The following is a 57,309-nucleotide window of genomic DNA, read 5'->3' as shown; positions in this document are numbered from 1 at the left end:
AAGGAGACCAATCATGTGGACTAAACCAGCTGCTACAGAAATGCGTTTTGGCTTTGAAGTGACAATGTACGTCATGAACAAATAATCAGTGATTGTGCTTATCACACGCTGAACCAAACCCGCCCCAAGGCGGGTTTTTTGTTGCCCGTTGCGATCTCTTATACGATCCTTTTTGTGATCAAGCCACAGGAACCTTCTATCCTTGAGGTTTACTAACTAATCGTCATTCGCCTTATAATTACGGCATTCTTTCGTCTGATGACGTTTTCTAACGGAGTATTAAATGCGTTTACAGTCTTTTCTAGTTCTATTATTGGCCACGATGCTGAGCCAGCCAGCATTTTCCCGTAATATCAGCAACGAGCAGGCTGAGGCTGCCAGCGCACGCGATGCCGTGGGTGATGCCATGAGTAAGCTCAGTGATCTCGAACAAAAAATCAAATCTCAAGAAGCGCTTGTCGCACGCGAGCAGGAACGCTTAAAGCAATACCAGTCTGAGAAAGCTCAGACCGAGAAGGACCTTGAAAACAAAAAAATGATTTTTGAGCAAAAATCCAAAGTGCTGGATGATGCCTGGAAACAACGTAACGCTTACTGATTCAGCCCCCCTCCGAAAAACCAGTTTTAGAACTGGTTTTTTTATGCCGCTAGGTGACATCGCTCCTGACGGCAATGTTTTTGAGAAATCAAGTCAAGTTGACTTGCGTCAATACCCCCTGGTGATTGCCAACCTACAATGCACACAAGTTCAATGCACTAATGGAGTGATCACAATGAAAAAAACCGCAATCAGTTTAATGTTGGCAGCGTTGTTGCCTGCCATGAATGTACAGGCAGAACAAGGCGATTGGGTAGTCCGCTTGCGTGCCACCAATGTCAAACCAAATGAAGACAGCAGCCTGGGTAAATACGTAAACCAAAATGTTGCTAACGTCATGACACCAAGCGCTGAACTCAAAGTGGACAGCAATACTATCCCTGAGCTTGATATCAGTTACTACTGGACCAAAAATATTGCTACGGAACTGATTCTGGCATTGGGCACAAAGCATGATGTCAAGATTAGTGGTGATAGTGCAGGGGTAGTTGGCAACCAGAATTTGGGCAGCATTGATGCCCTGCCACCGACGCTCACCGTACAATGGCACTTTAATCCAGACGCAACATTTGACCCTTATGTGGGTGCCGGCATCAATGCGACCTTTATGCTGGACCGCTATTTGAGAGGCTCAGCGGGCGCAATTAACGGTGAAAAAATCAGGATTGACCGTAGTAGTTTCGGCGCTGCGCTGCAGGCAGGGTTTGATATCAACCTGAAAGATGGCTGGCTCATCAACGCGGATGTGAAGCGTCTCTGGATTGACACAGATGTTGAACTGAATAGTGCGATCACTGGCCGCTGGACAAAAATTGACAAACTGGATATCGATCCATGGGTGATTAGTTTTGGTGTAGGCAAACGTTTCTAAACCCACTTTTAGTAAAGTCTCTTCCCTGGGGCAGTAATACGCTCCATTTACCTCTGATGCTACCCCAGCGTCAGAGGTTTTTTTATGGGGATTTAATCCACGGTCACTCGAAATTAAAACGCGACGACAAGCTAGTGAGATTCAGCTGCTCTAATAGTTGCTGGCCCCGCTCACGCGCACTCCGTTTGCGCTGTCCGGTATATTTGGCAATGATGAGTTCATTTTTCATGGAGTGCTCCCAGCCCACCAGCTCCGTGACGGTCACCTGGTAGCCTTGTGCTTCCAGCGCCAGGCAGCGCAAAACATTGGTCACCTGGCTACCGAACTCACGAGTATGGATAGGATGGCGCCACAACTCACTCAAAAACGTTTTAGAGAGAGTTTCAGCCTTGTGCTGGCGCATCACTTCAGCCACCTCGGCCTGGCAGCAAGGCACTAACACCATAAACTTTGCCTGCTTTTGCAAACCAAACTGGATTGCGTCATCTGTGGCGGTGTTACAAGCATGCAATGCAGTCACGATATCCACTGCTTCCGGTAATTTTTCTGACGCCATGGCCTCAGCCACGGTAAGGTGCTCAAATTGCATGCGGTCAAAACCACATTCCAGCGCCAGCTGGCGTGACTTTTCAATCAACTCGCCTCGGCTTTCAATGCCAATTACCTGGCCGCCCGCATGTTGCTTGAGCAATAAATCATACAAAATAAACCCGAGGTAAGACTTGCCTGCGCCATGGTCCACCAACACTGGTTGAGGCTGCTTCTCCATCACCACCTGCATCAATGGTTCGATGAAGTTGACCAAATGGTAGACTTGCTTGAGTTTGCGGCGACTGTCCTGGTTAAGTTTGCCATCACGCGTCAATATATGCAGTGCCTGCAATAACGGGAGGGATTGGCCAGGCTTCACTTCGGGTGGCAATTGTAGGTTGACCATGCGGATGAGTGCTTTAAAATACTAAATATGCAAGTTTAACATGTCGCCGAAACAGTATCGCTATGGCTGCCATGCCCTCCCCTGAAGCATTCTCGGGAACTCAAAGGCTGTTTTGAACATCTTGTTTATCATAGGCAGTTAAATCGATGCGCAATCAATGCAAATAAACACTGCCACTTTTGCAGCTATGTTGGCATATGCTGCATCAATCTGCTGCCTTGCAGCGCTGTTGTTTCAATCGTACCAGGGGAATTTTTATGCCTGACAGTTTAACCAAGCTGTTTCTTGTTTGTTCACGAATACACCTCAAAGCCGCCCAGTTTTTTATGCTCACGCTCTTCCTACTTACAAACTCAGTGGTTGCGGATACGGTATGGTTAAAAAATGGCGATAAAATCACCGGCACCTTGGGTGCCAAAATCTCCAACAAACTCAGCGTCAAAACCACTTATGCGGACGAAGTCAAAATCAACTGGAACGATATTCATAGCATAGATGCTGATAAACCCATTCTCATGCAATTGGCTGATGGCAGCATCGTCAACGGAAGGCTTGTACATGCCGAAGAAGGTCAGGTGATCCTGGATGAGGAAACCAATACCGTTTTGGTGGATACTGAGCTCAACGAGATTCGCTATATCAACCCCACTCGAGACCTCATAGGTGAAGGCTATGTCTGGACTGGTAACCTCAGCCTTGGCGGGGCTTTTAACAGTGGCAATAGCGACAACCGCAACATGCAATTCAATGGTGAGTCAGTCTTACGTGGTCTGGAAGATCGGTATACCGTCCAGGGTTTTTACTACTGGGCAGAGGATAATGGCAATCAGACACAGAATAACGCCCGCGTCCGCGGACAGTATGACCACTTTTTTACCAAAAAATGGTTTAGCTACCTCAACACCATCCAGGAAAAGGATCGCTTCAGGGATATCAAGCTACGTAGCCAGTACGGTGTGGGTACCGGTTATCAGATTTTTGAAGGGGACAAGCGTAACCTTTCACTGGAAGGCGGTTTAACCTGGATCGAGCAGGATTATTATGAAGACACGGACGAAAACCATCTCGCATTGCGTTGGGCGGTGAACTATAACCAGTATTTGTTTGACTCTTTTGTACAGGCATTCCATCGCCACGAAGTGTTGTATACACCCAGATCGCCCTCGCAAGTCCTGGTCTATAGCTCCACGGGTTTACGCTTTCCCTTTATTTTTGGCCTGAGTGCGTCCACCCAGGTAGACTATAACTATGATAGTCGCCCTGTGGATGACCGCAAAAAAGGCGACACGCGCGCGCTCTTCACTCTTGGTTACAGCTGGAAATAAGCAGCAACCTCTGGCATTTAGAGAGTTTTCGCTTAAATGTTAAAATAATGCCTTGATTGTGTGCGTGCTTCTGAATTAGTGCTTACACAATCCAGGTACGGAGACATTGATACCGTATTTTTTGAGTTGAGCATGGAGCAAAAATATGGCGATACAATGGTTTCCGGGGCATATGACCTCTGCCCGCAAAAAGGCAGAAGAAACACTGGAGCATATTGACGTTGTGATAGAAGTACTGGATGCACGAATCCCCGCAGCCAGTCATAACCCCATGATTGAGGAAATGCGCAATTTCCGCCAGCGCCCCAACCTTAAAATTCTCAACAAAGCTGATTTGGCCGACCCTCAAGTTACCCAGGCCTGGTTGAATTACTTTAACAGCCAGCCCAATACCAAAGCGGTCGCCCTCTCCTGCAAAAAACCGGGCGATGCCAAGAAAATTCCTGGTTTGTGCCGGCAACTGGCGCCCCACCGCGGCACCCCCTTAAAACCATTACGCATGATGATCATGGGCATTCCCAATGTTGGCAAATCCACATTGATGAATGCCCTGCTTAATCGTCGCGCTGCCAAGGTCGGCGACGAACCGGCGGTGACCAAAAGCCAGCAGCGCTTTGACCTCAGCGACAGCCTCAATATTACGGATACGCCAGGGATGATGTGGCCAAAAATCGAACATGAATCGGATGGCTATCTGCTGGCTGCCAGTCATGCCATTGGCCGCAATGCCGTGATTGATGAAGATGTGGCCGAATTCCTGGGCAACCTGTTGCTTAAACAATACCCTGCGCTGATGAATACGCGTTACAAACTGGATGCCATGAAGCTGGATGTGAATAGCATAGATGGTATTGACCTGCTGGAAGCCATTGCCAAACGCCGCAGTTACAAACGTAACGATGGTGAATGGGATATGGAACGCACGGCCATGGCCCTCCTCACGGACTATCGGAGTGGAGCGATTGGCCGGGTTAGCCTGGAGTCTCCGCAGAGCAGGGCTGAGATGCTGGCACTCGCGGCAGAAAATACGGCTAAAAAAACAGAAGAGCAGGCGCAACCAGAAGCCGATACACTTTAAACGGCTTTAACATCTTTAAGCAATAAGACTGGCATGCCGTTTGGCAGGCTTACTTTCTTCCGCTGATTTGGCCTGTAATTGCTCAACATTACTGGCAATGCGATTACGGCCCTCTTTTTTGGCCTTATATAGGTTCTGATCAGCCGCAGAAAATAGCCCTTCGAGCACATAACCTACGGTCTCCGAACTGACTGCGCCAACACTGACCGTGCATTTGATGGCTTGTGTTTCGCTACGCATGCTTTCCACGCCGGCAATATTCACCGGGGTCACCTCAATAATACGGCGGATACGCTCCGCCAATATCATTGCTTCATGCTCACCCGTGTTGGGCATCAGGACACAAAACTCTTCTCCCCCATAGCGGCCAATCACATCGCCGCCACGTAATGCCGCGCGTATGGTGCCAGCACATGACTTGAGTACCACATCGCCTACCAAGTGGCCATAGACATCATTGACCTTTTTAAAATAGTCCAGGTCGACCATCAACATCCCCATGGGCAAGCGAAGGCGTTGTGAAACAGCCTGCATGCGCGTGGCAGCTTCCTGCAAGCCACGCCTGTTTAATACACCTGTCAAGCCATCCATGGTGGCAATCGCCTGCAATCCAGCCTGGGCGCGGACATGCATCACCAATAACATCAAACTGGTCACAGTCACCATCGACAGCATCATGATCGTGGTGAGATAGGCATGGATAGGCCAATGCGGAAATGTGTGCAAGTGACTGTCATCCGTTAACACGACCTTGACCGCAAGTACGGCCAGCATCAGGCTAACCAGAGCAAACAGGCTGCAACACAGCCAGAAAACGTGGGCCACAAAATCCTTGCCGTGGCCTACCAGGCTGCGCGTAGCATGCCCAAAGACATACATCAATGCCGTCAGATTGAACAACAGCAACCATCTGTCTGGCAGATACATATTAATCATTACAGCATTGCCAGCCAGCATCACCGTGATCACCACCAGGGTGCGGTAACGATAGACGCGATAGCCTCTAAGCAATCGAATACCGTTGGCGAACAGGCTCACACCGAGTGCAATAATCGTGACTGAGGTGGCAATATAAGCGCTATGACGGCCATATATCAATGACGTTTCTGAAAAGAAATAAACCGCCAGGCCCAAAGCAAAAACCAGCAATCCGCGCACCCAATGCATCACCAGGCTACGTTGCTGATAGGCGCCAAAAATCAGCAAGACCAGAACCTGCGTTAAGGTAAGTCCAATTGATGATAGAATGACACTGTTGAGATCAAACACAGGGACGGACAAAGTTTGTTTACCTGAGAAGCATATTACTATGGTTGACCAACTATACCCATTTAAATGAAGGGGTTAAATAGTCCATATAGGCTAATATTCCCTACCGCTTTGTTGTTTACCACATACCCTGAAGTCCCATGCAGCATCTTCTGAATCCTCCGCAACGCGAAGCCATCCATTACCTAGATGGACCTTTACTCGTATTGGCTGGCGCCGGTAGTGGTAAAACGCGGGTGATTACGCAAAAAATTGCCTACCTGATTAACCAGGCCGGTTATAAAGCCAGCCAGATCGCAGCGATTACCTTTACCAATAAGGCCGCCCGTGAAATGCAGGAACGTGTGACACCGCTGCTTGAGGGTAAAAGTGGCAAAGGCCTGACAGTGACCACCTTTCACTCCCTAGGCCTGCAAATCCTGCGCCAAGAAGCCGCCCTGCTCGGTTACAAACCTCAGTTCTCTATTCTTGATGCCTCGGACAGCTTTAAAATCCTCAGCGATATCTTGGCCACCACAGACAAACAACTGTTGCGCAAAACGCAATGGCAAATCTCCAGCTGGAAAAATGCGTTTGTGAACCCGGATCAAGCCAAATCGCAGGCGGATGAAGAACTCACGCATGCCGCCGCCCGCGTTTACCAGCTATACCAGCAAACTCTGCGTGCCTACCAGGCGGTGGATTTTGATGACCTGATCAAAGTCCCAGTCGAACTGTTTGATCAGCACAGCGACATGCTAGACAGATGGCAGCGCAAACTGCATTACCTGCTGATTGATGAGTACCAGGATACCAATGCCTGCCAGTACAGGCTGATTAAACAACTCACTGGCTTGCGAGGCCAGTTCACTGCTGTGGGCGACGACGACCAGGCCATTTACGGCTGGCGCGGTGCCGACGTGGAAAACCTGCGTCAATTAACTGTGGACTTCTCCAAGCTTAAAGTGATCAAACTGGAGCAAAACTACCGGTCAACGGTGCGTATTCTGCGTGCTGCCAACCACGTGATCGCCAACAACCCAAAACTGTTTGAGAAAAAACTTTGGAGCGAGCACGGCACAGGTGATCTGATTCATGTGACCGCGACGCAAAGTGAAGAACACGAAGCCGAAACCGTAGTGATGAAACTGCAGGCGCACAAATTCGAGCATCGTACAACGTATAAAGACTATGCGATCCTCTACCGCAGCAATCACCAGGCACGCATCATCGAGCAGTTTTTGCGTAACCACAAAATCCCCTACACTATTTCCGGCGGGCAATCTTTTTTTGACAAGGCTGAGATTAAAGACATCACCAGCTATTTACGCCTAATCGCCAACGAAGACGATGATCCGGCCTTTATCCGCGCCGCCACAACGCCAAAAAAAGGCATAGGCAATACCACCCTGGAACGGCTGGGCGAATATGCCAGCGCACACAAAATGTCGCTGTTCGCCGCAGCATTTGAAGGTGGCTTTCAACACGAAATCGGTGCCAAGCAACTCGATGACCTGCTCACCTTCTGCCGCTACATCCAAACCCTGCAAGCCCGCGCCGTCAAAGATCCCGCCAATGAAGTGCTCGGCGACCTGATAGCGGCCATTCAATATGAAAGCTATCTCTACGATGGCGAAGAAGCCCGATCCGCAGAAACGCGCTGGGGCAACGTTCAGGAATTTGTCGCCTGGCTCAGCAAAAAAGGCGAAGCCTCAACCGAATATGGCAATGAGTCTGATGGCAAAAACCTGCTCGAACTCACACAACTGGTTTCCCTCATCACCATGCTAGAAGGCCGTGAAGATGGCGAACCCGACGCGGTCAAACTCTCCACCCTGCACGCCTCCAAAGGCCTGGAGTACGGCCATGTCTTTTTAATCGGCTGCGAAGAAGGTATTCTTCCGCATACAAACTCTATAGACAGCGACCAGATCGAAGAAGAGCGCCGCCTCATGTATGTAGGCATTACCCGTGCCCAAAAATCACTCAACATTACCTGGTGCAAAAAACGCAAGCGCGCGGGAGAAATGCAAGCCTGCGAGCCCAGCCGATTTATTACTGAATTACCGAAAGATGATGTCAAGCACTTTGGCAACCCGTTTAATGGGCCGGATCAGGTATTGAGCAAAGACTATGGCAAAAGCAAGATGGCGAATATCAAGGCAATGCTGGCGGCCAAGCAATAGATGCAAGACCAATCCCTGTCTGTTAATATTCCTTCAAACACGCAATTTTATTGCAAATTTTCCGCACAAAAAATGCTATGTAGCCATGATGATTGGGGTTCAATAAATGACAGAGCATAACACTCAAAATTTACGCTGGGTGCAGCGATTAAACAACTATGAAAAAGCGCTTGAAAGCCTCACCGCCGCTATCGATTTGAGTAAAGAAAGAGCGTTATCTGACCTGGAAAAGCAAGGTTTAATTCAAGCATTTGAATTTACGCATGAGTTAGCTTGGAACGTCTTAAAAGACTATTTTGATTACCAAGGTACACAAAACATCACAGGCTCACGAGATGCAACGCGTGAAGCTTTTAGTAAAGGGCTGATTCTAGATGGTGAAGGATGGATGGCGATGATACAAAGTCGCAACAAAACATCGCATACTTATAACAAAGCTGTTGCGGAAGAAATCATTGAGGCGATACAAAACAGTTACTATGCTTTATTTGTAGCGCTCATGCATACACTCAAAAAGTTACAGTCAAATTTAGAATAGCAAATCAGTCATGATATTTGGACTACCCGATACCGCGATACACAAACTGAATGACGTGTTTAGTCAAGATGCGCGCATCAAGAGTGTCTGGCTATATGGTTCCAGAGCACTAGGTAGAGAAAAGCCAGCCTCTGACATTGATTTATGTATAGAAGCTGAAGCATTAAAGCTTAAAGATTTGCACCTGATTGAAAGAAAAATAGATGACCTATACCTACCGTGGAAAGTAGATTTATCTCTCAAACATCACATTGATAACCCTGCTCTAATTGCGCACATAGAGCAATTCGGCATTCGTTTTTTAAATCAATAAATAGACGCATAAAGCAAAAATATAAGCCTTCAACTCAGCCGATTTATTGCTCAGCTACCGAAAGATGATGTGAAGCATTTTGGCAACCCGTTTAATGGGCCGGATCAGGTATTAAGCAAGGACTATGGCAAAAGCAAAATGGCGAATATCAAGGCCATGCTGGCAGCTAAGCAATAGATGCAAGGCAGATCACTGTCTGGTGGTTATTTTTTGATGTTCAAATCATCACGCAGGGATAAGCTACTGCAAATACCAAAAGCGCAGTAAACTGCAATTCTTCTCTGATAAAAGTCCAAAATTAAATTTCATTGCATATTTTTTACTAAAAACGAAGCATGAACATCAAAAGCCTGTACCACCATCTGACAAAACTAAGTGACTTTTATAAAAACGCTATATTACTAACGTCAATGAGCATTTTTGCAATCTGGGTTATTAATATCCAGCATGGATGGATCACCAATGACTCGATTCTATATTTTGAAATGGCCAAGCATATTGCAAATGGTGATTTTCAAGCCGCTTATGATGTAGAAAAGTTTAGTTGGGGCTTCTATCCTGCCCTGATCGCCTTGGTGCACAAAATAACAGGCTTGGGTTTACATGCGTCTGCCAATCTATTGATTGTCGGCTTTTTTGTAGGCCTAGTGGGGGGACTGATGCGGTTGGTGCAAATTGCGGGCGGTAGCTGGCGCGAGCAATATTTGGCAGTATGTTTGCTCCTGGGAGCACGCTACATGGTTGGCGACATCATGCCCATGGTCAGCCGAGATCTAGGCTATTGGACCACTATGTTATGGGCAGTCAATTTTCTAGTTTTATATTATCAAAAAGCCAAACTTGCACATGCGTTTTATTGGCAAGGCTTTGCATTGATAGCTTTGTTGTTTCGGATTGAAGGTGCAGTCCAATTATTGGCATTGCCTCTATTCGGTTTATGTTTTACAACGCAAGCCCGCACATGGTGCCAAAGGTTAATGCCTTATGCGTTAGTGCTTTTGGGAGCATTCATATTGGCAACTATGCTGATTGCCAAAGGTGAAAGCCTGGATAACCTAGGGCGCATGAAAGAGCTGTTTACTGGATTGAGTGATATTCAATCTAATTTTTCACAAAATTTATCACACCGCGTAGAAATCATGCGCAATGATGTCATCGGTGAGCCGTTCAAAGAATATGCCTGGTTTACTTTTTTGTTAGCCTATCTTGCAATAGTGACCATCAAGTGTTTAAGTGTTGCAGGCTGGGCACCGACACTGTTATCAGTCACGCAATTCAACCGCATTAAATCAGTCTGCGAGCCAATTACTACTCGGTTTATCTTATGGTGTATGTTGCTGTCATGGGCAACAGGTTGCCTTATCGCATTTAAGGTTAACCTGCTTTCCGGCAGGTATGTGGGCTTATTTGGCATTGCACTCATCACTTTAGGCAGTTTTGCACTTTCTGCATTACTCAACCAACTCAGCGCTTGCAAATTAAGCAAGAAATCAAAATCGCTACTGGTTTTTGTCACAGGCTTAATAGTCATCGGCTTTATAGGTAGTGTTGCTCCCAAAAAACAGAGCTACTATTTTGAAATTGATGCTGTTCGTTATGTAAAACAAAAAATAAAACCTAACGAAAGTGTTCTTTACTCCTCGCCCAGGCAACGTTTTTATGCTGATGCACCTTACGAAGGCAGATACTATGATGAATGGGAGTATATACAAACTCGTATTCAAGATGGCCGTATCAATCAATTCAACCACCTCGTGATTCATCTCGATGCAACGCCAGAAAATCAATCTAAAGAACACTATCTAGCAACCCATTTAAGCCAATTTAAACTAGATAAAACATTTTACGGCCATAAAAATAAGAAACGCATTTTAGTTTTTAAAAAAGTAGTGGAGTAATTCGATGATTGGTAGATAAAACCTTATCTACTAAGGCATCCTTCAAGATACCTCATAGCTAGAAACGCCATAAAGCACATAGTAAATTCGTTTAACGGGCTATACCAATGACTTATCTTACAAAGAGAAAAGCAAGATGACTAAATTCAGGCGACGCCGACTAATAGGATGTCAAAAAAGCAATGGCGGTAGACGGGCAAGCCAAGATATGCGCATGTTATAATCCGTGCACTTTTTAACTCAGCAATTTAATCATGTCACAAAAAGTCGCTTTAATCACAGGTATCACTGGCCAAGATGGTGCATATCTGGCAGAGCTCTTATTGAACAAAGGCTATATTGTGCATGGCATCAAAAGACGCTCATCGTTGTTTAATACCGCCCGCGTGGACCATCTGTTTCACGATCCGCATGCTGAGGGCAAGCCGTTTTTCTTGCACCATGGCGACATGACAGACTCTTCGAGCCTGACCCACATTATCCAGAAAGTACAACCAGACGAAATTTACAATCTGGCCGCACAAAGCCATGTTGCAGTATCGTTTGAGGAACCAGAATATACCGCCAACTCTGATGCACTCGGTGCTTTGCGCATACTGGAAGCCATCCGCATTCTTGGGCTGACCAAGAAAACCCGCTTTTATCAGGCATCCACATCCGAGCTGTATGGTCTGGTGCAGGAAGTCCCGCAAAAAGAAACCACCCCGTTCTACCCGCGCAGCCCATATGCAGTTGCCAAACTCTATGCCTACTGGATTACTGTTAACTATCGTGAGGCATATGGCATTTATGCCTGCAATGGCATTTTGTTCAACCATGAAAGCCCCATCCGAGGCGAAACATTCGTCACCAGAAAAATAACGCGCGCACTGGCAAGAATCAAGCTAGGCTTACAGGACTGCCTGTATCTGGGCAATCTGGATGCAAAACGCGACTGGGGCCACGCCAAGGACTATGTCGAAATGCAATGGCTGATGCTGCAACAGGCCGCCCCTGAAGACTTCGTGATTGCAACCGGCGTGCAGTATAGTGTGCGTGATTTTGTCAATGCGGCTGCGAACGAACTCGACATGCACATTCAATGGCAGGGCAACGGCGTAGACGAAAAAGGCTACGATGACAGCGGCAAATGTATCGTTCAGGTCGATCCACGTTATTTCCGTCCAACTGAAGTTGAAACCTTGCTGGGCGACGCCTCCAAAGCAAGAGACAAACTGGGCTGGACACCCAAGATTTCATTTGCAAGCCTGGTCTTGGAAATGGTGCGTGAAGACTTGCGGATTGCAGAGCGTGACGAACTGGTCAAAAAACACGGATACGTCGTGCAAAACTATTTCGAGTAACTGACCCATGCGTATTTTACTTACTGGCGGCAGTGGGCTGGTTGGCAAGAATATCATCGATGCCTTTGCAAACACCGCATTTGAATGGCTGGCACCTTCCAGTCAAAAAATGAATCTGCTGGACTACGCGCAAACCAGCCAGGTGATTGCCGATTATCGGCCTGACCTGGTCATTCATGCTGCCGGATTGGTGGGTGGCATACAGGCAAACATGCGCGAACCGGTCAACTTTCTGGTGAAAAATCTCGACATGGGCCGCAATCTGCTGATGGCCTGCCTGCAACACCGCGTCTCACAAGTGCTGAATCTGGGCAGCTCCTGCATGTACCCGAGAAACCATGAAGCGCCACTGTCAGAAGACATGGTGCTCACTGGTGAACTGGAGCCGACCAACGAGGGCTATGCACTGGCCAAGATTGTAACAGCACGGCTGGCTGAGTACATACAACGCGAGCAGCCTGGCTTGCAATACAAAACGCTGATTCCATGCAATCTCTATGGCAGATACGACAAGTTTGATCCCAAACAGTCACATCTGATTCCGGCAATCATTCATAAAATTCACTTGGCCAAAACGCAGGGTGACGCAAATGTCGAGATATGGGGCAGTGGCGAGGCCAGACGCGAGTTCATGTATGCAGGCGATCTGGCCAATTTGATTGTGATGGCCGTCAGTCGCTTCAGCACATTACCAGCAACCATGAATGTTGGCCTGGGCTACGATTACACCATCAATGAATATTATCAGGCAGCGGCCGAGGTGATCGGCTTCCAAGGCGCGTTTGTCCATGACCTGAGCAAACCGGTTGGCATGGCGCGCAAACTGGTCAATATCGATAAACAAATAGCATGGGGCTGGCAACCGGGATACTCGCTGAAACAGGGCATCGCTCGCACCTACGATTATTATGTGAAGGAATTGCAATAATGTCTTTTAAATACCCTCTCGCCACCACCACCTGGGATGAGAAGGAAATCGCCGCCATGCACCGCGTGATCGACAGTGGCATGTTTACCATGGGCAGTCAGGTCAAAGCATTTGAGGAACAGTTTGCCAAATTTACCGGCAGCCAATATTCTATCATGGTCAATTCAGGCTCTTCCGCCAACCTGATCATGATTGCGGCCCTGTTCTACAGCAAAAACCCCGCGCATAGTCTTAAGCGCGGTGATGAAGTGATCGTGCCTGCCGTTTCATGGAGCACAACTTATTACCCGCTTTACCAGTACGGACTCAAGCTTAAATTTGTTGATATTGATCTGGAAACCCTCAATCTGGACATCGAACAACTCGAAGGCGCCATTACAGAAAATACTCGAGCGATCTTGGCTGTTAACCTGCTGGGCAATCCAAATGATTTCCAGCGTATAAAACAACTCATCAGTGGCAAGAATATTTTATTACTGGAGGACAATTGTGAGTCCTTGGGCGCTACTTTTGAAGGAAAACAAGCCGGCACATTTGGCGTAATGGGTACTTACAGCTCGTTTTTCAGCCATCACATTTCAACCATGGAAGGTGGACTGGTCGTCACGGATGATGAAGAGCTCTATCAAATAATGCTCTCGCTTCGCGCACACGGCTGGACCCGCAACTTGCCTAAACATAATCTGGTATGTGGTGAAAAGAGTGACGATCCTTTTGAAGAGTCATTCCGTTTTGTACTACCGGGCTTTAATCTACGCCCCCTCGAACTTTCAGGTGCCATCGGTATCCACCAAATTGAAAAATTACCCCGCCTGGTCAAGGCCAGAAGAGAAAATGCCAAGCTACTACAAAGGAGTCTTTCCAATCATCCTGAAATTATGATCCAGAAAGAAGTCGGAGAGAGTAGCTGGTTCGGCTTTAGCCTGGTTATAAGACCTGAAAGTGAACTGACACGCAAAGGGTTGATTGAAAAACTCAATAACCTGGGGTTTGAGTGCAGGCCAATTGTGGCAGGTAACTTTGCCAAGAATGAAGTCGTCAAATATTTTGACTCCAGTGTGCACGGACAGCTAAAAAATGCTGAGCACATTGACAAATTTGGCCTGTTTATAGGTAACCATCATTATAAGATTGATGAAGCGATTACGGCGTTATCTGAATTGTAAAGGCAAATTATGAAAGCAGTTATCTTAGCGGGTGGATTAGGTACCCGCATCAGTGAAGAAACTCACTTGAAGCCCAAGCCTATGATTGAAATCGGTGGCAAGCCAATACTATGGCATATCATGAAGCTGTATTCAGCTTACGGCATTAATGATTTCATCATTTGCTGCGGGTACAAAGGTTATGTTATTAAAGAGTATTTCGCCAATTACTTTCTGCACATGTCAGATGTGACATTTGATATGTCTAATAACAGCATGCAAGTGCATCAGCGTAATGCAGAACCCTGGAAAGTCACACTAGTGGACACTGGCGAGCAAACTTTAACCGGTGGCCGTCTTAAGCGCGTCGCAGAATATATCAAAAACGAAGAAGCGTTCTGTTTCACTTACGGGGATGGCTTGTCAAACGTTAATATCACCGAGCTGGTTAAATTTCACAAACAACATGGCAAACTGGCAACTGTCACAGGTGTTCAACCACCCGGTAGATACGGTGCGCTCGAGTTAAACGAGAATCAGGTCACAGGCTTTGCCGAGAAACCTAAAGGTGATGGCGGTTGGATCAATGGGGGCTTTTTTGTACTATCACCACAATGTATTGACTATATTGAAAACGACCAATCAAGCTGGGAAGGTTCCCCTCTGATGCATCTGGCTCAAACAGGTCAGCTGATGGCTTATGAGCATGAAGGATTCTGGCAACCCATGGACACCCTGCGAGAAAAAACACTACTTGAGTCTTTATGGGCCAGCGGCGAAGCACCTTGGAAAGTGTGGTAACAGTGCACGAGTTCTGGCAAAACAAGCGGGTATTCCTGACTGGTCACACGGGCTTTAAAGGCAGCTGGCTCGCCCTGTGGCTGCACTCGTTGGGTGCAAAAGTCTATGGTTATGCGTTGCCTCCCAGTACCACACCTGCACTATTTGAGGCCGCTAATATAAAACCTTTATTAAGCGGTCATACGCTGGCTGACATACGTGATTACACTGCGTTGTCTGTGGCCATTACTGGAGCAGAGCCAGAGATCGTGTTTCATTTGGCCGCACAACCGCTAGTACGCCTTTCCTATCTCGATCCGATTGAAACCTTTTCCACGAATGTCATGGGTACGGTTAATCTACTTGAGGCTCTCAGGCAGTCTACTCATGTCAAAGCTGTCGTGAATATCACCACAGATAAGTGCTATGAGAACAAGGAGTGGGTGTGGGCCTATCGAGAAAATGAGCCCATGGGTGGTCATGATCCCTATTCCAGCAGCAAAGGTTGTGCAGAGCTTGTCACTGCCTCTTATCGCAATTCGTTTTATGAAAGTGCAGGAATTGGCTTGGCCTCTGCGAGAGCTGGTAATGTCATCGGTGGTGGTGACTGGTCTAACGACAGATTGATCCCTGACTTTCTGCGTGCAATTGTTGCACAGGAGACGCTTAAGATACGCTCACCCCACGCAACCCGCCCTTGGCAACATGTGTTGGAACCGCTTAAAGGTTATTTGCTGTTGGCACAAGCCCTGTATCAAGAACCGCAAAAATATGCGTCGGCTTGGAATTTCGGGCCGCATGATCAGGATGCCAAAGAGGTGGCCTGGATTGTAGACAAACTAGCTACCTACATGCCTGGAACTCGCTGGGAAATAGATGCCAAGCCGCAACCACATGAAGCTAATTTATTAAAACTGGATAGCAGCAAAGCGCGACAGTACCTTAAATGGCAACCTGTGTGGGACCTTGAAATGGCCTTACAGAAAATTGCTGAATGGCATCTTGCCTGGCATGCACAGCAAGACATGCAGGCCGTCTGCCTTGCCCAAATCGCTGCATATCAGGCATAAGGCAAGAATATCATGGAGCGTTTTCGCTTTCGTCCTACTCCGCTTACTGGTTTGACGGTCATTGAGCGCACCTGTATTGAAGACAGCAGGGGTTTCCTGAGCCGCTTCTTTTGTCAGGAAACCATGTCAAGGCTGGGAATGAAACCGATCCAGCAAATCAATCACACCTTGACCAGAAAAGCCGGTGCGATCCGCGGCATGCATTTTCAACATCCGCCTGCCGCCGAGATCAAAATTGTCAGTTGCCTTCAGGGTCGCATTCTGGATGTCGCCGTCGATTTACGCGCTGGCTCCCCTACTTTTTTACAATGGTTTTCCGCTGAATTAAGTCGCGAAAACCAGTACAGCCTTTTCATTCCAGAAGGGTTTGCTCACGGCTTTCAAACATTAACTAAAAATTGTGAACTGCTTTACTTGCACACAGTAAACTACTCGCCTACACATGAAGCTGGATTAAACCCGCTAGATCCGCTGCTGGCAATTACCTGGCCGCTGGATGTCAGCGAGATTTCAGCTAGAGACCAAGCGCATCCTATGCTAGACTCCAACTTCAAAGGAATTGAAGTATGAAATGTCGTCATTGCGATCACGAAGTTAAACATGCATTTGCGGACCTTGGAAGTTCTCCGCCCTCCAACGCCTACCTCACCAAAGCCGCACTTAACAAACCTGAAAAGTGGTTTCCACTCAAAGTGATGGTCTGTGATCAGTGCTGGCTGGTGCAAACCGAAGACTTTGCTGACGCGCATGAACTATTTGATGCCGATTATGCCTACTTCAGTTCGTTCTCCAGCTCCTGGTTGAATCATGTCGATGTTTATGTGCAGGCGATGATCACCCGCTTCCAACTGAATGCAAGCTCCAAGGTAGTTGAAGTAGCGGCCAATGATGGCTATCTACTGCAATATGTCAAAGCTAAAAATATCCCATGTCTAGGCGTAGAACCTACCCATAGCACCGCTGTAGCTGCCAGAGACAAAGGCATAGAAATTGTCGAGTCATTCTTTGGTGTTGCATTGGCAAAAGAGCTGGTTGCAACAGGCCATCAAGCAGACCTGACTGCGGCAAATAATGTGCTTGCTCATGTGCCAGACATTAATGATTTTGTCAGCGGATTCACGCACCTGCTCAAACCCAATGGCGTTTCAACCTTTGAGTTTCCCCATCTGGTGAATCTGGTACAACAAAACCAGTTCGATACCATCTACCACGAACACTTTTCATACTTGTCTTTAACGAGCGTTAAAGCTGTTTTTGAGAAAAATGGACTAGAAGTATTTGATGTAGAGGAAATCCCGACTCACGGCGGCAGCCTGCGTGTGTATGCTCAACGCGCAGATACCGGCAGTCACCTTAAAACCGCTCGCCTGCAAGACCTGTTGGCTAAAGAGAGTTCTGCTGGCGTCGACAGCATAGCCTTTTATGAAAACTTCCAGGAAAAAGTAAATCACATCAAAGATGAACTAATTATTTTTTTAACCGAAGCTAAGCGCGCAGGAAAAAAAGTTATTGCCTATGGTGCTGCTGCAAAAGGCAATACATTATTAAATTTCGCCGGTATTCGTCCGGATTTATTACCGTGCGTGGTCGACAAAAACCCGGCCAAGCAAAACAAATTCATGCCTGGCAGCCGTATTCCCATTACAAGTGAAGAAGTAATCCATACACAAAAACCGGACTATATACTGATTCTGCCATGGAATATTAAATCCGAAGTGATCGCGCAATTAAGTTATACCAAAGCATGGTCAGCAAAATTTGTGACTGCTATTCCGAAGTTAACAACGCAATAAATATGTTAGATATCCATACCTCAGCATATATATCTAATTTAGCTGACATCGAGGACTCTAAAAGAGGTAGCCTTATCAGAATAGGTGCTAACTCAACCATAGATAGCTTCGTTAAAATAAAACCAGCTGGTGGAAATGGCAATCTGATTATAGGTGAACATTCCGTTATAAACTCTGGTTGTGTACTTTATACAGGTAACGGAATAAATATTGGCAATCATGTCGCTATTGCTGCCAATACCACTTTAGCTCCAGTAAATCATGCTTATGAAAACAAAAACATCCTAATTACAAAACAAGGTTTTATGCCATCTAAAAGTGGTATCACCATTGAAGATGATGTCTGGATTGGCGCAAATTGCGTTGTTCTGGATGGAGCAATTTTAAGAACTGGCTGCGTTATTGCTGCTGGCTCTATTGTTCGTGGAGAAATCCCTGCCTACTCCGTGAATGCTGGCACTCCTCTGAGAGTTATTAAGTGGCGAAAATAAAATTCACAATTCTGGGCGCTTCTGGCTTTATTGGGAGTAATCTCAGAGAATATTTAGCTTCTAAAAGGTATCAAGTGAATACACCTGATAGAGACTTTTGGACCAATATTGAAAAACAAAAACAAAAAGAAAATTTAGGTCATGTTATTTATTGCATTGGCATGACTGCTAATTTCAGAACGAACCTCACAGGCACAATAGATTCGCACATTACATTGCTTAATCAACTGATAAAGCAATGTCAATTTGAGTCAATTACTTACCTATCAAGTACACGTGTTTATGAGGGCGCCTCACATACAGCCGAAGACACGATGCTACAAGTAAACCCCGCAAAGTCAGGGCAAGTTTACAATATCAGCAAATTGGCCGCTGAAAGCCTCTGCATCTCTACAAGTTCTAAAGCAAAAATCATAAGACTTTCGAACGTATATGGGCAGGATAATAAAAGTAAAAACTTCCTCTCTTCAGTTTTACAACAATCAGCTAGCGATGGCGCGGTTACCTTTCAAACTTCGCCAAGCTCTTCAAAGGATTTTGTTTCGATTAATGATGTTGTTAAACTTATCCACTTAATTTCACTAGAAGGTAAAAGTGCAATTTACAATGTTGCATCTGGCGAAAATACAGCAAACCAATTGATATCCGACTTTTTAACATCTCGTAAAATAATTACACAATATGAGAAAAATGCCCCAGAGTGGAAATTTGAACCAATAGATAATAAGAAAATTAGAAGCGAATTTGGAGTCTCTCTACAGCGGTTGGAAAACAATCTACCCAGTCTTTTTGACTACTACACAAAAAAGGTTAGCAAATGAACCCCATTGAACAGTTCGAGCTTGAAAAAGCACAAAGAATTAACCAGCTCAGTAACGACAATCCTTTCAAGGAATTATCTAGAAACTGGGTTGAACAAAGTATGAGAAAGTCGTATGTCTACAACTTCTCATGGATGGGGAGACCTGTAATTCAATACCCTCAAGACATGATTGCAATGCAAGAACTAGTATGGGAAGTCAAACCAGACCTAATCATTGAAACAGGAATTGCTCACGGTGGTTCATTAATAATGAATGCATCCTACTTAGCCATGCTTGACTTTTGTGACTCCCTTGAATCAGGCACACCACTAGACCCAAAAGCACCGAAACGCCGTGTTTTGGGACTAGATATTGACATTCGTGAGCATAATAGAAAAGCCATTGAAGCGCACCCCATGTCGCATAGAATCGATATGATTCAAGGATCATCGATTGACTCAACAACGATTGAACAGGTAAAGAGTTATTCTAAAAACTTTCAGAGAATTCTTGTTTGTCTAGATTCAAACCATACCCATGATCACGTTCTGGCAGAATTAAATGCTTATGCATCACTTGTATCAATAGGCAGTTATTGTGTGGTTTTTGACACTTTTGTTGAGGATGTCCCAAAGGATGTATTCACGAACCGCCCATGGGAACCAGGTAACAATCCTAAAACTGCTGTATGGGACTTTTTAGACAACAATCAAAACTTCAGCATAGACAAAACAATCGAAAACAAATTACAGATCACCGTCGCACCGGATGGTTTCTTGAAAAGAATTCGCTAATTTCATCGTTAACTAAATTGTCATTAAAGAGAAATGTAATTGCCAACTTTCTAGGCCAAGGCTGGACTGCAATAATGGGTCTGGCTTTTATTCCTTTTTACATCAAGTATCTCGGCGTAGAGGCTTATGGGCTGATTGGTTTTTATGCGGGCATGCAAGCTTTGCTGACATTGCTGGATATGGGAATGACGCCAACGCTAAACCGGGAGATGGCTAGATTTTCAATAGGAGCTCACACTTCTCAATCAATTCATGATCTTCTACGGAGCCTAGAGATTATATGCTTATGCTTATCCTCACTGATTGCTTTATCTCTATGGGCAGGCTCTGGGTATTTATCAACTAAATGGTTAAAGGTAAATAATCTACCAATTGAACAGGTATCACAAGCAATTTCAATCTTTGGACTGGTGTTGGCTTTACGTTTTGTGGAGGGAATATACCGTGGCTCGCTGTTTGGTTTGCAACTTCAAGTTTTCTACAACGTTGCTAATGCCATCCTAGCTACTCTGCGTTATGGAGGCGCAGTCGTCCTGCTTGCTTTTGTTTCTCCTACCATCAAGGCCTTCTTTTTTTGGCAAGCCGGAATTTCATTGCTCACTATTTTTGTTTTCGCATTAGCTGTGAAAAAATCCTTACCTCCCGGGGATAGGCGACCAAAATTTAAAGTAGAAGCTATTGATGAAATCTGGAAGTTTGCCGGTGGCGTAATGCTGGTAACATTATTGGGCATATTACTGACACAGGTAGATAAAGTATTGTTATCTAGATTGCTCTCTTTAGAGTCATTTGGATACTACACCCTTGCTACAACATTAGCAGGGGTTACTTACATGGCGGTAACACCAATTACAAGAGCATTTTATCCGAGCTTAGTAGCCCATTACACAAATAACAACCTGAATCTCTTAGCATCTAAATACCACCAGGGTACACAGTTGGTAACCTTGTTTACAGCAACACCAGTGTTACTTATTTCCTTTTTTCCTAAAGAGCTTATATTTATATGGTCTGGTGATGGAACTCTGGGTGAGAGGGTTGCGCCAATTCTATCTGTTTTTGCGGTAGGTGTATTTTTAAACGGATTGATGTATATGCCTGTGCAATTACAACTGGCGCATGGCTGGGTTAGCCTAAGTGTCAAAACAAATCTTTCAGCAGTTGCAGTACTTCTCCCCGCATTATTTTGGGTTGTTCCAATTTACGGAACTTTAGGTGCGGCTTGGGTTTGGGTTGTACTAAATATAGGGTATGTGTTGTTTTCAATACAATTTATGCATAGAAAATTACTGATTTCTGAAAAGTGGAACTGGTATTGGTATGACTTTTTCTTACCAGCCATCGGCCCTTTGGTCATCGTTCTAATTGCAAAATGGGGGCATGCAACGAATTATCAAAATCGCTTTAGCGAGTGTGTGTTTTTAATGACTGTTGGAGCACTTGCATTTGCTGTATCAATGGCGTCTGCCAATCAAATAAGGGCAAAAATATTCTGGCAGATCAAGAATTGCCAGTTAATACTTTGTCGTGTGATCAGGCTTAGATTTGGAAAGTAGTATGAATCATATACACGCAAAAAATGTGCTCCCACTTATAAGTGTTGGAATCCCCACATTTAATCGCCCTGAAAGCTTACGTAGGGTATTACTCGAGATCAATCAACAGACCTATAAAAATCTGGAGATTATCGTTTCTGATAATGCATCAACTGGCAGTGAAACAGAAAATATTGTGCGCAAGGTAATGCAAAATGACTCGCGAGTAAGGTATATCAAACAACCTAAGAACATCGGGCCAGTTCATAACTTTCAATTTGTTTTAATGCAAGCTACCGGCGAATACTTCATGTGGGCTGCTGATGATGATTGGCATGATCAAAAATTTGTGGAGGTGTTATACCAAAATTTGATGACTGACACATCAGCGGTTGTTTCTTTTTGTAATTTTGACTCAAGAGATGAACATGGCAATCCAATACTTGTATATCCGAACTTTTACAACACCCTCAAAGGGATGTGCTACTGTTCAAATTTTATCAGACAAGTACAGTTTTTTTTATTAAGAGAAGGATCTGCAAAACCGCATCCCATTTATGGCCTTATCCGGCGACAGAATTTACTAGGATTTTCATGGACTACTTTTGTTGAAAAATATGGATGGTATGCCTCAGATGTGTTATTTGTATTTTATTTAATGACCCAAGGAAGACTTGTACTAACCGAGCAAAAACTTTTTGGGTGTACTGTAGGTAATTATAAAAGTTATGATGCTCTTAACAATAACTGGAATTTGTCGAAATATTACAAGTTTATGCGCGAGCAATTCAGATATATCAATGGATACTTTAAAATCTCCAAAGGCTTAACCAAAGCCACAATCATTGTACTTTCTCCGATAAAGCTTTTCGAAATTACTTTTTTACTTCATGTAAGATACTGCTATAAAAAAATAAAAAAATCTCTAATATAAATTTTATTAACTCTTAATAAATGATCATAACAAAGATTATCGGGGGCTTAGGCAACCAAATGTTCCAGTATGCAATGGGCTTGAGTCTTGCCGAAAACAATCAAACGCCCCTCAAGCTAGATTTATCTCAATTTACTGACTATAAACTGCACAATGGTTTTGAACTCAGCAAAGTTTTTAATTGCAGTGCCGAAACAGCAAGTGTTACACAAATAGAAACGCTTCTGGGAATTTGTAAATACAGTTTTATCAGACGAATTTTAAAGAACACATATTTAAAGAACTTAAGGCCAGCGCAATATGTTGTTGAACCATTTTTCGGTTACTGGGATGGAGTCAATTTTTTGGGGGATAACGTTTACCTTGAGGGCTATTGGCAAAGCCAAAAGTATTTTATAGACTATGAAAGTACGATTAGAACTCACTTTACTTTTAAAAACATATTAAGTGGTGAGAACTTAAAACTATCAGATCGAATAAAAGGATCGAATTCAGTTAGTTTGCACATAAGAAGAGGTGATTATGTTACAAACAAAAATAATGCATTTATTGGCACCTGCTCTTTGATTTATTATCAAAATGCGATTGAGTACTTCTCAACAAAAATTGCCGATCCGATTTTTTTTATTTTCTCAGATGATATAACGTGGGCAAAATCTAATTTAAGATTAGCAAACGAGCATTATTTTGTAGGTCACAATCAAGGTGAAGATAGTCATTTCGACATGCAATTAATGAGTTTATGTAAGCACCATATTATTGCTAATAGCTCATTTAGTTGGTGGGGTGCATGGTTGAATCCTAGCAAGGATAAAATCATTATTGCCCCCAAAAAATGGTTTGCGAGTGGTCTAAATGACCAAGATTTAGTCCCCAAAGACTGGTTAAGAATTTAAACGGACGTGAATTGAAAGTCTTATTAATAGGCGGCAACGGTTTTATTGGAGCTAAACTAGCTCTTGTACTGCACTCAAAAGGTCATCAGGTTACAGTGATTGGGCGTAATGTAAACAAAAAACCATCCTTATCAAAAGGAATTCAATATTTTTCTGGTGATTTTGGTGATATTGACTTTATTGCACCATTTGTAGAGTCACATGATGAAATTGTGCATTTAGCTTATGCTTCTGTACCTAACACTTCTTTTGAAAACCCTTTATTGGACTTGCAAGAGAACTTGACTCCATCAGTTCAATTGTTTCTTGTCACAGCGAAGTTAAAAAAGAAGCTATTACTAATTTCTTCAGGCGGGACTATCTACGGCGAGGCCTCATTTACCCCCATATCGGAAGTACACCCCAAACATCCGATTTCTCCATATGGTTTAACAAAACTCACCCTAGAAAACTATGCTTACTTATATGGCAGGACACATGGGCTTGATTTTAAAGTTATTCGGCCAGCAAATGCTTATGGTCCAGGACAAATCCCATTTAAAGGACAAGGTTTCATTGCCACTGCAATCGCTTCAGCAAAATTAGGTAAACCAGTTAATATTTTTGGTGTGAATGGTACAGTCAGAGACTATATTTACATTGACGATCTAGCAGAGGCAATTTTACTGTGCCTTGAAAGAGGTAAAACAGGAGAGTCATACAATATTGGTACCAGTGTGGGCTTTAACAATTTGGAACTAATAAATAAGTTGAATCACCTTTTGAAAAAATTCGAATTGCCCATGGTATCAGTGACTCATTTCCCTGGTCGTCCGTTCGACGTTAAGTGCAACATTTTAGACTATGCAAAGTTTAATCGGCACACCGGCTGGAAACCCTCTATCAGCCTAGACGAAGGACTTGAGCGTACAATCCGAGAAAATCAAAATAATTTGTTTAATTAAGAATGAATCAACCGTTGATTTCAATCGGCATGCCGATCTATAACCCTGGCCAGCTATTACGAGAGGCAATTCAATCCATCCTGAACCAAACGCATCAAAACTGGGAGCTTTTAATTGTTGATGATGACTCTACAGACCGCGAATTAGAAAACATTGAAGCAAGCGGGCTATTAAATGATAGTCGAATAAAAATCTATAAAAACGAGCAAAACATAGGTTTAGCCGCCAGCCTCAATAAATGTATTGAACTTGCGAAAGGTGAATACTTCGCAAGGATGGATCAGGATGACATTTCTTTACCTAATAGGCTAGAAGCGCAACTGGCTTTTTTAACGTCTCATCCGCAGGTAGATTTACTGGCCACCAGAGTAAATACAATAAACTTTAAAGGCAAAGTTGTAGGTAAACTTCCTTTTGCAATTACGCATGAAGATCTTTGCGCAAAACCCTGGCGAAGCTTTTATATGCCTCACCCCAGTTGGATGGGGAAAATGGAGTGGTTTAAACAACACCTTTATAAAGTACCTCAATCTTATTATTCTGAAGATTTTGAATTACTCCTTAGAAGCCATTCAACCAGCAGATTTTACTGCTTAAATTCTGTACTACTTCATTACAGAATAAAAAATAAGATTAATTATGTGAATACACTCAAAGCTTACAAAACAATATTTAAATTGCAAATTTGTTATTTTTTTAAAACAAAAAAACTTTGGTTTATTGTTTTGGCAGGAACCTGTTTTTTATCTCGACTACTAAATATTTCATTACTTTTTATCCGCCAATCTATATTACAGATTAAGCAAAAAATATCTAGAATTTAAGCATGAAAACGCTAATTACAGGTAGTAACGGTTTTATAGGTAGACATTTAACTAAACGCTTGTCAAATCAAGGTTTTGATTTAAAGCTATTATCTAGAAAATCATTTCAGGATGATTGCCAAAAGAATATTGAAATAATTAATGGGGATTTAACAGATCCGAACCTAGCAGATTCCAGTACTCTTGTGGACGATTGTGAGGTTGTCTTTCACTTAGCAGGTGAAACTACTGACGAATCTAAGATGTATGGTCTTCATGTAAATGGAACAGAAACACTTCTCCAACAAGTTAGAAACAGTTATGCTTTAAATCAGCGAAAAATTCATTGGATTCAACTAAGTAGTTGTGGGGCATATGGTGCCAGCAAATTAAATACAGGCATTCCTATAATCATCACGGAGCTAACTCGGACTGCCCCCCAAAACATCTACGAATCCACAAAGACCATTGCGGATGATTTGATCATAGACTTCGCAAAAAATAATGATTGGTTTAGATATACCATCATTAGACCAAGTATCGTTTTTGGTGATGGTATGCAAAGCAATACCTTACAAAAAATGGCTAAACTAATGAAAGTCGGAGTCTGGTTACCATATCATCCACTTGCAACTGCAAATTACGTATATATAGATGATGTGATTGAGGCAATTGATCGTTGTATAACTAATCCAGCGGCTCTTAATCAAACTTTTATTGTGGCGAATGATTGTGAAATGTCGCAATTTATGGATGGGATACTAGCGGGCTTATACGATTCAGAATCATTGAAGTTTATTAATAGACGCTTGGGATATCTAAGTAGCAGACTGATAAACGCTCTACCTCAAAGTACTTTTAACCTTTACAAGCTATCAGTTCTCTCACGCCACATTCATTTCTCTAGCAATCACATCAAACAAAAACTTAACTGGTCACCAGCCACGCCTGTTCCAGAACAAATTAAAAAGTTTGTACGTAGTTTGAAATGAAAAAAATCTGCTTTGTATTAACTACAGATATCGCTGTAAAAGCTTTCCTGCTCAATCATCTGCAGGCACTTACTCGTCAGTATGAAGTCAGCGTGATTGTAGGCACTGATGATCCGTCCTTTCTCGCAGAACACGGGTCACGGCCACAGTCGTTCCCATGCCGATTACCCGCAAAATACATCCTCTGAATGATATTAAATCTTTGCTTGAGTTGGTATGGCACTTCAGAAAAAATCAGTTTGATGCCGTGCACAGTGTCACACCCAAAGCTGGACTGCTTGCCATGTTAGCCGGCTTCTTGAGTGGTGTACCCGTGCGTACGCATACTTTTACAGGTCAGGTGTGGGCAAATAAACGCGGTCTGCCTAGATTATTGCTCAAGTGTATGGATAAATGCATATCCGCTTTTTCCACGCACGTAATTGTGGACAGTCCGTCACAGCGCGATTTCTTGGGCAAAGAGCGAGTCATCTCCAGGCAAAAGGCTCTTGTATTCGGCATAGGTTCGATTGCAGGCGTTGATAGCCAAAAATTTAAACCAGACAGAATTGCCAGGCAACAGGTCAGGTCAGCGCTTAATTTTACCGAAGAGACTTTCCTGTTTTTGTTTTTAGGTCGACTTAACCACGACAAAGGGATTCTGGAGCTCGCTCAAGCATATATACGAGCAAACTTGCCTAACAGTGGCCTGCTGTTTGTGGGTCCGGATGAACAGGATATGCAAAAAAAAATCAGCCAACTACCTGACTTCCTACGCTCGAATATCCGCTTTATTGACTACACCAACACTCCGGAACAATTTATGGCCGCGGCCGATGTATTATGCCTGCCAAGTTACCGGGAGGGATTCGGCACGGTGATCATCGAAGCAGCCAGTTGTGGTATCCCAGCCATCGCTTCACGAATTTATGGCATTACAGACGCCGTCGCTGAAAACCAGACAGGATTGCTGCATGTCGCTGGCGACGTAGATGACATTTGCTTAAAAATGCAACAGATTTATGCTGACAAGCCATTGTACCAATCACTGGCCACCGCGGCACAACAGCGCGCCATCCAGCACTTTGATAGTCAAGTGATCACGCAAGCGTGGTGTGACTTTTATGGGAAAGTTTTGGCATGATCAAGCGTTTGATGGATATCCTGCTGGTTGTGATGGCATTGTCGTTGCTCTGGCCTCTCATGCTGGTCATTGCATTGCTAGTACGCTGGCGGTTAGGTAAACCGGTGATTTTTAGCCAGACGCGTCCAGGTTACCTCGGCAAACCATTTAGAATTTACAAATTCAGAAGTATGACAGACGCACTGGATGCCAATGGATCCCCATTACCGGATGCCATGCGGTTGACAAAATTTGGAAACTTTCTGAGATCTACCAGTCTGGATGAGTTGCCAAATTTGTGGGCCATTCTTAAGGGGGATATGAGTCTGGTTGGTCCACGCCCTCTTTTGACGGAGTATTTGCCTTTGTACAATGCCCAGCAGGCACGCAGGCATCTGGTAAAACCGGGGCTGACAGGATGGGCGCAAATCAACGGGCGAAATGCAATTAGCTGGCAGGATAAATTCATGCTTGACAGCTGGTATGTTGACCACCAAAGTCTATGGCTGGATATCAAGATTATCTTGCTTACTATTAAAAAAATATTTGTGCGCGAAGGCATTAGCGCCAAGGGAGAAGCCACCATGCCTAAATTTACCGGGAACGACTGATGAGCCACTATTTTTATGGTGCTGGTGGACATGGCAAGGTGGTATTGGATGCCTGGCAAAAATCAGGTAACGCCTGTGTAGGCTTTGTCGATGACAAACCCCTGCAGGAGTGGGCAAGGCTACCCGTTTTTAGCCCGGCTTCCCTTTCCTCAGACGCTGTATTGCACCTGGCCATAGGCAACAGCATGATACGAGAAAAGCTTTCGCTGGCATTTAACAATCACGCTTTCTTTAACGTTATCCACCCGATGGCAAGTATTGCGTGTTCTGCGAGGGTAAATGAAGGTGGATCTTTCCTGGCGGCTCACGCGATTATCGGTCCAGAGGCACAGGTAGGCTTACACAACATTATTAACCACGGCGCCATTGTCGATCATGACTGCAACGTGGGGAATTTTTGCCACATAGCGCCCAATGCAGTGCTGGGGGGGGGCGTGACCATAGGCAATCATGTGCTGATTGGTGCAGGTGCCGTGGTGTTACCCGGCCTGCGCATTGCGGACCATGTTACAATCGGCGCCGGTGCGGTGGTGACCAAGGACATTTTGAATGCTGGTATATATGTTGGCACTCCCGCAAGAACAATAGGCTGAATGACTGATTAATAAATGCTAAATCACCCTGCGCTTTCTCCCTGGCCCTATTATGAGCAAGATGAAATAGAAGATGCCACAGCTGTTTTGCTATCCGGAAAGGTGAATTACTGGACCGGTGAAATCGGAAAACGGTTTGAGCAAGAATACGCCCTTTCTGTAGATAAACGCTTTGGCATCGCCTTATCCAATGGTACTGTGGCGCTAGAGCTTGCATTACGGGCATTCAATATAGGCCCGGGTGATGAAGTGATCGTCGCCTGCCGCAGTTATGTTGCCAGTGCCAGTTGCGTATTAATTGTAGGCGCAACCCCGGTTTTTGCAGATGTGGATATTGCCAGCGGTAACCTGAGCGCTGAAACCATTGCGCCCCACATTACTAAAAAAACAAAAGCGGTGATCCCGGTGCATATCGGAGGATTGCCCTGCGATATGCCAGGCATTATGCAGCTGGCGCATCAACACAATATCAAAGTCATTGAGGACTGCGCCCAGGCACATGGCGCCTCGATCGCCAATGTCAAAGTGGGGGGATGGGGCCATGCAGCCATTTTCAGCTTCTGCCAGGACAAAATCATCTCCACCGGGGGAGAAGGTGGCATGCTGGTACTTGATGATGAACAGGCTTACAAGGCCGCCTGGGCCTACAAGGATATTGGCAGAGACTTTGATGCCGTTTTTCACCAGCAACATCCTCCGGGATTCCGCTGGTATACCCATACCGCTGGTTCCAACTTCCGCCTGACCGAAGTGCAAGCTGCCATAGGTCTCAAGCAATTAGCAAAGCTTGATGCATGGATTAGTCGCAGAAATATCATTGCGCAAAAACTGGTCGCTGCATTATCGCAAGCCTCATTTATCAGGGTTCCCTCTGTGTCACATTCTGATGTCACACATGCTTATTACAGGGTGTATGGCTTAATTGAGCTGAAGAACCAGTCTGACGCTGAAAACCACTCGTTCCGCAATGAATTCGTTGCAAGTCTCTCTGAGATGGGATTACCCTGTTTTTCAGGAGCTTGCAGCGAAATATATCTGGAAAAGGCGTTTGAATCTTACTATGATGGCCAAAGAATGAAGAACGCAAAATATTACGCTGAGCGTGCATTTTGTTTGCTAGCGCATCCTACCATTACCGATGACCAGGTTGATCAGGCAGTCAAATTAATCAATACCCTATTGGCCAAATACCAGGGTTAGCCACCATGAAAAATAGTCTCCGTCGATTGCTCATTCCTTTGGCTATCTTGCATGATCTGGTAGCGGCTTGCCTAGTATGGATGACAGCATATGCTTTACGTTTCAACTTTTCTATTCCAGATCAATTTTACCAGTCAGTACTCATGATGTTGCCTGTAGTGGTGCTGATTGAGATATCTACATTTTATTATGTCGGGCTCTATCGTGGCATTTGGCGCTTTGCCAGCATCCCTGACTTGAAGCGCATTATCAAGGCCGTGGCCATTTCATCGGTGTTATTGAGTTTGGGTGCATTTTCCTTGCAGCCGGAATTAATCATTCCACGCTCGGTGCTGGTCATGAATCCCCTGCTTCTTATCTTATTTATGGGAGGCAGCCGGTTTGCCTATCGTGCATGGAAAGAGCGCCGCCTGTTTAACGTCACGGCTGCGCAAGGCAAACCAGTGATTGTCATTGGTGTAGAAGATGCCTCTTTTAACCTGATCAAAGAACTCAGCAAAAGCCCCGAGTGGCGTGTGGTGGCGATGATAGATCCCAGTAATAAACTGGTCGGCCGTGAAATCATGCATACCAAGATTGAAGGCAATCTGGAAGACATTGAACATATCGCGGCGCGACATGGCTGCCAGCATTGCATGATTGCCATGCCGGGCAGTCGGCATGAAAAACGGCGGCTGGCAGTAGAAGCGGCCAACGAAGTTGAAGGCATGGAGGTATTAACCTTACCAGCGATGTCTGACCTGATCAGTGGCCGCGTGAGTTTGTCGCAGATCCGCAAAATTGATGTTGAAGACTTGCTTGGACGTGATGTAGTACAGCTAGACACGCATGGCTTAAGCGCCATGCTGGCAAATAAAGTTGTCCTGGTTTCAGGCGCAGCAGGTTCGATTGGTTCAGAACTCTGCCGCCAAATCCTCAGTTTTCACCCGACCCAGCTTATTTGTTTGGATATTTCAGAATACGCACTTTACACCTTACAGCAGGAGTTTAATCAGTGGGGAACGAACACTGAGCTGGTCTATCTTGTTGCAGATGTAAAGAATCAACTCCGTATTCAGCGCATTCTGCAAGGCCATCAACCGGACGTAGTGTTACATGCCGGGGCATACAAACACGTACCGATGATGGAACATTTTAATGTGGTCGAGGCCTTGCAAAACAACGCACATGGCACCTACCAGATTGCGTCTGCATGTCAGGCAGCAGGTGTACCTACATTTGTACTGGTTTCGACAGACAAAGCAGTGAATCCAACCAATGTTATGGGTGCCAGCAAGCGGTTGGCCGAATTAATTTGCCAAGGGTTACAGCACAAAAAAAATTCGCATACGCGTTTTATTACGGTCCGTTTTGGCAATGTGCTGGGTAGTAGCGGCAGTGTGATTCCCAAATTCCGTGAGCAGATTGCGCATGGCGGGCCCATCACCATTACTCACCCTGAAATTACACGTTATTTCATGTCTATTCCTGAAGCTGCCCAACTGGTTTTGCAGGCCGCGACCATGGGTAATGGTGGTGAAGTTTTTGTGCTGGATATGGGTACGCCGGTCAAGATTGTTGACCTTGCACGGGACATGATCAAGTTATCCGGCCTGCAAGAGCAAGATATCCGGATTGAGTTCACCGGCTTACGTCCCGGTGAGAAGCTCTACGAAGAGTTGCTGGCTGATGACGAAAACACTTTGCCGACCAGCCATGAGAAGTTGCGTATTGCGCAAGCACGCAGCGCAGATGCAGATTGGTTAACCAATCTGCTGGAATGGTTGACTAACATTCCAAATTTGCAAGAAACTCAAATCAAGCAAGATTTGCAGCGCTGGGTGGAGGAATACACGCTGGATAAACGCCCTGCTCCTGCGATTTCATTACGTGGTAAAGAAATATCGTCTGAGAGCATACACGCCCCCTCACCATCGCAACAATTACACTAACGCCTAACCCTATTAGCTCAGCGCATGGACTTTAATTTGTATGCGCGTTAAAATATGCGCATACAAATATGCGCATGGAATATATCAATGCAAGCAACGACACCAGCAACACCAAGTCAAAAGAGCAGCACAAGTGGAAAGCGAGCAACCAACCTGAGCTTAAGCGTGGATGTCCTCGAAAACGCAAAGCGACTAGACATTAATATTTCTCAAGTATGCGATAACCATCTGCGCGAAGTGGTTAGACTTGCGCAAGCCAGAAAATGGCAAGAAGAACATGCTGAGTTTATTGCAGCATACAACCAGATTATTGAGGCTGAAGGCTTACCTCTTGACGAGTGGAAAAGCTTCTGATGGCAAGATTTGACGTTTATGTGAATACAGGCAGCCACGCCTCCACCACCCCCTATCTGCTAGATGTTCAAAGTGATCTGCTGGCTGGTCTGGATAGCCGAATGGTCGTTCCACTGCGACATCTTGCACAATTTCCCCAGGTCAAACTGCCCTTCCAGTTGATGCCGGTTTTCAATATTGAAGGTGTAGACTGTCTGATGGAAACCCCAAAAATGGGCGCAGTGCCGCAACGCATTCTTAAGTTACCTGTCATTTCCTTGGCTGCATCACACGATCAAATTACCGCCGCTTTAGATTTCCTGTTTCAAGGTTATTAACACTGGCATTTTCTCAAGTGACTCACAATACATCATGCCATTACTTACCCTGAAACAGGCCAGCCTGGCTTTTGGTCATGTGCCTTTGCTCGACCATGTCGACTTCCAACTTGATAATAAAGAATGTGTAGGCATTATCGGGCGCAACGGTACCGGCAAATCCAGCCTGCTTAAAGTAGTGGCCGGGCAGATCAAACTGGATGATGGTGAATACTGGCGAGATCCGGGCAGTAAAATGGCCTATGTCCCGCAGGAACCTGCACTGGATCCATCACATGATGTATTCACTGCCGTGTCACAGGGCCTGGGAGAGATGGTGGCACAGTTGCGGGAATATCACCACATTTCGCAACAATTATCCCACGCCCAAGATGAGGAAAATCTTTTGCATCGCTTGCAGCAACTGCAACAGGCGCTGGAGGCGGAGAATGCCTGGGCATTGCAGTCCCGTATTGAATCGGTACTTTCCAGGCTGGGTTTAACCCCGGACACACCAATTGCCACACTGTCTGGTGGCTGGCGTAAACGGGTAGCCCTGGCGCAAGCACTGGTACAGGCACCTGATGTCCTGTTACTGGATGAGCCCACCAACCACCTGGATCTTGAGGCTATTCTCTGGCTGGAAGAACTGCTACTGGGCTTTCAAGGGAGTGTCATGCTGATTACGCATGACAGACGTTTTCTTGACCGGCTGTCGACACGGATTGTCGAACTGGATCGCGGCCACCTGACCGAGTTTAGCGGCAACTATAGCCAGTACCAGATCAAAAAGGCGGAATTACTGGCCGTTGAGGCCCAGCATCAGGCCAAATTTGACAAATTTCTGGCACAGGAAGAAGTCTGGATACGTAAAGGGATTGAAGCGAGACGGACACGTAATGAAGGCCGCGTGCGCAGGCTGGAGCAGCTACGCCTCGACAGAGCAGCCCGACGTGACCGCCAGGGACAGGTCCAGTTACAGTTGGACGCCGGTGAGCGTTCGGGCAAACTGATTGCCGAGCTGGAAAACGTGCAGATGGCCTTTGGCGACAAGGTGCTCATAAAGCGTTTTAGCACACGCATCATACGGGGTGACCGCATTGGCTTGCTAGGACCAAATGGCGTAGGTAAATCCACCCTGCTTAAATTGATCCTGGGTGAGCTACAGCCAACAGCAGGAAAAATCCAGCTGGGCACCAATATCCAGGTTGCCTATTTTGACCAGATGCGTGAGCAGCTTGATCCGGAAGCGACGCTAGCAGATACCATTAGTCCGGGTTCAGACTACGTGCAGATTGGCGAAACTCGCACGCATGTGATTGGTTACCTTGAGGATTTTCTGTTTGCGCCGCAACGCGCACGCTCGCCAGTCAAATCACTTTCAGGCGGCGAGCGTAACCGTTTGTTGCTTGCGCGCCTGTTTGCACGGCCAGCCAATGTCCTGGTGCTGGATGAACCGACGAATGACCTGGATATTGATACACTGGAGTTGCTGGAAAATCTATTACAAGATTATCCCGGTACGCTATTCCTGGTCAGCCATGACCGCGCTTTTCTGGAAAATACCGTCACCCAGGTGATCGCTTTTGAAGGCCAGGGAAAGCTCACAGAATTTAGCGGTGGTTATGATGACTGGTTACGCTTCAGCCAGCAGCAACAAGATGCAACTAAACCGGCTATCAAACAAGCGACTACGGCAAATGACAGCCACAAGTTCAGCACTGCGCCTCCTGCTAACGCTCGCAAGAAACTGAGCTTCAAAGAGCAGCGGGAACTGGAAGCTTTACCCGCTGAAATTGAACAGCTGGAACAAGAGCAAGCAGAGATTCAGGCGCAATTTGCGCAAGGTGATATTTACAAACAGGCGCCAGATAAGGTCAAACAGCTACAGGAAAGGCTGGATGAAATAGAAGCACTGGTGCTGGAAAAACTTACGCGCTGGGAAACGTTGGAGAGCTTGAGTTAAGGCCTACCTGTGGGGACTTAAAAATAAAACAGCCGAAGGATCGCTTCGGCTGTTTTATTTATATCGGGGATTAAACGGAATAACTGCCACGTGCGGTATCGGCACGATGTGTTTGGCCATTTTTACCATAAAACTGTGGTGCAGCACTCTTGCCGTTCAACGCATCCAGTTTTTCCTGGTTACGCTGAAAGTTTTTGTTGATCAAAATGCCATTGAGGCGATTGAGCTCTTTAGCCTGGACCAGCTTTTGTTGAAAGCTGACCCATGCCTGCTCTAGCACAGTGCTGGATTGTTTTTTCAACCAGGCAGACATGCCCTGCTCATTAGGCTCAAAACCCGCGGCGGCAAGCGCATCATAGCGGGCATTGGCAGCTGCGCCCAGCGCTTGCAGCAGTTCAACGCGCTTGTCGACCATCTGCTCTATGGCATCCAGATCGGCAGACACTAGGGCGGACTGCTCAGACTGCAAATCATTCAAAAGCTGTGAAACCAGCGCTGCGTCTTTCTCAAAACTGACTTGAGAAGATAAATGATTTGCAGAAGTCATGAGGGTCACCCTTTATTGTTTGGTTGTATCAAATCTTTGACGCTCTGCAACAGGCCATCTGCCACTTTAGCGGTATCTACCGAAAAGTCACCACGAGCAATTGCAGCTTTAATTTCTTCAACCTTGTTGGCATCAAACACTTCGCCAGCTGCCAACCCGCTTTCCAGCGATTGCAACTGCACAGATGCAGAAGACAAGGTCACGTTATCTGTTGAAGCAGCAGTTGTGGATGCACCTGCTGCTTTGTCGCTGCCTTTATTGGCAGCACTTTTATCCAATGTTGGCTTGTCTACGCCAACACCCAGTTTTTTAATAGAATCTGAAATGTTCATGCCGTACCTCTTCTGATTTTGAATATGTTCAGGGCTTATCACATCCATCACCCTCATTCGTTAACAGTACTATCGGCATAGTTTAAGCGAACTTTAGTGCTTAATATAGTTTTTATCGCATGTTTGTAAATTTCAGACATTTTCAATTAAAAAAACGTTGCCCATCTGGTTAAAAACGCACGTCTACCTTACCAGAAGACTGTGCAACGCCTTTGATAATCTGGCCACTGCTAACTTTGACATCCACAACCTGGCCGACATTCGCGGTTTGCATGGCAGTACCATCTGCAGTGATGACAAACCCGTCGCCACGGCTATTCAGCTGTACTGTTTGCCCCTGCCTAATCACCGGGATCGCCTTCAGTAGCTCTGGTCTTAATACTGTACCCAGTGGCAAATTGAGTGCGGCCTGTTTGCCATCAAGCATAGATACATCAGTAATAATTCCTGCAGGTAACTTGCTCAAATCACCAGACTGCATCACCACATCCGTTGTCTGCACTGGTGAACCCTGACTCACTGGCAAACCTGTCACGGCATATTCACCCCATACCTGGACATCAGCCTGTACATAGAGTGTCCAGGGTTTGGTTTCAGACTGCAGGCAACGGACACCGATGTGGGTTTTACCCCACAGACGGGCACCTTGCACAGTAAATCCTTCCATCAAGCCGCATTCAGCGATACGGATACGGCTGTCCAATGGCTGGATCTCAATATTCACCTTGCCCGGATACCCTTGTGTCTGGCCCTCTACATACTGCAATACAGTTTGATATACGCGGCTGTGCATGTCAGTCGCAGGAGCCACTGCGCGCTGATTGGCAATGACAGCGCGGTCGGCCGATTGCACAGGTGAGCTCATCAACCATAACAGGCTGAAGATGACTGACATCAGAATGTGGACTGGGCGTTGTTTCATGTGCCCCATTCTACGCATCCGTGGCAAACTTAATTGCGGAAATAGAGAGGATTTCCTGCGTTTAATTCAAGAATCATTGTATAGGCGACGGCGTACACTAGGCAGAGCTAGTAAAAGTCATATGCGTGAACCAAGCCCGCTTAACTGGTTAACGACCGCAAATGACAAGAACTTTAGAGGTTCGAAAAAATATTCGAACAAGGCTTGAGAGTATAGCCTGGAAAGGACAAGACGATGATGAACAAACTGGACGCCGCACTGAATTTTCATCAGACGGCATTGCGCGTGCGCAATCAGCGTCAGGAGCTGTTGGCTTCCAATATTGCCAACGCGGATACACCACAATACAAGGCGCGTGATATCGACTTCAAGTCTGCCATGCAGTCTGCTCTGCAGCAGAGCACTGCAGGCAAACCCGCAACCAGTGCTGGCGCGATGCAACAAACCAATACCAGCCATATGAATGGTCAGGGCAGCAATGGGTATGTGGGGAGTGCCAGCGACCCGCTGTTCCGCTCCGTGGTTCAAGGTTCTGTCGATGGTAACACGGTAGATATGGACGTAGAGCGTAATGCCTATGTGGATAACGGTATCCGCTACGAAGCCAGCCTGACCATGATCAGTGGCCAGATTAAAAAAATGCTGTCTGCCATTAATGGCCAGCAATAATTAAAGGAGGTCTGTCATGTCTCTGTTTAACGTATTCAAAATTTCCGGCTCGGCCATGAGTGCGCAGTCCATGCGCCTGAACACCGTGGCCAGTAACCTGGCTAACGCCGACAGCGTGGTGAGTTCTGATGGCAAGCCTTATCAGTCCAAACAAGTCGTGTTCAAGGCGGTGCAGGACGCTGCTAACAAAAGCAGTACGGTTGAGGTCGACCGTGTGATTGAAGATACCAAGCCAGGCAAAATGGTCTACGACCCAAAACATCCGATGGCCAATGCCGATGGTTATATCACTATGCCTAACGTCAACGTGACTGAAGAAATGGTGAACATGATTTCAGCCTCACGCGCCTATCAAAACAACGTGGAAACCATGAATGCGGCAAAAACCATGTTGCTTAAAACATTGAATATTGGTCAATAACCTTTAGAAAGGGCACTAGCATGACCACCGTAAATAGTAACAACCAGGTTTCACAGGATTTACTGAACTCAGTGAATACCCGCAGTAAGACCAGCACTACAGATGAAACACAGGATCGTTTCATGACCCTGCTGATCACGCAAATGAAAAACCAGGATCCGCTGAACCCGATGGATAACGCGCAGGTGACTAGCCAGATGGCGCAGTTGAATACTGTGACCGGGATCAACAAGCTCAATGAAACCATGAGCAGCCTGATCGGCAGTGTACAACTGGGCCAAGCCTATCAAGCAACCAGCATGATAGGCCGCAATGTTCTGGTGGCAGGTAAAACGCTGACCCATACAGAAACTGGCGGCTATTTTGGCGTCAATGTGCCTAATGGCGCAGATAGCCTGTCCGTCGCGATTAAAAATGGGGCTGGAGCTACTATCCGTACGCTGACCTTTGGCAAACAGGATATTGGTGTGAACGCATTAAGCTGGGATGGAAAAATGGACGATGGCACGGTTGCACCAAGTGGCGAATACTCCTATGAAATTACGGCAAAAACCGCTGACAAAACCGTCAGCAGTACCTCGCTAAGCCTGGCACAGGTACAAAGCGTCACCACCAGCACCAGTGGTGCCAAATTAAATTTAAGCAATAACACGACAGTGTCTGCATCAGAAATCTCAGAGATTTTCTAATTCTTAATATTTTGAGTCCTTACCTAGGAGAGATAACATGGCTTTTTCACAAGGCTTGAGTGGTTTAAACGCAGCATCCAAAGCACTTGAAGTAATTGGTAACAACGTCTCTAACGCCAACACGGTTGGTTTTAAACAGTCTCGTGCAGAATTCGCTGATGTGTTCGCAGCCTCACTGAGTGGTGCAGGCGCAACGCAAATCGGTATTGGTACCAAAATTTCAGATGTCGCCCAGCAGTTTACCCAAGGCAACATTACTGCTACCAACAACACACTGGACGTCGCGATCAATGGCGCGGGTTTTTTCCGTTTGAGCAACAACGGTGCGATTACCTATACGCGTAATGGCCAGTTCCAAATGGATAAGAACGGCTATATTGTGACCAGTGATGGCAAACGCCTGATGGGCAACAGTGCAGACAACCTGAACGGTTCTAGTCCGGTAGAAATCCAGATTGACACCAGTGACCTACAACCTGTGGCCAGTACTAGAATCAGCGGCACCTTGAACCTGAACTCTGCCAGCGCGAACATTGACCAAGCCGTTACACCATTTAGCTCAACTGACCCCACCAGCTATACCAACTCTACCGCGATCACGGTCTATGACAACCTGGGTAACTCACATAATGTCCAAAACTACTATGTGAAAACCGCAGCCAACACCTGGAGCGTATACACAACGGTTGATGGTACGGATGTGACACCAACCCCGACCCCATCCATGGTATTTAATGCGGGTGCCTATGACTCAGCCAACTCAAGTGTGACCCCGATCTCATTCACACCTACCGCTACGGGTGGTGCTACCATGAATATCAGTTTTGATTACTCCAAAAGTACACAATACGGCTCTTCTTTCAGCGTGAACAAGCTCAGTCAGGATGGCTATTCTTCAGGGCGTATTGCCAGCTTCACCATTGGCGATGACGGTATTATTCAAGGTCGTTACACCAACGGTCAATCCAAGGATCTCGGACGCGTGATCCTGGCTAATTTTGTCAATCCTAACGGATTGCAATCCCTGGGCGGTAACCAGTGGATGGCTACTTTCGAATCAGGCGATGAATTGATTGGTGCCCCTGGCAGCAGCACATTAGGTGTATTGCAATCTTCCGCCGTTGAAGACTCTAACGTTGACCTGACTGCAGAACTGGTGAATATGATTACAGCACAGCGTATCTACCAGGCCAATGCGCAAACAATCAAAACCCAAGACCAGGTCATGCAAACACTGGTCAACATGAGATAGTGACTGTTAACGATTAACCTTCTGATAGAGGCTGCATTATGGACCGTCTGATTTATACCGCAATGACTGGTGCCAAGCATATTCTTGAGCAACAGGCGACCACTGCCCACAACCTGGCAAACGCAACCACCACCGGCTTTAAAGCCCAGGTGGACAGTTTTCGCGCCGTGCCTGTTCTGGGCGATGGCCTGCCTACACGTGCGTTTGTGGTCGATGCCACAGTAGGCACCGATTACAAGGCTGGCAGCATACAGCAGACAGGCCGCGACCTGGATGTCGCTGTTGAAGGCCCTGGATGGATTGCAGTGCAACGGGCAGATGGTTCAGAAGGTTATACCCGCAATGGTTCCCTCAAGATTAATGAGAATGGCCAGCTACAAACCGAATCCGGTATGAATGTGATGGGGGATGGCGGCCCGATCAGCATCCCGCCTAATGTGATTATCAGCATAGGTGGTGATGGCACGATTTCCGCCGTCAATGATTTAACCGCACCGGGTGCCACCAACATCCTGGGCAGGATCAAGCTGACCAACCCGCCAGAAGCCTCGCTCAAGCGTGCCGAAGACGGCTTGTTTGTGACCAGCAATGGTCAGGCAGCCCCTATGGACGTGAACGTCAAAGTGACCAATGGCGCGCTCGAAAGCAGTAATGTGAATGTGGTGGAAACCATGGTCAATATGATCAGTCTCGCGCGGCAATTCGAAATGCAAATGAAAATGCTGGAGAACGCGCAAAACAACGCAGGAAAAGCAGACCAGCTCTTCAGTATGAATGGCTAACGCTTGGACTAATATTGCAGTATGAACATGGCTTTAAGCCCTAGGAGTGAACGATGATACGCTCATTATGGATTTCCAAGACAGGTCTGGATGCACAACAAATGCAAATGGACGTGATTTCAAACAACCTGGCCAACGTCAGTACAAGTGGTTTTAAGAAATCACGTGCCGTGTTTGAAGATCTGCTTTACCAGAATTTGCGCCAGGCTGGCGCCCAAAGCTCACAACAAAGTCAGTTGCCTAGCGGCCTGCAATTGGGCACTGGCGTCAAACCAGTAGCGACAGAACGCATTTTCACCCAGGGCAACCTGCAGCAAACTGGCAATGATAAAGATGTGGCTATTCAAGGCCAAGGCTTTTTCCAGATTTTGCTGCCAGATGGCACGACTGCCTACACGCGTGATGGTTCATTTCAAGTCGACAGCCAGGGGCAACTGGTGACAGCCAGTGGCTTTCCGGTTCAACCGGCGATTAATGTTCCATTGAATGCACAAAGCATTACGGTTGGTCGCGATGGCGTGGTCTCCATTACCACGCCAAACTCCACGGCCACCACCCAGATAGGCCAGCTTCAGTTAGCCACCTTCATCAATCCGGCCGGCTTGCAGGCAAAAGGTGAAAATATGTTTGTGGAGACAACGGCGTCAGGCAATGCCAACATCAACACGCCGGGGACTAATGGCGCCGGCCTGTTGACACAAGGCTACGTGGAAACTTCTAACGTAAATGTGGTGGAAGAGCTAGTTAGCATGATTCAAACACAGCGTGCTTACGAAATTAACAGCAAGGCCATCACTACATCTGACCAAATGTTGCAAAAGCTGTCGCAAATGTAATGTTTATCTGAGATTAATACGAATGTTGAAAAATGCCTTTATGAGCCTGTTACTCTGCCTTGCGCTATCCCAGCTGTTAAACGGCTGTTCAATCACGCCCTCGACGATTGTACAAAAACCGGAAACGCCGCGCATGGCGATGGCACGCCCGGACGCCCGAACAGAGGGAGCTATTTTCAACAGTGCCGCTTACAGACCTTTATTTGAAGACCGCAGACCGCGTTATGTCGGGGATATTCTGACCGTACGCATTACCGAGAATACCTCGGCCAACAAAGGCTCCGATAACGAGCAAACCAAGGATGGTTCAGTCACGGGTGCGATCACCGGGCTGTTTGGTCACAACGTGCCTAAAGCATCATTCAATGCCGGGTCCGCGCTCTCTTTTGAAGACAAGGCCAGTGCCAATGCAAGCAATGCCTTCAATGGTTCTGTCACAGCCACCGTGGTTGATGTACTGCCAAACGGTTATCTGGTCATCAGCGGTGAAAAACAGATTGGCTTTGACAAGGGCACTGAGTTTGTCCGCTTCTCCGGGGTCGTCAACCCTGACCTGATTACCATCGGCAACGAAGTAGTGTCTACAAAGGTGGCAGATGCTCGTATCGAATATCGAAGCAATACAAAAATGGATGCTGCGGAAGTACTCTCCATGTTCTCCCGCTTCTTCCTCAGCATGATTCCGTTGTAGGAGAGACGCATGCAGACACTTAAATACCGTTTACTCACTGGACTGGCAAATCTGATACTAGCATTCGGTCTGCTGGCCATCAGCCCGTTTGCTCAGGCAGAGCGCATCAAGGACATCAGCAATATTCAGGGCGTCCGTAGTAACCAGCTCATCGGTTACGGCTTGGTGGTGGGCCTGGATGGCACCGGTGACATGACCGTACAAACGCCGTTTACAGTACAAAGCATCATCAGCATGCTCAATCAGATGGGCGTCACCGTTCCGCCTGGCACCAACCTGATGCTAAAAAATATTGCAGCAGTGATGGTCACCAGTTCACTACCAGCCTTTGCCCAGCCCGGTCAGACCCTGGATGTCACTGTCTCCTCCATGGGGAATGCCAAAAGCCTGCGTGGTGGTACCTTGTTGATGACCCCTTTAAAAGGCGCAGATGGCCAGATTTATGCCATGGCCCAAGGCAATCTGGTGGTTGGCGGCGTAGGTGCAGCGGCGAATGGTAGTCAGACCCAGATCAACCATTTAAGTGTAGGCCGTATCTCAGAAGGTGCCACCGTTGAACGCGCCCTGCCCAATACCTTATTGCATCAGGATATTGTCAAACTCGAATTGAAAGAAAGCGACTTTTCCACCGCCAACAATGTGGTTGAAGCCATTAACAAAAAGTTTGGCCCCATGACTGCGCAGGCTGAAAGCGGCCGCGTGATCCAGGTGCGTCCGCCTGAAAGCATGAGCCGCGTCTCTTTCCTGGCCAACCTGGAAACGATTAACGTGGCCCTGGCTGCGACACCCGCCAAGATTATCCTCAATGCACGTACCGGTTCCGTGGTCATGAACAAGGCGGTGACGCTGGATAGTTGCGCGGTTTCCCACGGTAACCTGTCTGTGGTGATTAACACTTCCCCTGTCATCAGCCAGCCTGGCCCATTCTCCAATGGCCAGACAGTGTCGACGGCAGTCTCAGAAATCAATATCAACAAAGAGCCAGGCAAAGTACTCAAGCTGAATAACGGCGCAAACCTGTCTGATGTGGTGAAAGCCTTGAATGCGATTGGCACCACTCCGCAGGACTTGCTGGCCATTTTGCAGGCCATGAAAGCAGCAGGCGCCCTCAACGCCGAGCTTGAGGTTATCTAGCGGGAGGCAGTGATGCAACCACGTATAGACCCTACTACTCAAAGCTTGGCCATAGACGGCAATTCACTGAATGGCCTCAAGCGTGCCAATAATGACTCGCCAGAGGCGATCAGAGCGGTTGCACGCCAGTTTGAAGCGGTACTGATGAACATGATGCTCAAAAGCATGCGTGACACGGTGCCGCAAGACGGTATCACCGATAGTGAACAAGGCAAAATGTTTACCAGCATGCTGGATCAGCAGTTGAGTACACACTTGAGCCAAAAAGGTCTTGGCCTGACAGATGTGCTGGTCAGGCAGCTCAGTAAGTTCAGCCAAAAACCAAGTGACGCAACAGAGGCTGGCAAAGACGCCAAATCCTCAGGCAAACTTGACTCAACTGCCCCACTCACTCATAGCAGCCATGCGGGTGCCAGGACAGTATTAGCGCAAGCGGCCCAGAAAATACGTGAGGCCTATCAGCAATGGGAAGCCAGAGACAGTGATGCCGTGAATAACAACCGGGACGACTGGGCACAAGGCATTCCGGAACTACCACCTCTGGTCGCTGACACACAGGAAAATATCCAGAGCTTCACCCTGCCCCAGGCACCTTTAGCCACGGCCATGCGCGAAGTGGCTGGTAAAACCCAACAATTTATCCAGAGCATGTTGCCACACGCCCAGGCAGCCAGCAGTGTATCTGGCATTCCAGCCAAATTCATGATCGGCCAGGCGGCATTGGAAAGCGGCTGGGGAAAACACGAAATCAAAACCGGCAACGGCACCAGCAGCCACAACCTGTTTGGCATCAAAGCGGATGCCAGTTGGAAAGGCAAGGTGGTTAACAGCACCACCACTGAATATATCAATGGTGTGAAACAGACCCGTGTTGAAAAATTCCGTGCGTATGACAGCTACAGCGATGCATTCAAGGATTATGCAAAACTGATTTCACAAAATCCGCGTTACCAGCAAGCCATGAATAACACGCATGATGCCAGCGCGTATGCCCATGCCTTGCAGCGTGCAGGCTATGCCACCGACCCGCAATATGGCAAGAAACTGACGCAAGTCATCAAGCATTTACAAGGCTAAAAAAGAAACAGCCCTAAAGAAACAAAAATAATTGCCGATAGGCATATTAACGATTACTTTAAAGTCGTGCCGGACTCTCTGCAGGGGGCTGGTACATGAGGAAAAAACATGTCAAATGTACTCACCATTGGTAAGAGCGCACTCAACGCCGCGCAAGTAGGCATTGCCACCGTTGGCCATAACATTGCTAACGCCGCCACTCCGGGATATAGCCGCCAAGTTGTGGTACAGGCCGCGGCGCAAGCACAAAACTTCGGTTATGGCTTTGTCGGCCAGGGCGCTAATGTTGTCGGTATACAGCGTGTTTATAATGAGACTTTGGCAAAACAGGTGATTAATGCCACGGCAACGGCCAAAGCCAGCAGTGCCTATTACAGCAATATCAGCCAGATTAACAACCTGCTGTCAGACAGCACAGCCGGTTTGAACCCTGTGATCACGAGTTTCTTCAGCGCGGTGAGTGCCGCCGCTGCAAACCCAAGTGATACAGCCACACGCCAGACATTTATGTCTTCGGCACAATCCATGATCAACCGCTTCAACTCGGTCAATAACCAGCTTCAGGATATGCGCAACAGCATTAACACGCAGATCACAGCGAGCGTAGATACGATCAACAGCTATGCTTCACAAATCTCCATCCTGAACGACACGATTAACAAGGCGCTGAACTCTACAGGTAACCCACCAAACGACCTGATGGATCAACGCGATCAGCTAGTTGCCAAAATCAGTGAACAAATCCAGACAACGATCATTAAGCAAGATGATGGTTCTTACAACGTATTTGCCGGGAGCGGCATGCCTCTTGTGGTCGGCACGACGCAATATTCTTTGTATACACGGGCCAGCGACACCGATCTTGGTCGACTCGAAGTTGCCTATGGTAACCCTGCGAGTCCAAAAATCCTGAGTAACGAAACGCTGACCGGCGGGACACTTGGCGGTGTACTTAAATTCAGAACTGACACGCTGGATGTTGTGCAAAACCAGATTGGACAACTTGCCTTGACGTTAACCAGTCAATTTAATGCGCAACAAACGCAGGGGCTGGATCTCAACGGCATTGCTGGCACCAATCTATTTAATACTATCCAGCCGCAAGTATCACCAAGTAGCAGAAATCCAAGCACCTCGCCTTTAATTACAGCGTCATTTGACAAAACCAGCCTGGTGACAAGCAGTGATTACAGCGTGAGATACACCTCTGGGCGCTATGTTATTACCAGACTAAGTGATAATGCGCAAATGCCGGAACCCGATCCAGATCCTTTAGCCATACCTTGGGATGGAACATTACCAGTCACATTCAATGGCATTACCATTGGCCCTGGTACAGGCACCCCCGCAGAAGGCGACTATTACATGGTACAGCCTACCCGGGCCGCTGCCAGTAATCTTTCCTTAAACTTCACAGATGTGAGTAAACTCGCACTGGCCGATGCAACAGGTGGTCCAGGGAACAACGTGAATGGCCTGCTTTTGGCAAAGTTGCAGACAGGTTATTTCGTAGACGGCGGCAACACCCTTACCCAAGGCACAGTGCGGCTGGGAGGCAGCGATGCCAATCCGGTATATGGTACTTATTCGAGATCCTTCTCTCAAATGGTGAGTGCCGTTGGCACAAAAACCAATGAGCTGAGCATCACCAGCCTGGCAGACGCGACTGCACTTGAGAATGCAACTAATGCGATGCAATCGGAATCAGGGGTCAATTTGGACGAAGAAGCGACGGATTTGCTGCGCTACCAGCAGGCCTACCAGGCAGCCGGAAAAATGATGCAAATTGCAAGCCAGCTATTTGAAGTATTACTGCAAATGGGTCAATAAGCTTTTCAAGGATAGGCAATCATGAGAATCAGTACCAATACTATTTTTCAATCTGGCACGAACCGGTTAATGGGCCTGCAAACAGACTTGAACAAGTTGAGTATTCAGACTGCCACTGGTAAAAGGGTAAACTCCCCTGCCGATGATCCTGTGGCTGCGGCCAGATTATTAGAGCTGAATACCGCAAAAGATTTAAATGCGAACTTTGCCAGCGCGCGGCAAACAGCACAAACATTGCTGGAAACCTATGAGACCAGTCTCACTAATGTGACTAATACCATTCAGGCGATCCAGTCAACGGTCATTTCCGCAGGGAATGGGTCATACACTGACTCGGAACGCACGAAACTCGGCAACGAGTTAAAAGGTTATCTGGATACTTTATTAAACCTGGCCAACAGTAAAGATTCACAGGGTAATTACATGTACGCAGGCTATGCGACACAAACAGTGCCTTTTGAACTGAATACTGTCAGTGGTCAGTATGAGTATAAAGCCAACTCAACACGCACGGAGTTACAGGTAGACATACAAAGTAAAATGACTGTGACCTATACGGGGGATCAGATTTTTGGTCCAGATGGCGCCAATGTATTCAAAAGCCTGCAAGACATGATCACTCTATTGCAGACCCCCATTACGGACAGCACAACGCAAGCGACTTATTCTGCTGGCCTCGCATCGACGATTGATCAAATGCAGGGCTGGCTGAATAACGTACTGGATGCTCGCTCAGAAATTGGTAGCAACCTTAATTTTATTGAGACCATGAACACCACAGGCGAAAGCTTGAACTATCAGTATGATGCATCGATTTCTGAACTGCAGGATCTGGATTACGCGCAGGCCTTGTCAGATATCTCCAAGAAAACAAGCATCTTGCAGGCAGCACAAAAAGCATTTGTCGCCACCTCAAATATCTCCCTGTTCAGCCTGATTTGATTCTGAATACCTGGGCTGGTTAGCGCAACACCTGTAACATCAGTTGCTGCCCATCTATCAGCCAGCGATTGACCGGATTCACCAAGGCAGGCAGGCTCAGCAGCAGCATCAGGAAACCCACTGAAATAGTAATCGGAAAGCCGATACCGAAAATATTGAACTGCGGTGCCGCTTTGGTGAGTATCCCCAGCGCCATATTGGTAATCAGCAGACTGGCAACCACGGGCAGTGACAACATCAAGCCTTGCGAAAATATATGCCCACCCAGTGTGGCGATGGTCTGGCTATTGAGTTGCCAGTTTTCGAGTCCGATGGGCATGGTTTCAAAGCTCTGTAACATCACCGCCACCACAATCAGGTGGCCATCCAGGCTCATAAACACCAATAGCGTCAGCATGGTCAGAAACTGGCCAACGGCAATGGTTTGCCCCTGAGCCTGTGGATCATAAAAGCTGGCAAAGCCCAAGCCCATGCTCATGCCCATCATGAAACCGGCCATTTCCACGGCGGTAAATAGCAGTCGCATGACAAAGCCCATGCTGATACCTATGAGAAACTGTGCCAGCAAAGAAAGTAGGCCCTGCCAGGAAAACACTTCAATGGCGGGGACCTGAATAGAGGGGACAATAGCAAAGGTGATGACGAAACCAACGGCAAGCTTGATGCGCTTGGGAATGGCAGGATGGCTAAATAGCGGAACGACGGCCAGGCAACCCAGGATACGGGTCAGTGGCCAGAATAGCTGGACAATCCACAATTGCAGATCTGACGCATGGATATTCAGCATACCGTGTAAGCGTCTGTTTAATTAACCATTTGTGGGATCATGGTGAAAATATGATGCATATAATCCACCATAGTCATCAACATCCAATGGCCCGCCAATAGTAACACGGCCATTACGCCGACCAGTTTCGGAATAAAAGACAGTGTCTGTTCATTGATCTGCGTGGCGGCCTGAAAGATACTGACGATCAGGCCTATCATCAGCGCCGTGCCCAGCACAGGCGCCGCCACCAGCAATGTGGTTTGCATAGCTTCACTGCCCAATGAAACAACTTGCTCAGGACTCATGACCTACTCCTAGGATTCAAAATAAAAAGGTTAAATCACAAAACTTTGCGCCAGCGAACCCAGTATCAGTTGCCAGCCATCTACCAGTACAAACAACATGAGTTTGAATGGCAGAGACACAATAGACGGTGACATCATCATCATGCCCATGGCCATCAGGATACTGGCCACCACCATATCGATAATCAAGAATGGGATGTAAATGGCAAAACCAATCTGGAAGGCCGTTTTCAGCTCACTGGTCATAAATGCCGGCACCAGTATCCTGAGCGGTACGTCTTCAGGCGTCTGGATAGTTTCTGTATGCGCCATATTGGCAAACATGGCCAGGTCACTCTCACGTGTTTGCTTGAGCATAAAGCCTTTTAAAGGCAGTACTCCGCGCTGCAAGGCTTCCTGCATGGTGATTTTGCTTTCTGACAATGGCTGGTAGGCGTCGGTATAAATTCTGTCGAAGACCGGCCCCATGACAAAAAAAGTAATGAACAGCGCCAAACCAATCAATACCTGGTTCGATGGCGCAGACTGTGTCCCCAGGGCTTGGCGCAACAAGGACAGCACAATGACGATCCTGGTAAACCCCGTCATCATAAGCATGGCTGCCGGAATGAAGGTGAGCGAAGTGAGGAGGATCAGTGTTTGCAGGCTCAGTGTATAGTCCTGGCCTCCGCCAGGTGCAGGGGTCACTGTGCCAATAGGCAACCCCTCTGCCGCCCAGGATAATCCTGGCAGAGCCCACAATAGCCCCACTGGCAGCAACAGAGAAAAAATAGACTTTAGAACTGAAAATACCCGCATGTACATGACACCCGAAACTTGCTTGTCCCTGGCGTGTAATGCCTGGCACAAGTCCATCAATAAGTAGGGTTATAGTACGCCAGCGCTGGTAAAATCAAAGGTCGGAAATGAACGACTCAAGGCTTGTTTTTGAGTGATTTGACGGTTTGTTGCACTGTGGCCTGCATGGCCTGTTGTAAACGTACAGCAAAAGAAGCATTCGGATCTACCCCATGAGAGGATGTTGCGTTCGCGCCCTCCTCTGCTGGAGTTTCAGTGATCACTGGGTCCACCTCGCCCAGGGCGGTCATTTGCCCGGCATTGATGCCAACTACCAGCCAGCGACCTGCCACTTCCAGGACCACAATACGTTCCCTTGGGCCTAACTGCAAGCCACCGACCTGTTTGATCACACCACGATGGGCCATGTTTTGTCCTGGCATGACGCGTCTTAACAGCCAGGCAATGGCGGCAATCACCAACAAGACGATCACGGTGCCAAATACCATGCGCCCCAGGCTATCACCGGTACTAGGGACGGCAGATGCCGTGGTTGCAGGCACAGCTGCGTATGCCAGTCCAGTGGTTATGCTGCCCAACCAGGCGAGTAACAGCTTGCTGCGATACTTCATGGCACTCTTATCAGACATCCAGTTAACGGTTCAGTTTGCGGATACGTTCGGCCGGCGTGATGATATCGGTCAAGCGGATACCAAACTTGTCGTTCACCACGACCACTTCACCCTGGGCGATCAGGCAGCCGTTCACGAGTACATCCATAGGCTCGCCCGCCATGCCGTCCAGCTCAACCACCGAACCCTGTGCCAGTTGCAACAGGTTCTTGATCGAGATCTTGGTACGACCCAGCTCCACCGTCAACTGTACCGGGATATCCAGGATGAAATCAATATCATTCTGCGTCCCTTCCAGTTTATTATTGGCGCTAAACTCGTTAAATACCGCGGTCTTGCTTGTTTGTTCCTGTAGTGCTGAAGACTCAGCCTGGGTCTGCTCAGCTAATGCCGCCCCCCAGTCATCTTCTGCAATCGTCTGTACATCACCGGGATCAGATACTCCCATGGCAGCCATCGCTGCATCCATATCCTCATCTGCACTATTTGTGGCGGGATCCATAGCCATTATGACTCTCCTTGCAATTGCTCCTGACTACCGTCAGCGCGAATTAACTTTTCAACCTTGAGGGCATATTGCCCGTTAAACACTCCATAACGACATTCCATGACCGGAATGTTGTCAATTTGTCCTTCTATCGTGTCACTGATATTAATCGGTAACACATCGCCTTCTTTCAGTTCCAGCAAATCTGCCACGGTCATCTTGCGTTTCGCCAGGTTTGCCACAATTTCCACTTCTGCCGCCTGGATCTGTTGCGTCATTAGCTTGACCCAGCGCTTGTCGCCACCCAGGTTTTCACCTTGCAGCGGTGATGTCAGCAGGTCCTTGATCGGCTCGACCATGGAGTAAGGCACGCAGAAATGCATTTCACCGCTATTAGGTCCCAACTCAATATTGAAGGTAATCGCGACGACCACTTCGTTAGGCGTCGCAATATTGGCAAATTGCGTATTCATTTCAGAACGCAGGTATTCGAACTTGACTGGATAGACCGGTGACCAGGCTTTTTCATACGATTCGAACATGATATTCAGGATACGCTGGATAATGCGCTGCTCAGTGGCCGTAAAATCACGCCCTTCGACACGGGTATGAAAGCGGCCATCGCCCCCAAACATGTTATCTACGACCAGAAACACCAGTGTTGGATCAAGCACCAGAACACCTGTTCCCCGCAAAGGGTTCATATGAATGAGGTTCAGGTTGGTAGGCACTACCAGGTTACGGATGAAATCCGTATATTTGATAATCCGTACCGGGCCGACCGACACCTCTACCGTCCGGCGCAAAAAATTGAACAGCTCTACGCGCAATAACCGTGCATATCGCTCATTGATCATTTCCAGCGTGGCCATACGGCCGCGCACAATCCGCTCTTGGGTCGCCAGGTTATAAGTACGTACACCAGACTCGTCCTTGCCAGACGAATCACTTTCGTCCTCACCCTCAACACCTTTGAGCAGGGCATCAATTTCGTCTTGAGATAGGAACTTGTCAGCTGACATAATGATTCACTTTAAACAACAGGCTTATACCATTACTGGATCACGAATGAGGTAAACAATACCTGGGTCACTTTGACCGGTTTGCCATGTGCGGAGAGCGGCTTTTTGAGTTCGGCCAGCAACTCTTCACTCAGTTGAGTCTTACCTTCCGGGGTAGAAATATCGGAGGCTTTTTTGCTGGTTAACAGTAACAACACACGGTTACGCAACGCGGGCATCTGGGCTTTCATTTTTTCAGCCAGCTCGGCACCTTTGACCTCTATAGTCAAATCCAGCTGCAAAAACTTGTCATCCGGGTCGGGTAACAGGTTCACGGTAAATGTTTCAAACTGCACATAAGTCGGCGCCGTTTTAGGGTCTGCATGACCGCCAGACTCTTCAGGTGCCTCTTCTGCCTCTTCTTCACTAATCGCTTCGTCTTCTGCGCCTTCGGCTTTTTCGGCCTTATCGCCATGTTTACCCTTGGCTTGATGTGCTTCCGGTTTTTTCATCAGGAAATAAGCAGCAGCACCGCCACCAGCAGCCAACGCCAGTACAACGGCCAATATCACAATCAATTTCTTCTTGGATTTGGGCGCCGCCTCTGCTGCGCCTTCTGCTTCTGCTTTTGCTGGTTCTTGAGCCATGACACAAACCTTTCTTACGTAAAACTTTAAGTGTTTATGATGACATTATGCGCAAAACTGCGGTGTGGAGATTGCCAGATAAAAGGGTTAAATCGACGCTTAATCGGGATTTATGGCAGGCCGGCCTGCGATACGCTTGCCGACCCTGGGTATTTGATGGGGTGCGTTAGACGAAAGTATCAACCAGGCCACGTGCAACCGTCGTTTTCACAGCTGCTTGAGGGGCTGCACTGTCAGACTCAGCCGTGGCGTCTAAAGACGACGGGCCGCCCTGGCGCGTGGTTTGCTGCTCAAAATGCTGCTGTGCCTGTTGACCATCACCAACAAAGGTTTGGCCTAACTGCAAGCCTTGTGACTGCATGCGGTCACGTAAATCCTGCATGCCATCTTCAAGCGCCTGACGCACTAATGGATTATCAGTAATAAAACTGGTGTTAACGGACTGGTTATCCACTTTAAGCACTACCTGGATAGGTCCCAGGTCAGGGGGAGACAAGGTCAGGCTGGCCACATCATCGCCACTGCCTACCATATTCATGACATGCTGATTCATGGCCGTTTGCCAACGCTCATTGCCAAATGGAATGGCCATTTGCGACATGACTACCTGCGTGGTTTGGGCAATACCCGCCGCATTCAACCATGGACTATTAGGTAACGCTTGCGTCACTGGTTGTGATGCCAGATTCAAAAGGTCTGCCGACACCTCCGTACCACGTCCTTCTTTGATTGCAAAGGCCGCAGCGCCGGTTTCCCGGCTAGTGTCAGCCATCAACTTGGCATTCACCAAGGTTTCTGGCAAAACAGCGTCTTTTCCTGCAGAAGCCTGTGGCGTATCAGTCAACACCTGCTTGAAATCCATCCCTTTATCCTCTGCTGTGGTGGGCACGGCAGGTCCGGCAGGCAGAGGGGTTGTGGATGCTTTTTCCATAAACTCAGCAGTCTGTGGCAAAGGGTTGGTGGTGACCGTCTCAGGGAGCAGTTGCTTGTCAATCGTAGCCACACCAGCAACTTCTGCTGCGGCATCATCTACCAATGCTACCTTTGGTTGTGTCTCCGCTGGCGCAGATGGACGCATGGCAATCATGGTTTGCATCCACGGCGAAATGCCGGCTGGGGTCTGGTCATTAGCAGCCAGCTCTGCCAGCAAGCGTTTCTTGCGTTCCTGCGGTGTTTCAGTCACGGCCGCGGTATCTTTCAATACCTCGGTTTCTGTCTGTGCCGGAACACTCTCGGTCGTGGCTGCTGTTTCAGCAGGCTTTTGCTCGTCCTGTTTACTAGAGGATGCTTTTGGGGTATCCGCGTCGTTCTTGACAGTATGACTATTGTTGGATGGCTGGGAGGATGGTGGTGTTTTGTCTGCTGCAGTCGCTTTGGGAGTTTCCGCTTTGCTAGAAACCGGGATGGCTGGTTTGCTGGTTTGCTGCATCTGCTTGCGTAACGCCTGTGCAAACTCATCGGAGCCACTATTTTGTGGTTCCTGTAATGTCTGGCTGGCAGATGCGCTTTTGACGGCATCTGCCCCTGTATTCAGTAAAGCGGCTGAATTTAAAAACGCCATATGACTCTCCCGGACTCTCTCTGTTTACAGACGTGACCGTTTGGCACGACTGGCAAACTCATCCATCATTTTCTGGTCACGCTTGTTTTCAGCTTTCGCCTGCAAGGTTTCTGCACGCGTGATCAGTACTTCAAAAGATTTTTGCTTGCGCTGTTTTTCCTGCAATAGCTGTCGTTTGTGCTGCACATTCGCCTGGCACTGTTCGATTTGAGCATTTTGACTCCTTACCGCCAATTCCAATTGCGAGAAAAAGCCCTGAAAATTGCGGTATAAATCTGCTTTGAGTCCTTTTTGTGCGGCCAACTGCCATTGTTGCTGGTATTCCTGCTGATATTGTTCCAGCATGGTACGCTGCTGCTCAGCCTGCTCCAGCTGCTGCATGGCATGTGCCAATATTTGCATGGCCGTTTCCACTTCATCTGCAGCCAGCTGGTTAAGCAAAGCCAGCGTTTGGGTAGACTGTTTTGCCATAAAATACTCAGGTCACGCTAGGCAATTGTGTTGGCCAGTTGCTGCAAACTTTCTTGCATATAGGCACACTCATCAATATCTTGCTGTAAAAACGCATTGATCTGGTCGCGCTTGTTAATGGCGATATCCAGCATCGGATCAGACCCTGGCTGGTAAGCCCCGACAGCAATTAAATCCTGGTTGCGTAAATAGCGCGAATAAAGCTGTTTGAGCAAGCGCGCCGCCTGCTGATGCTCTTTACTGGTGATATTGTGCATGGCGCGGCTGATCGATTGCTCAATATCAATCGCGGGATAATGTCCACTTTCTGCCAGGTTACGATTCAGTACAATATGACCATCCAGGATCGCACGCGCCGAATCGGCAATCGGATCCTGCTGGTCATCGCCTTCTGTCAGCACGGTATAAAAAGCGGTAATAGATCCCTCGCCCCTGGCGCCGTTCCCGGTACGTTCAACCAGTGCCGGCAATTTGGCAAAGACTGATGGAGGATAACCTTTGGTCGCTGGCGGCTCGCCAATCGCCAGGGCAATTTCACGTTGTGCCATGGCATAACGGGTTAAAGAATCCATAATCAGCAATACGTTTTTACCCTGCTGGCGGAAACGTTCAGCAATCGCCGTCGCGTAATTAGCTCCCTGCAAACGCATCAATGCAGACACATCTGCCGGGGCAGCCACCACCACGGATCTAGCCAGGCCTTCAGGCCCCAAAATCTGTTCAATAAACTCCTGGACTTCACGGCCTCGTTCACCAATCAGGCCCACCACAATCACATCCGCCGTCGTATAGCGGGCCATCATGCCCAGCAATACGCTCTTACCTACACCGGAACCGGCAAACAAGCCAAGACGCTGGCCACGGCCAACGGTGAGCATGGCATTGATCGCACGCACGCCCACATCTAAAGTATCTTCGATTGGGGCACGCATAAGAGGATTAATCACGCGGCCATTCAATGGCGCGGTCACTTCGGTTGAAATCGGGCCCAGGCTATCAAGCGGGTTGCCAGCAGCGTCTACCACCCGGCCAAGCAAACCATCTCCCACCGGAAAATGGCGGGCACGGTCTTGGGCTCGTCGACGTGGCGGACGACCAAACTGGGGTTTGGGCAAGGTTTCGGTGACTTCCATGCTGAATACTTTGGCACCTGGCACCACGCCATCGACGGCCGTTTGTGGCATGAGCAACAAGTTTTCACCGTCAAAACCAACCACCTCGGCTTCTACACGCCCACCATCTTGCAAAGGAATATAACAAGCTCCGCCAATCGGCATCTTAATGCCGGTTGCCACCATCACCAGGCCAGTAACTTTCACGATACGTCCGGCCACTTCCAGGGGTTCCACCAGGTTAATCAGCTCGGTACAGTCTTTAAGGTAACTTTGCCAACGCTGGTTATGTATATTGTCCTGCGCAACGCGTTTAGCCTGGGCCATCTGCACCTGAGCTAAATCTATCACGGCTTCTGTCGTTGGCTGTGGCTCATCGTCAACCAATGCCGTGACATCGTCACCGCGTGCTTGGTTGAGGGTATTACTGATATCTTGTTCGGTAGTTGATGTCATAACTTGGATCAATCGCTATTCTGACTCTCTGGCGTGATTCTGGGTGATCTCGACTACTCAGTGCTATTCAATGGTTTGTGCCAGTCATCAAAACGCGATAAGCCTTGCACCAGACGTTTCCATCGCATCTCATTCGTCGCATCAATCTGGTTCTCTGCGGTTTCTACCAGACAGCCACCACGTTCAATCTGCGCATCTTCCACCAATTGCCAACCCTGCTCCCTCAACTCTTCACCGATATGGCTGCGCAATACTTTGGCATCTTCGTGATTCACAATAATTCTGGCAGGCTGTTTTACCTGTGGCAGGTAATGCATGGCATCCAGTACGACAGGAATGACAGCTTGCGGGTCTGCCTGCAGTTTGGTTTTCATCATGGCCTTGGCCAGATCCAAGGCCAGGCTTAAGACAGATTCAGCAATATTCACATCCTGCATGGCCAGGGCCTGCTGGAAACTGGCTGACATTTGCAACAGCTGTGTCCGCTCTGCGTCTAATTGCTTTTCAGCGCGCCCCATGCCATCGACATAACCGGTTTTAAAGCCTTCTTCATAAGCTTCCTGACGGACTTGCTTGAGAATCTGACTGACTGTGCGCGCATTTTCCTCTGCCTGTGCACGATCGCGTTTAACACGTTCACTGGAATCAGAGTCATCAAAGCTGGCCATCTCCCAGCGCTGGTAAGCACTCATTTGCTCTTTTGGAATTGCAGAAGCTACCATATGACACTTTCCTGACTGAATGTTTTAAACATATTGCTCGCTGTCACCTTTGCCTGCCAGCATGATCTGGCCTTCATCAGCGAGGCGACGAACAATTTGCAGAATCTGTTTTTGTTGGCCTTCGACTTCTGACAGCTTGACCGGGCCACGGCTTTCGAGGTCTTCACGCATCATGTCAGCCGCACGGGAAGACATATTGCGGAAGAATTTTTCCTTCATCTCGTCTGATGTGCCTTTCAAAGCCACAATCAACATGTCGGACTGTACTTCACGCAACAGCACCTGTATGCCTCTGTCGTCAATTTCCATGATGTTGTCAAACACAAACATCTGGTCCATGATTTGCTGGGCCATGCCATCATCGTAGCTTTTGAGGCCATCCATTAACTTGGCTTCATGTTCGCCACTGATGTAGTTCATGATCTCGGCCGCTGTTTTCACGCCGCCAATGGCCTGGCGCTTGATATTGTCATTCCCTGCAAGCATTTTGAGCATGCCTTCATTGAGCTCGCGCAAGGCTGTCGGCTTGATACTATCCAGGGTGGCGATACGTAAAATCACGTCCTGGCGCAAACGCTCGGTAAAATGTCCCAGAATTTCTGCAGACTGTTCAGGTTCCAGGTGTGACAGGATGGTCGCGATAATCTGCGGATGCTCATTCTTGATAAAATCCGCCACACTGAACGCATCCATCCATTTCAGGCTTTCAATACCGGCTGCATCCTGCGATTGCGGAATACGGTTCAACAAATTAGAGGCTTTGTCATCGCCAAAGGCTTTAATCAGTACCGAGCGGATATAGCTGTCTGAATCCAGGCCAAAATCGCTGCTGCTGGCAAAGTCCAGCATGAACTTCTCCAGCACCTCTTCTACTTCTTCGCGAGGCACGGGCTTCATGGAGGCCATGACGATGCCCAAGCGTTGTACCTCTTTAGGCGTCAAATGCTTCATGACCTCGGCGGCTTCATCTTCACCGAGCGCCAGCATTAAAATTGCACTTCTGGTTAATCCCTGGTCGCTCATGCGCTATTTCTCCGCCGAAGTCCAGCTGGAAACCACTTGGGCTACCATGCGTGGATTTTCTTTAGCTACCTGCTTGGCGGCTTCTAGTGTTTGGTCTAGGCTGCTAGGCAAAGCAGTGGCATCGCCACTCAAGGTGACCAAGGCATCCTCGCCATCAGCTCCGGCGCCCGCAGCGGCTGCTCCATCAGGGCCACCCAATGCGGCAGTGCCTGCTAATGCCAGCTGTTTCTTATCTGCGCCTGTCAACTTATTCGCCATGGGCTTAAGCAACTTTTTGTAAATCATCATCAGCACAATCAGGCCAGCGATAAACCGCAAGGCATCTTTGCCATATTCGATGGCGAGTGGATCTTTCCACAATGGAGGCTCTGCCAATTTTTCCTGGGCTTCGGCAATAAAGGGCGTGTTGACCACAGAGATGCTGTCACCACGCTCTTTATTGAACCCCATTGCCTGCATTGCCAGGTCGGTGACCTGCTGCTTCTCGGCAGCATTCAAGGCGCGGTAAGTGGTTTTGCCTGTGCTGTCCACGACCGGAATATGGTTGACCACCACAGCCACATGCAAGCGCTTGATACCGCCCTTGGGCTGCTGGACATAGCTGACAGTCTTATCCAGCTCATAGTTGGTTGTCGTGTCTTTTTGTGTGTTTTGTGGCGGTGCCGGTGGTGCAGTCGGCGCAGCACCCTCTTCGCCTGGCGCCTGGGCACCCGGAGCATTAATCGGTGCTGTAGACTCACCTGGGGGCTGGTTAGAGAGCGCACCTGGCACAGCACCATTGTTACCGCTGACGCTTTGAGATTCACGGCTTTGCGCACTACGAATCGCCATGTCATCAGGCTTGGTGTTGGGTTTATAAGACTCGTTGGCCTGCTCGGTCATGGAAAAATCAATTTCCGCACTGGTTTCCGCATGGACATTTCTGG

At 47.4% G+C, this 57,309-nt stretch carries 62 protein-coding genes and 1 pseudogene (1 of these 63 cut by a window edge); 45 read left to right on the top strand and 18 right to left on the bottom strand.

Features of this window, described 5'->3' with window-relative positions; all coding sequences use genetic code 11:
* Positions 1 to 13: 13 nt before the first annotated feature.
* From pqqA to F463_RS0100560, 3 genes are all read left to right on the top strand, one after another.
* A complete protein-coding gene (gene pqqA / locus F463_RS15225; protein ID WP_081624291.1) occupies positions 14 to 85 on the top strand; it encodes a pyrroloquinoline quinone precursor peptide PqqA in 72 nt (23 codons plus the stop codon).
* Positions 86 to 283: 198 nt separating this feature from the next.
* Positions 284 to 598, top strand: a complete 315-nt coding sequence (locus F463_RS0100565; RefSeq protein ID WP_018985084.1) for a hypothetical protein — start codon at positions 284 to 286, stop codon at positions 596 to 598.
* 175 nt (positions 599 to 773) lie between these two features.
* Complete coding sequence (locus tag F463_RS0100560) at positions 774 to 1,469, top strand: OmpW/AlkL family protein (protein WP_018985083.1); 696 nt, start codon at positions 774 to 776, stop codon at positions 1,467 to 1,469.
* Between the two features lie 103 nt (positions 1,470 to 1,572).
* Here F463_RS0100560 and F463_RS0100555 read toward each other — a convergent pair whose 3' ends face one another.
* Positions 1,573 to 2,406 carry a class I SAM-dependent methyltransferase gene (locus tag F463_RS0100555; protein ID WP_018985082.1) on the bottom strand — a complete coding sequence of 278 codons (834 nt, stop codon included), beginning with the start codon at positions 2,404 to 2,406 and terminating at the stop codon, positions 1,573 to 1,575.
* 257 nt (positions 2,407 to 2,663) lie between these two features.
* Here F463_RS0100555 and F463_RS0100550 point away from each other — a divergent pair, with 257 nt between their 5' ends.
* Together F463_RS0100550 and ylqF are read left to right on the top strand one after the other, a co-directional pair.
* Entirely contained in the window at positions 2,664 to 3,731 is a 1,068-nt protein-coding gene (locus F463_RS0100550) for a DUF481 domain-containing protein (protein ID WP_154649998.1), read from the top strand.
* A gap of 145 nt (positions 3,732 to 3,876) precedes the next feature.
* Positions 3,877 to 4,809 carry a ribosome biogenesis GTPase YlqF gene (gene ylqF, locus F463_RS0100545; protein ID WP_018985080.1) on the top strand — a complete coding sequence of 311 codons (933 nt, stop codon included), beginning with the start codon at positions 3,877 to 3,879 and terminating at the stop codon, positions 4,807 to 4,809.
* Between the two features lie 15 nt (positions 4,810 to 4,824).
* Here the strand turns inward: ylqF and F463_RS0100540 are convergent, their stop codons facing one another.
* Positions 4,825 to 6,015 carry a GGDEF domain-containing protein gene (locus tag F463_RS0100540; RefSeq protein WP_245545088.1) on the bottom strand — a complete coding sequence of 397 codons (1,191 nt, stop codon included), beginning with the start codon at positions 6,013 to 6,015 and terminating at the stop codon, positions 4,825 to 4,827.
* A gap of 203 nt (positions 6,016 to 6,218) precedes the next feature.
* Between F463_RS0100540 and F463_RS0100535 the strand changes: the two genes are divergently transcribed.
* The 29 genes and pseudogenes from F463_RS0100535 (at position 6,219) to F463_RS0100390 (ending at position 34,296) form a co-directional block, all read left to right on the top strand.
* A complete protein-coding gene (locus F463_RS0100535) occupies positions 6,219 to 8,243 on the top strand; it encodes a UvrD-helicase domain-containing protein (protein WP_018985078.1) in 2,025 nt (674 codons plus the stop codon).
* Positions 8,244 to 8,349: 106 nt separating this feature from the next.
* Positions 8,350 to 8,781, top strand: coding sequence for a nucleotidyltransferase substrate binding protein (locus F463_RS0100530; RefSeq protein ID WP_018985077.1), 432 nt, complete (start codon positions 8,350 to 8,352; stop codon positions 8,779 to 8,781).
* Between the two features lie 55 nt (positions 8,782 to 8,836).
* Complete coding sequence (locus F463_RS0100525; protein ID WP_245545087.1) at positions 8,837 to 9,094, top strand: nucleotidyltransferase family protein; 258 nt, start codon at positions 8,837 to 8,839, stop codon at positions 9,092 to 9,094.
* A gap of 335 nt (positions 9,095 to 9,429) precedes the next feature.
* Positions 9,430 to 10,992 (top strand): hypothetical protein, encoded by a 1,563-nt coding sequence (locus F463_RS0100510; protein WP_018985073.1) that lies wholly within the window; start codon positions 9,430 to 9,432, stop codon positions 10,990 to 10,992.
* Positions 10,993 to 11,246: 254 nt separating this feature from the next.
* Entirely contained in the window at positions 11,247 to 12,335 is a 1,089-nt protein-coding gene (gene gmd, locus F463_RS0100505) for a GDP-mannose 4,6-dehydratase (RefSeq protein WP_018985072.1), read from the top strand.
* Positions 12,336 to 12,342: 7 nt separating this feature from the next.
* A complete protein-coding gene (locus F463_RS0100500) occupies positions 12,343 to 13,263 on the top strand; it encodes a GDP-L-fucose synthase family protein (protein WP_018985071.1) in 921 nt (306 codons plus the stop codon).
* Positions 13,185 to 14,429: a DegT/DnrJ/EryC1/StrS family aminotransferase gene (locus tag F463_RS0100495; protein ID WP_245545086.1), complete on the top strand. Its 1,245-nt coding sequence runs from the start codon at positions 13,185 to 13,187 to the stop codon at positions 14,427 to 14,429. The genes F463_RS0100500 and F463_RS0100495 overlap by 79 nt, the downstream gene beginning before the upstream one ends.
* Before the next feature lie 9 nt (positions 14,430 to 14,438).
* Positions 14,439 to 15,209: a glucose-1-phosphate cytidylyltransferase gene (gene rfbF / locus F463_RS0100490; RefSeq protein ID WP_018985069.1), complete on the top strand. Its 771-nt coding sequence runs from the start codon at positions 14,439 to 14,441 to the stop codon at positions 15,207 to 15,209.
* Positions 15,173 to 16,258 (top strand): CDP-glucose 4,6-dehydratase, encoded by a 1,086-nt coding sequence (gene rfbG, locus F463_RS0100485; RefSeq protein WP_018985068.1) that lies wholly within the window; start codon positions 15,173 to 15,175, stop codon positions 16,256 to 16,258. The genes rfbF and rfbG overlap by 37 nt, the downstream gene beginning before the upstream one ends.
* Positions 16,259 to 16,270: 12 nt before the next feature.
* Positions 16,271 to 16,828, top strand: coding sequence for a dTDP-4-dehydrorhamnose 3,5-epimerase family protein (locus F463_RS13925; RefSeq protein WP_018985067.1), 558 nt, complete (start codon positions 16,271 to 16,273; stop codon positions 16,826 to 16,828).
* Complete coding sequence (locus F463_RS0100475) at positions 16,825 to 18,051, top strand: class I SAM-dependent methyltransferase (RefSeq protein WP_018985066.1); 1,227 nt, start codon at positions 16,825 to 16,827, stop codon at positions 18,049 to 18,051. Before F463_RS13925 ends, F463_RS0100475 begins: the two co-directional genes overlap by 4 nt.
* A 2-nt stretch (positions 18,052 to 18,053) precedes the next feature.
* Positions 18,054 to 18,542, top strand: coding sequence for an acyltransferase (locus tag F463_RS0100470; protein WP_018985065.1), 489 nt, complete (start codon positions 18,054 to 18,056; stop codon positions 18,540 to 18,542).
* Entirely contained in the window at positions 18,530 to 19,363 is an 834-nt protein-coding gene (locus F463_RS0100465) for an NAD-dependent epimerase/dehydratase family protein (protein ID WP_018985064.1), read from the top strand. Before F463_RS0100470 ends, F463_RS0100465 begins: the two co-directional genes overlap by 13 nt.
* Positions 19,360 to 20,139, top strand: a complete 780-nt coding sequence (locus tag F463_RS0100460; RefSeq protein ID WP_018985063.1) for a cephalosporin hydroxylase family protein — start codon at positions 19,360 to 19,362, stop codon at positions 20,137 to 20,139. Before F463_RS0100465 ends, F463_RS0100460 begins: the two co-directional genes overlap by 4 nt.
* Positions 20,034 to 21,695: a lipopolysaccharide biosynthesis protein gene (locus F463_RS0100455; RefSeq protein ID WP_081620766.1), complete on the top strand. Its 1,662-nt coding sequence runs from the start codon at positions 20,034 to 20,036 to the stop codon at positions 21,693 to 21,695. Before F463_RS0100460 ends, F463_RS0100455 begins: the two co-directional genes overlap by 106 nt.
* A 1-nt stretch (position 21,696) precedes the next feature.
* Positions 21,697 to 22,608: a glycosyltransferase family 2 protein gene (locus tag F463_RS14540; RefSeq protein ID WP_018985061.1), complete on the top strand. Its 912-nt coding sequence runs from the start codon at positions 21,697 to 21,699 to the stop codon at positions 22,606 to 22,608.
* A gap of 59 nt (positions 22,609 to 22,667) precedes the next feature.
* Entirely contained in the window at positions 22,668 to 23,504 is an 837-nt protein-coding gene (locus F463_RS0100445; protein ID WP_018985060.1) for an alpha-1,2-fucosyltransferase, read from the top strand.
* Positions 23,505 to 23,515: 11 nt separating this feature from the next.
* Positions 23,516 to 24,448: an NAD-dependent epimerase/dehydratase family protein gene (locus F463_RS0100440; protein WP_018985059.1), complete on the top strand. Its 933-nt coding sequence runs from the start codon at positions 23,516 to 23,518 to the stop codon at positions 24,446 to 24,448.
* A gap of 2 nt (positions 24,449 to 24,450) precedes the next feature.
* Positions 24,451 to 25,272, top strand: coding sequence for a glycosyltransferase family 2 protein (locus F463_RS13915; RefSeq protein ID WP_051082002.1), 822 nt, complete (start codon positions 24,451 to 24,453; stop codon positions 25,270 to 25,272).
* Between the two features lie 2 nt (positions 25,273 to 25,274).
* The gene (locus F463_RS0100430; protein ID WP_018985057.1) at positions 25,275 to 26,243 is read left to right on the top strand and encodes an NAD-dependent epimerase/dehydratase family protein; all 969 of its coding nucleotides are present in this window, start codon (positions 25,275 to 25,277) and stop codon (positions 26,241 to 26,243) included.
* A gap of 142 nt (positions 26,244 to 26,385) precedes the next feature.
* Positions 26,386 to 26,730 (top strand): annotated as a pseudogene (locus tag F463_RS15220) (glycosyltransferase); the annotation flags it as partial.
* On the top strand, positions 26,713 to 27,366 hold the full coding sequence (locus tag F463_RS14455; protein WP_281163701.1) for a glycosyltransferase family 4 protein: 654 nt from the start codon (positions 26,713 to 26,715) through the stop codon (positions 27,364 to 27,366). The pseudogene F463_RS15220 and the gene F463_RS14455, both read left to right, overlap by 18 nt.
* Positions 27,363 to 27,956, top strand: coding sequence for a sugar transferase (locus F463_RS0100420; protein ID WP_018985055.1), 594 nt, complete (start codon positions 27,363 to 27,365; stop codon positions 27,954 to 27,956). The genes F463_RS14455 and F463_RS0100420 overlap by 4 nt, the downstream gene beginning before the upstream one ends.
* On the top strand, positions 27,956 to 28,549 hold the full coding sequence (locus F463_RS0100415; protein ID WP_018985054.1) for an acetyltransferase: 594 nt from the start codon (positions 27,956 to 27,958) through the stop codon (positions 28,547 to 28,549). Before F463_RS0100420 ends, F463_RS0100415 begins: the two co-directional genes overlap by 1 nt.
* Before the next feature lie 15 nt (positions 28,550 to 28,564).
* The gene (locus tag F463_RS0100410; RefSeq protein WP_018985053.1) at positions 28,565 to 29,749 is read left to right on the top strand and encodes a DegT/DnrJ/EryC1/StrS family aminotransferase; all 1,185 of its coding nucleotides are present in this window, start codon (positions 28,565 to 28,567) and stop codon (positions 29,747 to 29,749) included.
* Positions 29,750 to 29,754: 5 nt separating this feature from the next.
* On the top strand, positions 29,755 to 31,680 hold the full coding sequence (locus F463_RS0100405; protein ID WP_026295171.1) for a polysaccharide biosynthesis protein: 1,926 nt from the start codon (positions 29,755 to 29,757) through the stop codon (positions 31,678 to 31,680).
* An 87-nt stretch (positions 31,681 to 31,767) separates the two neighbouring features.
* Complete coding sequence (locus F463_RS0100400) at positions 31,768 to 32,034, top strand: type II toxin-antitoxin system CcdA family antitoxin (protein ID WP_018985051.1); 267 nt, start codon at positions 31,768 to 31,770, stop codon at positions 32,032 to 32,034.
* Positions 32,034 to 32,351, top strand: coding sequence for a CcdB family protein (locus tag F463_RS0100395; protein ID WP_018985050.1), 318 nt, complete (start codon positions 32,034 to 32,036; stop codon positions 32,349 to 32,351). The genes F463_RS0100400 and F463_RS0100395 overlap by 1 nt, the downstream gene beginning before the upstream one ends.
* A gap of 34 nt (positions 32,352 to 32,385) precedes the next feature.
* Positions 32,386 to 34,296 carry an ATP-binding cassette domain-containing protein gene (locus F463_RS0100390; RefSeq protein ID WP_018985049.1) on the top strand — a complete coding sequence of 637 codons (1,911 nt, stop codon included), beginning with the start codon at positions 32,386 to 32,388 and terminating at the stop codon, positions 34,294 to 34,296.
* A gap of 70 nt (positions 34,297 to 34,366) precedes the next feature.
* Here the strand turns inward: F463_RS0100390 and F463_RS0100385 are convergent, their stop codons facing one another.
* The 3 genes from F463_RS0100385 to flgA form a co-directional block, all read right to left on the bottom strand.
* Positions 34,367 to 34,843, bottom strand: coding sequence for a flagella synthesis protein FlgN (locus F463_RS0100385; protein WP_018985048.1), 477 nt, complete (start codon positions 34,841 to 34,843; stop codon positions 34,367 to 34,369).
* Positions 34,844 to 34,848: 5 nt separating this feature from the next.
* Complete coding sequence (gene flgM / locus F463_RS0100380; RefSeq protein ID WP_026295170.1) at positions 34,849 to 35,175, bottom strand: flagellar biosynthesis anti-sigma factor FlgM; 327 nt, start codon at positions 35,173 to 35,175, stop codon at positions 34,849 to 34,851.
* Between the two features lie 169 nt (positions 35,176 to 35,344).
* Positions 35,345 to 36,097 (bottom strand): flagellar basal body P-ring formation chaperone FlgA, encoded by a 753-nt coding sequence (gene flgA, locus F463_RS0100375; RefSeq protein WP_018985046.1) that lies wholly within the window; start codon positions 36,095 to 36,097, stop codon positions 35,345 to 35,347.
* A 234-nt stretch (positions 36,098 to 36,331) separates the two neighbouring features.
* On the opposite strand from flgA, the gene flgB reads away from it, so the two are divergent.
* From flgB to flgL, 11 genes are all read left to right on the top strand, one after another.
* On the top strand, positions 36,332 to 36,766 hold the full coding sequence (gene flgB / locus F463_RS0100370) for a flagellar basal body rod protein FlgB (RefSeq protein ID WP_018985045.1): 435 nt from the start codon (positions 36,332 to 36,334) through the stop codon (positions 36,764 to 36,766).
* Between the two features lie 16 nt (positions 36,767 to 36,782).
* Positions 36,783 to 37,187, top strand: coding sequence for a flagellar basal body rod protein FlgC (gene flgC, locus F463_RS0100365; protein WP_018985044.1), 405 nt, complete (start codon positions 36,783 to 36,785; stop codon positions 37,185 to 37,187).
* Positions 37,188 to 37,207: 20 nt separating this feature from the next.
* Complete coding sequence (locus F463_RS0100360) at positions 37,208 to 37,876, top strand: flagellar hook assembly protein FlgD (RefSeq protein WP_018985043.1); 669 nt, start codon at positions 37,208 to 37,210, stop codon at positions 37,874 to 37,876.
* 37 nt (positions 37,877 to 37,913) lie between these two features.
* On the top strand, positions 37,914 to 39,128 hold the full coding sequence (gene flgE, locus F463_RS0100355; RefSeq protein ID WP_018985042.1) for a flagellar hook protein FlgE: 1,215 nt from the start codon (positions 37,914 to 37,916) through the stop codon (positions 39,126 to 39,128).
* 38 nt (positions 39,129 to 39,166) lie between these two features.
* The gene (gene flgF, locus F463_RS0100350) at positions 39,167 to 39,910 is read left to right on the top strand and encodes a flagellar basal-body rod protein FlgF (protein WP_018985041.1); all 744 of its coding nucleotides are present in this window, start codon (positions 39,167 to 39,169) and stop codon (positions 39,908 to 39,910) included.
* 53 nt (positions 39,911 to 39,963) lie between these two features.
* Positions 39,964 to 40,746: a flagellar basal-body rod protein FlgG gene (gene flgG, locus F463_RS0100345; protein ID WP_018985040.1), complete on the top strand. Its 783-nt coding sequence runs from the start codon at positions 39,964 to 39,966 to the stop codon at positions 40,744 to 40,746.
* A 40-nt stretch (positions 40,747 to 40,786) separates the two neighbouring features.
* Positions 40,787 to 41,437 carry a flagellar basal body L-ring protein FlgH gene (locus tag F463_RS0100340; protein WP_033413067.1) on the top strand — a complete coding sequence of 217 codons (651 nt, stop codon included), beginning with the start codon at positions 40,787 to 40,789 and terminating at the stop codon, positions 41,435 to 41,437.
* Positions 41,438 to 41,446: 9 nt separating this feature from the next.
* The gene (locus F463_RS0100335) at positions 41,447 to 42,571 is read left to right on the top strand and encodes a flagellar basal body P-ring protein FlgI (protein ID WP_018985038.1); all 1,125 of its coding nucleotides are present in this window, start codon (positions 41,447 to 41,449) and stop codon (positions 42,569 to 42,571) included.
* A gap of 12 nt (positions 42,572 to 42,583) precedes the next feature.
* Entirely contained in the window at positions 42,584 to 43,648 is a 1,065-nt protein-coding gene (gene flgJ, locus F463_RS0100330; RefSeq protein WP_018985037.1) for a flagellar assembly peptidoglycan hydrolase FlgJ, read from the top strand.
* Positions 43,649 to 43,756: 108 nt separating this feature from the next.
* A complete protein-coding gene (gene flgK, locus F463_RS0100325; RefSeq protein WP_018985036.1) occupies positions 43,757 to 45,478 on the top strand; it encodes a flagellar hook-associated protein FlgK in 1,722 nt (573 codons plus the stop codon).
* Between the two features lie 21 nt (positions 45,479 to 45,499).
* A complete protein-coding gene (flgL, locus tag F463_RS0100320; RefSeq protein ID WP_018985035.1) occupies positions 45,500 to 46,420 on the top strand; it encodes a flagellar hook-associated protein FlgL in 921 nt (306 codons plus the stop codon).
* Between the two features lie 19 nt (positions 46,421 to 46,439).
* Here the strand turns inward: flgL and fliR are convergent, their stop codons facing one another.
* From fliR to fliF, 13 genes are all read right to left on the bottom strand, one after another.
* Entirely contained in the window at positions 46,440 to 47,207 is a 768-nt protein-coding gene (gene fliR, locus F463_RS0100315) for a flagellar biosynthetic protein FliR (protein WP_018985034.1), read from the bottom strand.
* A 17-nt stretch (positions 47,208 to 47,224) separates the two neighbouring features.
* Positions 47,225 to 47,494 carry a flagellar biosynthesis protein FliQ gene (gene fliQ, locus F463_RS0100310; RefSeq protein ID WP_018985033.1) on the bottom strand — a complete coding sequence of 90 codons (270 nt, stop codon included), beginning with the start codon at positions 47,492 to 47,494 and terminating at the stop codon, positions 47,225 to 47,227.
* Positions 47,495 to 47,524: 30 nt separating this feature from the next.
* The gene (gene fliP, locus F463_RS0100305; protein WP_026295169.1) at positions 47,525 to 48,292 is read right to left on the bottom strand and encodes a flagellar type III secretion system pore protein FliP; all 768 of its coding nucleotides are present in this window, start codon (positions 48,290 to 48,292) and stop codon (positions 47,525 to 47,527) included.
* Between the two features lie 116 nt (positions 48,293 to 48,408).
* Positions 48,409 to 48,921, bottom strand: coding sequence for a flagellar biosynthetic protein FliO (gene fliO / locus F463_RS0100300; RefSeq protein ID WP_018985031.1), 513 nt, complete (start codon positions 48,919 to 48,921; stop codon positions 48,409 to 48,411).
* 4 nt (positions 48,922 to 48,925) lie between these two features.
* Positions 48,926 to 49,411: a flagellar motor switch protein FliN gene (gene fliN, locus F463_RS0100295; RefSeq protein ID WP_018985030.1), complete on the bottom strand. Its 486-nt coding sequence runs from the start codon at positions 49,409 to 49,411 to the stop codon at positions 48,926 to 48,928.
* Positions 49,411 to 50,412, bottom strand: coding sequence for a flagellar motor switch protein FliM (fliM, locus tag F463_RS0100290; protein WP_018985029.1), 1,002 nt, complete (start codon positions 50,410 to 50,412; stop codon positions 49,411 to 49,413). The genes fliN and fliM overlap by 1 nt, the downstream gene beginning before the upstream one ends.
* Positions 50,413 to 50,444: 32 nt before the next feature.
* A complete protein-coding gene (locus F463_RS0100285; RefSeq protein WP_018985028.1) occupies positions 50,445 to 51,038 on the bottom strand; it encodes a flagellar basal body-associated FliL family protein in 594 nt (197 codons plus the stop codon).
* A gap of 166 nt (positions 51,039 to 51,204) precedes the next feature.
* Positions 51,205 to 52,599 (bottom strand): flagellar hook-length control protein FliK, encoded by a 1,395-nt coding sequence (locus tag F463_RS0100280; protein ID WP_018985027.1) that lies wholly within the window; start codon positions 52,597 to 52,599, stop codon positions 51,205 to 51,207.
* 24 nt (positions 52,600 to 52,623) lie between these two features.
* Positions 52,624 to 53,070 (bottom strand): flagellar export protein FliJ, encoded by a 447-nt coding sequence (fliJ, locus tag F463_RS0100275; RefSeq protein WP_018985026.1) that lies wholly within the window; start codon positions 53,068 to 53,070, stop codon positions 52,624 to 52,626.
* A 17-nt stretch (positions 53,071 to 53,087) separates the two neighbouring features.
* Positions 53,088 to 54,509 (bottom strand): flagellar protein export ATPase FliI, encoded by a 1,422-nt coding sequence (fliI, locus tag F463_RS0100270; RefSeq protein WP_033413065.1) that lies wholly within the window; start codon positions 54,507 to 54,509, stop codon positions 53,088 to 53,090.
* 182 nt (positions 54,510 to 54,691) lie between these two features.
* The gene (locus F463_RS0100265) at positions 54,692 to 55,360 is read right to left on the bottom strand and encodes a flagellar assembly protein FliH (protein ID WP_018985024.1); all 669 of its coding nucleotides are present in this window, start codon (positions 55,358 to 55,360) and stop codon (positions 54,692 to 54,694) included.
* Positions 55,361 to 55,384: 24 nt separating this feature from the next.
* Positions 55,385 to 56,383, bottom strand: a complete 999-nt coding sequence (fliG, locus tag F463_RS0100260; RefSeq protein WP_026295166.1) for a flagellar motor switch protein FliG — start codon at positions 56,381 to 56,383, stop codon at positions 55,385 to 55,387.
* A 3-nt stretch (positions 56,384 to 56,386) separates the two neighbouring features.
* A protein-coding gene (gene fliF / locus F463_RS0100255; RefSeq protein ID WP_018985022.1) for a flagellar basal-body MS-ring/collar protein FliF crosses the window boundary here: on the bottom strand, positions 56,387 to 57,309 show its 3' portion. The gene runs 787 nt beyond the window's last position; the window shows 923 of its 1,710 coding nt (coding positions 788-1,710); its start codon lies off the right edge, out of view; its stop codon occupies positions 56,387 to 56,389.

Origin of the sequence: Methylophilus methylotrophus DSM 46235 = ATCC 53528, from assembly GCF_000378225.1 — a bacterium.
Classification (GTDB): domain Bacteria; phylum Pseudomonadota; class Gammaproteobacteria; order Burkholderiales; family Methylophilaceae; genus Methylophilus; species Methylophilus methylotrophus.
Note: the sequence above shows the minus strand (reverse complement) of the source record. Positions and strands in the feature narration are given on the sequence as shown.

Excerpts from the sequence above, each read along its gene's own strand:
- fliM (WP_018985029.1), bottom strand. The coding sequence starts at position 50,412 with ATGTCAGCTGACAAGTTCCTATCTCAAGACGAAATTGATGCCCTGCTC.
- F463_RS0100420 (WP_018985055.1), top strand. The coding sequence starts at position 27,363 with ATGATCAAGCGTTTGATGGATATCCTGCTGGTTGTGATGGCATTGTCG.
- F463_RS0100360 (WP_018985043.1), top strand. The coding sequence starts at position 37,208 with ATGACCACCGTAAATAGTAACAACCAGGTTTCACAGGATTTACTGAAC.
- rfbG (WP_018985068.1), top strand. The coding sequence starts at position 15,173 with ATGGGCCAGCGGCGAAGCACCTTGGAAAGTGTGGTAACAGTGCACGAG.
- F463_RS0100335 (WP_018985038.1), top strand. The coding sequence starts at position 41,447 with ATGCAGACACTTAAATACCGTTTACTCACTGGACTGGCAAATCTGATA.
- rfbF (WP_018985069.1), top strand. The coding sequence starts at position 14,439 with ATGAAAGCAGTTATCTTAGCGGGTGGATTAGGTACCCGCATCAGTGAA.
- F463_RS0100340 (WP_033413067.1), top strand. The coding sequence starts at position 40,787 with ATGAGCCTGTTACTCTGCCTTGCGCTATCCCAGCTGTTAAACGGCTGT.
- F463_RS0100265 (WP_018985024.1), bottom strand. The coding sequence starts at position 55,360 with ATGGTAGCTTCTGCAATTCCAAAAGAGCAAATGAGTGCTTACCAGCGC.
- gmd (WP_018985072.1), top strand. The coding sequence starts at position 11,247 with ATGTCACAAAAAGTCGCTTTAATCACAGGTATCACTGGCCAAGATGGT.
- F463_RS0100445 (WP_018985060.1), top strand. The coding sequence starts at position 22,668 with ATGTTCCAGTATGCAATGGGCTTGAGTCTTGCCGAAAACAATCAAACG.
- F463_RS0100455 (WP_081620766.1), top strand. The coding sequence starts at position 20,034 with ATGGGACTTTTTAGACAACAATCAAAACTTCAGCATAGACAAAACAAT.
- fliI (WP_033413065.1), bottom strand. The coding sequence starts at position 54,509 with ATGGCCCAGGCTAAACGCGTTGCGCAGGACAATATACATAACCAGCGT.
- flgL (WP_018985035.1), top strand. The coding sequence starts at position 45,500 with ATGAGAATCAGTACCAATACTATTTTTCAATCTGGCACGAACCGGTTA.
- F463_RS14540 (WP_018985061.1), top strand. The coding sequence starts at position 21,697 with ATGAATCATATACACGCAAAAAATGTGCTCCCACTTATAAGTGTTGGA.
- F463_RS13915 (WP_051082002.1), top strand. The coding sequence starts at position 24,451 with ATGAATCAACCGTTGATTTCAATCGGCATGCCGATCTATAACCCTGGC.
- F463_RS0100280 (WP_018985027.1), bottom strand. The coding sequence starts at position 52,599 with ATGGCGTTTTTAAATTCAGCCGCTTTACTGAATACAGGGGCAGATGCC.
- F463_RS0100565 (WP_018985084.1), top strand. The coding sequence starts at position 284 with ATGCGTTTACAGTCTTTTCTAGTTCTATTATTGGCCACGATGCTGAGC.
- F463_RS0100560 (WP_018985083.1), top strand. The coding sequence starts at position 774 with ATGAAAAAAACCGCAATCAGTTTAATGTTGGCAGCGTTGTTGCCTGCC.
- F463_RS0100400 (WP_018985051.1), top strand. The coding sequence starts at position 31,768 with ATGCAAGCAACGACACCAGCAACACCAAGTCAAAAGAGCAGCACAAGT.
- flgB (WP_018985045.1), top strand. The coding sequence starts at position 36,332 with ATGATGAACAAACTGGACGCCGCACTGAATTTTCATCAGACGGCATTG.
- F463_RS0100395 (WP_018985050.1), top strand. The coding sequence starts at position 32,034 with ATGGCAAGATTTGACGTTTATGTGAATACAGGCAGCCACGCCTCCACC.
- F463_RS0100470 (WP_018985065.1), top strand. The coding sequence starts at position 18,054 with ATGTTAGATATCCATACCTCAGCATATATATCTAATTTAGCTGACATC.
- F463_RS0100415 (WP_018985054.1), top strand. The coding sequence starts at position 27,956 with ATGAGCCACTATTTTTATGGTGCTGGTGGACATGGCAAGGTGGTATTG.
- fliQ (WP_018985033.1), bottom strand. The coding sequence starts at position 47,494 with ATGAGTCCTGAGCAAGTTGTTTCATTGGGCAGTGAAGCTATGCAAACC.
- flgJ (WP_018985037.1), top strand. The coding sequence starts at position 42,584 with ATGCAACCACGTATAGACCCTACTACTCAAAGCTTGGCCATAGACGGC.
- F463_RS0100475 (WP_018985066.1), top strand. The coding sequence starts at position 16,825 with ATGAAATGTCGTCATTGCGATCACGAAGTTAAACATGCATTTGCGGAC.
- flgM (WP_026295170.1), bottom strand. The coding sequence starts at position 35,175 with ATGAACATTTCAGATTCTATTAAAAAACTGGGTGTTGGCGTAGACAAG.
- flgF (WP_018985041.1), top strand. The coding sequence starts at position 39,167 with ATGGACCGTCTGATTTATACCGCAATGACTGGTGCCAAGCATATTCTT.
- F463_RS0100495 (WP_245545086.1), top strand. The coding sequence starts at position 13,185 with ATGGGGCTGGCAACCGGGATACTCGCTGAAACAGGGCATCGCTCGCAC.
- F463_RS0100530 (WP_018985077.1), top strand. The coding sequence starts at position 8,350 with ATGACAGAGCATAACACTCAAAATTTACGCTGGGTGCAGCGATTAAAC.
- F463_RS0100550 (WP_154649998.1), top strand. The coding sequence starts at position 2,664 with ATGCCTGACAGTTTAACCAAGCTGTTTCTTGTTTGTTCACGAATACAC.
- F463_RS0100500 (WP_018985071.1), top strand. The coding sequence starts at position 12,343 with ATGCGTATTTTACTTACTGGCGGCAGTGGGCTGGTTGGCAAGAATATC.
- F463_RS0100405 (WP_026295171.1), top strand. The coding sequence starts at position 29,755 with ATGAAAAATAGTCTCCGTCGATTGCTCATTCCTTTGGCTATCTTGCAT.
- F463_RS0100535 (WP_018985078.1), top strand. The coding sequence starts at position 6,219 with ATGCAGCATCTTCTGAATCCTCCGCAACGCGAAGCCATCCATTACCTA.
- flgE (WP_018985042.1), top strand. The coding sequence starts at position 37,914 with ATGGCTTTTTCACAAGGCTTGAGTGGTTTAAACGCAGCATCCAAAGCA.
- F463_RS0100510 (WP_018985073.1), top strand. The coding sequence starts at position 9,430 with ATGAACATCAAAAGCCTGTACCACCATCTGACAAAACTAAGTGACTTT.
- flgG (WP_018985040.1), top strand. The coding sequence starts at position 39,964 with ATGATACGCTCATTATGGATTTCCAAGACAGGTCTGGATGCACAACAA.
- flgA (WP_018985046.1), bottom strand. The coding sequence starts at position 36,097 with ATGAAACAACGCCCAGTCCACATTCTGATGTCAGTCATCTTCAGCCTG.
- F463_RS0100410 (WP_018985053.1), top strand. The coding sequence starts at position 28,565 with ATGCTAAATCACCCTGCGCTTTCTCCCTGGCCCTATTATGAGCAAGAT.
- fliP (WP_026295169.1), bottom strand. The coding sequence starts at position 48,292 with ATGCGGGTATTTTCAGTTCTAAAGTCTATTTTTTCTCTGTTGCTGCCA.
- fliN (WP_018985030.1), bottom strand. The coding sequence starts at position 49,411 with ATGGCTATGGATCCCGCCACAAATAGTGCAGATGAGGATATGGATGCA.
- flgC (WP_018985044.1), top strand. The coding sequence starts at position 36,783 with ATGTCTCTGTTTAACGTATTCAAAATTTCCGGCTCGGCCATGAGTGCG.
- F463_RS0100430 (WP_018985057.1), top strand. The coding sequence starts at position 25,275 with ATGAAAACGCTAATTACAGGTAGTAACGGTTTTATAGGTAGACATTTA.
- F463_RS0100460 (WP_018985063.1), top strand. The coding sequence starts at position 19,360 with ATGAACCCCATTGAACAGTTCGAGCTTGAAAAAGCACAAAGAATTAAC.
- F463_RS0100285 (WP_018985028.1), bottom strand. The coding sequence starts at position 51,038 with ATGGCTCAAGAACCAGCAAAAGCAGAAGCAGAAGGCGCAGCAGAGGCG.
- fliJ (WP_018985026.1), bottom strand. The coding sequence starts at position 53,070 with ATGGCAAAACAGTCTACCCAAACGCTGGCTTTGCTTAACCAGCTGGCT.
- fliG (WP_026295166.1), bottom strand. The coding sequence starts at position 56,383 with ATGAGCGACCAGGGATTAACCAGAAGTGCAATTTTAATGCTGGCGCTC.
- ylqF (WP_018985080.1), top strand. The coding sequence starts at position 3,877 with ATGGCGATACAATGGTTTCCGGGGCATATGACCTCTGCCCGCAAAAAG.
- F463_RS0100390 (WP_018985049.1), top strand. The coding sequence starts at position 32,386 with ATGCCATTACTTACCCTGAAACAGGCCAGCCTGGCTTTTGGTCATGTG.
- F463_RS0100385 (WP_018985048.1), bottom strand. The coding sequence starts at position 34,843 with ATGACTTCTGCAAATCATTTATCTTCTCAAGTCAGTTTTGAGAAAGAC.
- fliO (WP_018985031.1), bottom strand. The coding sequence starts at position 48,921 with ATGTCTGATAAGAGTGCCATGAAGTATCGCAGCAAGCTGTTACTCGCC.
- F463_RS0100555 (WP_018985082.1), bottom strand. The coding sequence starts at position 2,406 with ATGGTCAACCTACAATTGCCACCCGAAGTGAAGCCTGGCCAATCCCTC.
- F463_RS13925 (WP_018985067.1), top strand. The coding sequence starts at position 16,271 with ATGGAGCGTTTTCGCTTTCGTCCTACTCCGCTTACTGGTTTGACGGTC.
- fliR (WP_018985034.1), bottom strand. The coding sequence starts at position 47,207 with ATGCTGAATATCCATGCGTCAGATCTGCAATTGTGGATTGTCCAGCTA.
- flgK (WP_018985036.1), top strand. The coding sequence starts at position 43,757 with ATGTCAAATGTACTCACCATTGGTAAGAGCGCACTCAACGCCGCGCAA.